This is a genomic window from Megamonas sp. Calf98-2 (genome assembly GCF_900110235.1).
GTDB classification, from domain to species: domain Bacteria; phylum Bacillota; class Negativicutes; order Selenomonadales; family Selenomonadaceae; genus Megamonas; species Megamonas funiformis.
In genome coordinates this window covers 1-57248 of record NZ_FOCY01000016.1, presented here as the reverse complement: position 1 = coordinate 57248, position 57248 = coordinate 1, and the positions used below count along the sequence as shown (strand labels likewise).

The 57248-nt window shown below is 33.0% G+C and carries 62 protein-coding genes; 40 read left to right on the top strand and 22 right to left on the bottom strand.

The annotated features are described in order from the left end of the window. From BMX03_RS06385 to BMX03_RS06340, 10 genes are all read right to left on the bottom strand, one after another. On the bottom strand, positions 1–280 hold a 280-nt coding region (locus tag BMX03_RS06385), incomplete at its 3' end, for a helix-turn-helix domain-containing protein (RefSeq protein WP_143052070.1). 114 nt (positions 281–394) lie between these two features. Further along, complete coding sequence (locus BMX03_RS06380; RefSeq protein ID WP_008537260.1) at positions 395–841, bottom strand: DUF2680 domain-containing protein; 447 nt, start codon at positions 839–841, stop codon at positions 395–397. A gap of 78 nt (positions 842–919) precedes the next feature. Continuing rightward, positions 920–2245 carry a sensor histidine kinase gene (locus BMX03_RS06375; RefSeq protein ID WP_255361426.1) on the bottom strand — a complete coding sequence of 442 codons (1326 nt, stop codon included), beginning with the start codon at positions 2243–2245 and terminating at the stop codon, positions 920–922. A 97-nt stretch (positions 2246–2342) separates the two neighbouring features. After that, positions 2343–3035 (bottom strand): response regulator transcription factor, encoded by a 693-nt coding sequence (locus BMX03_RS06370; protein WP_091694418.1) that lies wholly within the window; start codon positions 3033–3035, stop codon positions 2343–2345. A gap of 132 nt (positions 3036–3167) precedes the next feature. Next, on the bottom strand, positions 3168–5120 hold the full coding sequence (gene ftsH, locus BMX03_RS06365; protein WP_008537257.1) for an ATP-dependent zinc metalloprotease FtsH: 1953 nt from the start codon (positions 5118–5120) through the stop codon (positions 3168–3170). A gap of 93 nt (positions 5121–5213) precedes the next feature. Continuing rightward, entirely contained in the window at positions 5214–5762 is a 549-nt protein-coding gene (gene hpt / locus BMX03_RS06360) for a hypoxanthine phosphoribosyltransferase (protein WP_015563092.1), read from the bottom strand. A 21-nt stretch (positions 5763–5783) separates the two neighbouring features. Continuing rightward, positions 5784–7250 carry a tRNA lysidine(34) synthetase TilS gene (gene tilS, locus BMX03_RS06355; RefSeq protein WP_022228217.1) on the bottom strand — a complete coding sequence of 489 codons (1467 nt, stop codon included), beginning with the start codon at positions 7248–7250 and terminating at the stop codon, positions 5784–5786. A gap of 93 nt (positions 7251–7343) precedes the next feature. Continuing rightward, positions 7344–7805, bottom strand: a complete 462-nt coding sequence (locus BMX03_RS06350; RefSeq protein ID WP_008537253.1) for a S1 domain-containing RNA-binding protein — start codon at positions 7803–7805, stop codon at positions 7344–7346. An 83-nt stretch (positions 7806–7888) separates the two neighbouring features. Then, complete coding sequence (locus tag BMX03_RS06345) at positions 7889–8122, bottom strand: FtsB family cell division protein (protein ID WP_015563096.1); 234 nt, start codon at positions 8120–8122, stop codon at positions 7889–7891. A gap of 79 nt (positions 8123–8201) precedes the next feature. Then, a complete protein-coding gene (locus tag BMX03_RS06340; RefSeq protein WP_091694415.1) occupies positions 8202–9329 on the bottom strand; it encodes an MGDG synthase family glycosyltransferase in 1128 nt (375 codons plus the stop codon). A 205-nt stretch (positions 9330–9534) separates the two neighbouring features. Between BMX03_RS06340 and recJ the strand changes: the two genes are divergently transcribed. From recJ to sdhB, 12 genes are all read left to right on the top strand, one after another. Continuing rightward, positions 9535–11523 carry a single-stranded-DNA-specific exonuclease RecJ gene (gene recJ / locus BMX03_RS06335; RefSeq protein WP_091694412.1) on the top strand — a complete coding sequence of 663 codons (1989 nt, stop codon included), beginning with the start codon at positions 9535–9537 and terminating at the stop codon, positions 11521–11523. 106 nt (positions 11524–11629) lie between these two features. Continuing rightward, a complete protein-coding gene (alaS, locus tag BMX03_RS06330) occupies positions 11630–14248 on the top strand; it encodes an alanine--tRNA ligase (RefSeq protein WP_091694409.1) in 2619 nt (872 codons plus the stop codon). Positions 14249–14406: 158 nt separating this feature from the next. Then, positions 14407–14682, top strand: a complete 276-nt coding sequence (locus BMX03_RS06325) for an IreB family regulatory phosphoprotein (RefSeq protein WP_008537248.1) — start codon at positions 14407–14409, stop codon at positions 14680–14682. A gap of 6 nt (positions 14683–14688) precedes the next feature. Then, positions 14689–15102 (top strand): Holliday junction resolvase RuvX, encoded by a 414-nt coding sequence (gene ruvX / locus BMX03_RS06320; RefSeq protein ID WP_008537247.1) that lies wholly within the window; start codon positions 14689–14691, stop codon positions 15100–15102. A gap of 39 nt (positions 15103–15141) precedes the next feature. Beyond that, positions 15142–15888, top strand: coding sequence for a ribonuclease PH (gene rph / locus BMX03_RS06315; RefSeq protein WP_091694407.1), 747 nt, complete (start codon positions 15142–15144; stop codon positions 15886–15888). Then, a complete protein-coding gene (locus BMX03_RS06310) occupies positions 15888–16484 on the top strand; it encodes an XTP/dITP diphosphatase (protein ID WP_091694404.1) in 597 nt (198 codons plus the stop codon). The genes rph and BMX03_RS06310 overlap by 1 nt, the downstream gene beginning before the upstream one ends. Next, positions 16481–16957, top strand: coding sequence for a metallophosphoesterase (locus BMX03_RS06305; protein ID WP_091694401.1), 477 nt, complete (start codon positions 16481–16483; stop codon positions 16955–16957). Before BMX03_RS06310 ends, BMX03_RS06305 begins: the two co-directional genes overlap by 4 nt. 462 nt (positions 16958–17419) lie before the next feature. Further along, positions 17420–18265: a fumarate hydratase gene (locus BMX03_RS06300; protein WP_008537243.1), complete on the top strand. Its 846-nt coding sequence runs from the start codon at positions 17420–17422 to the stop codon at positions 18263–18265. A gap of 22 nt (positions 18266–18287) precedes the next feature. Continuing rightward, a complete protein-coding gene (locus BMX03_RS06295) occupies positions 18288–18860 on the top strand; it encodes a Fe-S-containing hydro-lyase (protein ID WP_015563110.1) in 573 nt (190 codons plus the stop codon). 192 nt (positions 18861–19052) lie between these two features. After that, on the top strand, positions 19053–19670 hold the full coding sequence (locus BMX03_RS06290) for a succinate dehydrogenase/fumarate reductase transmembrane subunit (protein ID WP_015563111.1): 618 nt from the start codon (positions 19053–19055) through the stop codon (positions 19668–19670). Positions 19671–19701: 31 nt separating this feature from the next. After that, entirely contained in the window at positions 19702–21501 is a 1800-nt protein-coding gene (gene sdhA / locus BMX03_RS06285; protein ID WP_091694397.1) for a succinate dehydrogenase flavoprotein subunit, read from the top strand. Next, entirely contained in the window at positions 21501–22256 is a 756-nt protein-coding gene (sdhB, locus tag BMX03_RS06280) for a succinate dehydrogenase iron-sulfur subunit (RefSeq protein ID WP_008537238.1), read from the top strand. Before sdhA ends, sdhB begins: the two co-directional genes overlap by 1 nt. Before the next feature lie 104 nt (positions 22257–22360). Here sdhB and BMX03_RS06275 read toward each other — a convergent pair whose 3' ends face one another. The 10 genes from BMX03_RS06275 to BMX03_RS06230 all read right to left on the bottom strand — a co-directional run bounded on the left by BMX03_RS06275 (position 22361) and on the right by BMX03_RS06230 (position 30845). Then, positions 22361–22582, bottom strand: a complete 222-nt coding sequence (locus BMX03_RS06275) for a helix-turn-helix domain-containing protein (RefSeq protein WP_008537237.1) — start codon at positions 22580–22582, stop codon at positions 22361–22363. 199 nt (positions 22583–22781) lie between these two features. Then, positions 22782–24059 carry an amidohydrolase gene (locus BMX03_RS06270; RefSeq protein WP_015563115.1) on the bottom strand — a complete coding sequence of 426 codons (1278 nt, stop codon included), beginning with the start codon at positions 24057–24059 and terminating at the stop codon, positions 22782–22784. A 15-nt stretch (positions 24060–24074) separates the two neighbouring features. Next, positions 24075–25316 (bottom strand): adenosylhomocysteinase, encoded by a 1242-nt coding sequence (locus BMX03_RS06265; RefSeq protein WP_015563116.1) that lies wholly within the window; start codon positions 25314–25316, stop codon positions 24075–24077. Next, positions 25300–26070 carry a 5'/3'-nucleotidase SurE gene (gene surE, locus BMX03_RS06260; protein ID WP_091694394.1) on the bottom strand — a complete coding sequence of 257 codons (771 nt, stop codon included), beginning with the start codon at positions 26068–26070 and terminating at the stop codon, positions 25300–25302. The genes BMX03_RS06265 and surE overlap by 17 nt, the downstream gene beginning before the upstream one ends. Positions 26071–26086: 16 nt before the next feature. Then, positions 26087–26836 carry a 7-carboxy-7-deazaguanine synthase QueE gene (locus BMX03_RS06255; protein WP_015563118.1) on the bottom strand — a complete coding sequence of 250 codons (750 nt, stop codon included), beginning with the start codon at positions 26834–26836 and terminating at the stop codon, positions 26087–26089. Continuing rightward, positions 26829–27206, bottom strand: coding sequence for a 6-carboxytetrahydropterin synthase QueD (gene queD / locus BMX03_RS06250; protein WP_008537232.1), 378 nt, complete (start codon positions 27204–27206; stop codon positions 26829–26831). The genes BMX03_RS06255 and queD overlap by 8 nt, the downstream gene beginning before the upstream one ends. Positions 27207–27344: 138 nt before the next feature. Further along, complete coding sequence (locus BMX03_RS06245; protein WP_008537231.1) at positions 27345–28574, bottom strand: glycosyltransferase family 2 protein; 1230 nt, start codon at positions 28572–28574, stop codon at positions 27345–27347. Between the two features lie 25 nt (positions 28575–28599). Continuing rightward, entirely contained in the window at positions 28600–29313 is a 714-nt protein-coding gene (gene pssA / locus BMX03_RS06240; RefSeq protein WP_091694391.1) for a CDP-diacylglycerol--serine O-phosphatidyltransferase, read from the bottom strand. Further along, positions 29313–29951: a phosphatidylserine decarboxylase family protein gene (locus BMX03_RS06235; RefSeq protein WP_022228228.1), complete on the bottom strand. Its 639-nt coding sequence runs from the start codon at positions 29949–29951 to the stop codon at positions 29313–29315. Before BMX03_RS06235 ends, pssA begins: the two co-directional genes overlap by 1 nt. A 123-nt stretch (positions 29952–30074) precedes the next feature. Then, positions 30075–30845 carry a WecB/TagA/CpsF family glycosyltransferase gene (locus BMX03_RS06230; protein WP_051081857.1) on the bottom strand — a complete coding sequence of 257 codons (771 nt, stop codon included), beginning with the start codon at positions 30843–30845 and terminating at the stop codon, positions 30075–30077. 203 nt (positions 30846–31048) lie between these two features. On the opposite strand from BMX03_RS06230, the gene obgE reads away from it, so the two are divergent. The 15 genes from obgE (at position 31049) to pyrR (ending at position 44250) form a co-directional block, all read left to right on the top strand. Beyond that, a complete protein-coding gene (gene obgE, locus BMX03_RS06225) occupies positions 31049–32335 on the top strand; it encodes a GTPase ObgE (RefSeq protein ID WP_008537225.1) in 1287 nt (428 codons plus the stop codon). Positions 32336–32484: 149 nt separating this feature from the next. Beyond that, positions 32485–32790, top strand: coding sequence for a ribosome assembly RNA-binding protein YhbY (yhbY, locus tag BMX03_RS06220; protein WP_008537224.1), 306 nt, complete (start codon positions 32485–32487; stop codon positions 32788–32790). A 46-nt stretch (positions 32791–32836) separates the two neighbouring features. Continuing rightward, positions 32837–33967 carry a glutamate 5-kinase gene (proB, locus tag BMX03_RS06215; RefSeq protein ID WP_015563124.1) on the top strand — a complete coding sequence of 377 codons (1131 nt, stop codon included), beginning with the start codon at positions 32837–32839 and terminating at the stop codon, positions 33965–33967. Positions 33968–33985: 18 nt separating this feature from the next. Continuing rightward, the gene (locus BMX03_RS06210; RefSeq protein WP_018999446.1) at positions 33986–35257 is read left to right on the top strand and encodes a glutamate-5-semialdehyde dehydrogenase; all 1272 of its coding nucleotides are present in this window, start codon (positions 33986–33988) and stop codon (positions 35255–35257) included. Between the two features lie 182 nt (positions 35258–35439). Next, entirely contained in the window at positions 35440–36030 is a 591-nt protein-coding gene (nadD, locus tag BMX03_RS06205; protein WP_008537220.1) for a nicotinate-nucleotide adenylyltransferase, read from the top strand. Positions 36031–36083: 53 nt separating this feature from the next. After that, on the top strand, positions 36084–37040 hold the full coding sequence (locus BMX03_RS06200; RefSeq protein WP_255361425.1) for a helix-turn-helix domain-containing protein: 957 nt from the start codon (positions 36084–36086) through the stop codon (positions 37038–37040). A gap of 34 nt (positions 37041–37074) precedes the next feature. Then, positions 37075–37545 (top strand): transcriptional regulator NrdR, encoded by a 471-nt coding sequence (nrdR, locus tag BMX03_RS06195; RefSeq protein ID WP_008537218.1) that lies wholly within the window; start codon positions 37075–37077, stop codon positions 37543–37545. Between the two features lie 83 nt (positions 37546–37628). Beyond that, positions 37629–39356 carry a TIGR03960 family B12-binding radical SAM protein gene (locus tag BMX03_RS06190; RefSeq protein WP_022228231.1) on the top strand — a complete coding sequence of 576 codons (1728 nt, stop codon included), beginning with the start codon at positions 37629–37631 and terminating at the stop codon, positions 39354–39356. Between the two features lie 50 nt (positions 39357–39406). After that, on the top strand, positions 39407–40225 hold the full coding sequence (gene pgeF / locus BMX03_RS06185) for a peptidoglycan editing factor PgeF (protein ID WP_075555291.1): 819 nt from the start codon (positions 39407–39409) through the stop codon (positions 40223–40225). An 83-nt stretch (positions 40226–40308) separates the two neighbouring features. After that, positions 40309–40998: a YggS family pyridoxal phosphate-dependent enzyme gene (locus BMX03_RS06180; RefSeq protein ID WP_091694385.1), complete on the top strand. Its 690-nt coding sequence runs from the start codon at positions 40309–40311 to the stop codon at positions 40996–40998. A gap of 15 nt (positions 40999–41013) precedes the next feature. Continuing rightward, positions 41014–41457 carry a cell division protein SepF gene (locus BMX03_RS06175; protein ID WP_008537214.1) on the top strand — a complete coding sequence of 148 codons (444 nt, stop codon included), beginning with the start codon at positions 41014–41016 and terminating at the stop codon, positions 41455–41457. Positions 41458–41481: 24 nt separating this feature from the next. Next, positions 41482–42267: a YlmH family RNA-binding protein gene (locus BMX03_RS06170; RefSeq protein WP_091694382.1), complete on the top strand. Its 786-nt coding sequence runs from the start codon at positions 41482–41484 to the stop codon at positions 42265–42267. 17 nt (positions 42268–42284) lie between these two features. Beyond that, positions 42285–42737 carry a signal peptidase II gene (gene lspA, locus BMX03_RS06165; protein WP_022228235.1) on the top strand — a complete coding sequence of 151 codons (453 nt, stop codon included), beginning with the start codon at positions 42285–42287 and terminating at the stop codon, positions 42735–42737. Next, on the top strand, positions 42734–43648 hold the full coding sequence (locus BMX03_RS06160) for an RluA family pseudouridine synthase (RefSeq protein WP_022228236.1): 915 nt from the start codon (positions 42734–42736) through the stop codon (positions 43646–43648). The genes lspA and BMX03_RS06160 overlap by 4 nt, the downstream gene beginning before the upstream one ends. A 53-nt stretch (positions 43649–43701) precedes the next feature. Further along, complete coding sequence (gene pyrR / locus BMX03_RS06155) at positions 43702–44250, top strand: bifunctional pyr operon transcriptional regulator/uracil phosphoribosyltransferase PyrR (RefSeq protein WP_091694380.1); 549 nt, start codon at positions 43702–43704, stop codon at positions 44248–44250. Between the two features lie 50 nt (positions 44251–44300). On the opposite strand, the gene sigH is transcribed toward pyrR, so the two are convergent. Further along, on the bottom strand, positions 44301–45020 hold the full coding sequence (gene sigH, locus BMX03_RS06150) for an RNA polymerase sporulation sigma factor SigH (RefSeq protein ID WP_008537208.1): 720 nt from the start codon (positions 45018–45020) through the stop codon (positions 44301–44303). Positions 45021–45350: 330 nt separating this feature from the next. Here sigH and BMX03_RS06145 point away from each other — a divergent pair, with 330 nt between their 5' ends. The 13 genes from BMX03_RS06145 (at position 45351) to BMX03_RS06085 (ending at position 56236) form a co-directional block, all read left to right on the top strand. Next, positions 45351–45917, top strand: a complete 567-nt coding sequence (locus BMX03_RS06145; RefSeq protein WP_091694377.1) for a Maf family protein — start codon at positions 45351–45353, stop codon at positions 45915–45917. Further along, the gene (radC, locus tag BMX03_RS06140; protein WP_015563140.1) at positions 45914–46603 is read left to right on the top strand and encodes a RadC family protein; all 690 of its coding nucleotides are present in this window, start codon (positions 45914–45916) and stop codon (positions 46601–46603) included. The genes BMX03_RS06145 and radC overlap by 4 nt, the downstream gene beginning before the upstream one ends. Before the next feature lie 41 nt (positions 46604–46644). Next, positions 46645–47688, top strand: a complete 1044-nt coding sequence (locus BMX03_RS06135; protein ID WP_008537205.1) for a rod shape-determining protein — start codon at positions 46645–46647, stop codon at positions 47686–47688. Beyond that, entirely contained in the window at positions 47688–48566 is an 879-nt protein-coding gene (gene mreC, locus BMX03_RS06130) for a rod shape-determining protein MreC (RefSeq protein ID WP_022228238.1), read from the top strand. The genes BMX03_RS06135 and mreC overlap by 1 nt, the downstream gene beginning before the upstream one ends. Next, complete coding sequence (gene mreD, locus BMX03_RS06125; protein ID WP_008537203.1) at positions 48563–49069, top strand: rod shape-determining protein MreD; 507 nt, start codon at positions 48563–48565, stop codon at positions 49067–49069. Before mreC ends, mreD begins: the two co-directional genes overlap by 4 nt. A gap of 185 nt (positions 49070–49254) precedes the next feature. Then, on the top strand, positions 49255–51057 hold the full coding sequence (gene mrdA, locus BMX03_RS06120; RefSeq protein WP_091694374.1) for a penicillin-binding protein 2: 1803 nt from the start codon (positions 49255–49257) through the stop codon (positions 51055–51057). 20 nt (positions 51058–51077) lie between these two features. Further along, positions 51078–51692: a septum site-determining protein MinC gene (minC, locus tag BMX03_RS06115; RefSeq protein WP_091694371.1), complete on the top strand. Its 615-nt coding sequence runs from the start codon at positions 51078–51080 to the stop codon at positions 51690–51692. A 90-nt stretch (positions 51693–51782) separates the two neighbouring features. Continuing rightward, positions 51783–52586 (top strand): septum site-determining protein MinD, encoded by an 804-nt coding sequence (minD, locus tag BMX03_RS06110; protein WP_075555284.1) that lies wholly within the window; start codon positions 51783–51785, stop codon positions 52584–52586. A gap of 19 nt (positions 52587–52605) precedes the next feature. Then, the gene (gene minE / locus BMX03_RS06105; RefSeq protein ID WP_008537198.1) at positions 52606–52878 is read left to right on the top strand and encodes a cell division topological specificity factor MinE; all 273 of its coding nucleotides are present in this window, start codon (positions 52606–52608) and stop codon (positions 52876–52878) included. Between the two features lie 174 nt (positions 52879–53052). Beyond that, complete coding sequence (locus BMX03_RS06100) at positions 53053–54039, top strand: lysylphosphatidylglycerol synthase transmembrane domain-containing protein (RefSeq protein WP_008537197.1); 987 nt, start codon at positions 53053–53055, stop codon at positions 54037–54039. Between the two features lie 38 nt (positions 54040–54077). Further along, positions 54078–55082 (top strand): Holliday junction branch migration DNA helicase RuvB, encoded by a 1005-nt coding sequence (gene ruvB / locus BMX03_RS06095; protein WP_008537196.1) that lies wholly within the window; start codon positions 54078–54080, stop codon positions 55080–55082. A 26-nt stretch (positions 55083–55108) separates the two neighbouring features. Next, positions 55109–55723 carry an epoxyqueuosine reductase QueH gene (locus BMX03_RS06090; RefSeq protein WP_008537195.1) on the top strand — a complete coding sequence of 205 codons (615 nt, stop codon included), beginning with the start codon at positions 55109–55111 and terminating at the stop codon, positions 55721–55723. Positions 55724–55738: 15 nt separating this feature from the next. Continuing rightward, positions 55739–56236 carry a GNAT family N-acetyltransferase gene (locus BMX03_RS06085; protein ID WP_008537194.1) on the top strand — a complete coding sequence of 166 codons (498 nt, stop codon included), beginning with the start codon at positions 55739–55741 and terminating at the stop codon, positions 56234–56236. Between the two features lie 52 nt (positions 56237–56288). Here the strand turns inward: BMX03_RS06085 and BMX03_RS06080 are convergent, their stop codons facing one another. Next, complete coding sequence (locus BMX03_RS06080; protein WP_255361424.1) at positions 56289–57152, bottom strand: MFS transporter; 864 nt, start codon at positions 57150–57152, stop codon at positions 56289–56291. Positions 57153–57248: the final 96 nt, after the last annotated feature.

Here is a 57248-nt window from a genome sequence, read left to right as displayed (position 1 = left end):
AAATTGTACCAGTATTAGGAATGGAAAATTTGGCTGCTGATTGATTTAATGATAAATGATGTAGCCATTTATATTCAATAACTTTTTGCTTAAAGATAGGAGTATATTTACGATTTTTATGAAGAAGTTGTGAAATGCCACCATGTTCATAATGAGATATCCATCTGCAAAGAGGAGCTATATCTGGCATGTTTAGAATTTTAGCTACATGAGAAATAGAATTTCCTTTTAAAACCATTTTAATTGCTTTAACTTTAAATTCATTTGAGTATTTAGTCATAAAAAAACTGCACCTCCAAAAGTTGTTTTGTGTCCAACTTTTGGGGTGCAGTTCATCTTTTTTATATCATTAATATATATTTATTAAATTTAATCTGTCAATTTAAGTAATCTTTTACCATCTGCAATCGCCACAGCGGTTATGATGATGTCTGCCACCATCACGATAGCCATCACCATTACCATCACGGTAACCGCGACCATAGCCACAACCATATCCATAGCCTTCGCCATCACAAAGAGCTTGTCTTTCTTCAATAGAAGCTAAAATTTTATCTGCTTGTTCCTGAGTAAGTCTGCCATCTGCTACACGTGCTGCTAATTGATCTTTTCTAAGTTCTAAAATTTCTGCTTTAAATTCATCTAATTTACCAGCTTCTTTAGCGATAGTGCCAAAAGATTTACCTGTATCATGTCTTTCATCAATAACACTTTCTACGCTACGACCAGTGAGTCCAGCAACTATTTCTGCTGGATTATTATAAGCAGATGTCGCAAAAGCTGTAGTTGCAACGCTCAATGCTAATAATCCTGTAACGATAATTTTCTTTAAGTTTTTCATATTTATTCCTCCCTACTTATCTCTTATCTTTGATTATATTGTAGCAAGACTTTTTGTCAAAATTATGTCTTTTTTGTTTTATTTTAATGGTATTTTAAAAATAAATTTTGCCCCACCATCAAAATTATTTTGAGCAATTAATTCTATATTATGTCTTTCCGCTATCTGTTTTGCTATAGCTAAACCTAAGCCTGTACCTACTTTATTATGCTCACCATGAGTTTTATAAAATCTATCAAAAATATGTGGCAAATCTTTTTCATTTATGCCTATGCCATAATCACGAATAATAATTGTGTCATTTTTAGCCAAAACATCTACTTTATTATTTTCAAAAGAAAATTTGATGGCATTATCTAATATAATCAAAAACATTTGACGGAGTCTTCCATAATCACCAGAAATTTTTAAATTAGGATTTTTTAAATCAATATTTATATTAATATTTTTATTTTTAGCAATCTGTCTTGCACTTCTAACTACATCAGAAATTACATCATTTAAATTTAACTCCTGTTTTTCAATCGCAAAATCTGGATTTTGTAATCTAGATAAATCAAGTAAATCTCCCACTAATCTTTGCAAAAATTTAGCTTCATTTAACATCTGTAAATGATACTCATCAATTTGCTTAGGGTCTGTAATAATCTTATCACAAAGTGCTTCTAAAGAGCCTCTAATAACTGTAACCGGTGTTCTAAGTTCATGTGATATATTAGACACAAAATCTTTTCGCATTTGTTCTAATTTTAAACTTTCTTTACTAGCTTCATCTAAACGTCCAGCTAATAAATCCATTACATTTGCCAATTCTCCAACTTCATCTTTCTGTTTTATATTACATTTAGCCTGATAATTGCCTTCGGCTAATTGCATTGCCACAGATTTCATCTTTGTCAAAGGTTTAGTGAAAAAATATGAAAATAATATTGCTAAAGCTAAAACAATAATAAGTGCTAAAATTATACTTATGCCTAAAATCATAAGCCCTTGATAAATCCCATCAGTAGTACCTTCTACAGGTGAATGCAACAATACAGCTCCCCATACTTTTCCATTTGCATCTTTTATCGGCACACCTACAGTCAACGTCAATTGCGATAAAACATCACTAAAGCCTTCACTAAATACTGTTTTATCTTGAAAGACTTCTCTAATAACTTCACTAGCATTTGGTGGCAACTCAGAAAAAGTATAATTTGTATGCATCATTTTATGATGTTGCATATTCCTTGGTGTGATGACATTCATATTCTCGTCTACAATCCAGACATTATAGCCCATAATTTCACTACTAAAATATAAATGCGCGCCATATCCCATACCATTATATCGTCTACCTGTTGATAATGATTGTGCTAGCGATTGCGCATAATTTTGTAATTGCGTCTTATGCAAATCCACAGTATATTGCTTGAATAATACTAAAAACACACCACTAATTATAATGGAAAAAATTATCAAAGTTAGCGCAAAACTTAAGCTTAATTTTAGAGCTATTTTATTGTTTAACATCATCACTTACCTCAAATTTATAGCCAACTCCCCAGATAGTTTTTATTTCCCACTTACCATGAGGATATTTTTCCAATTTAGCACGCAATCTCTTTATATGGCTATCTACCGTTCTACTATCGCCAATATAATCATATCCCCATAATTTATTCAATAACATATCACGAGAAAAAACTCTATCTTTTTTAGTAGCTAAAGTCCATAAAATTTCAATTTCTTTTTTTGTAAGTGATAATACTTTATTATTTATACTCACTGTATAATCAGCTAAATTTATCTGTAAATTATCATAACTAAAAACTTGTAAATTTTCTGTTTTAGGCTGAATACGTCTTAAAATAGCCTTTATTCTAGCCATTATCTCTCCTGGTGAAAAAGGTTTTACTATATAATCATCAGCACCGATTTCCAGTCCCATAATCTTTTCAAAATCTTCACCACGAGCAGTAATCATTATAATTGGCACATTAGATGTTTTGCGAATTACTCGACATACTTCAAAACCATCTATTTTAGGCATCATGACATCTAATAAAATAATATCTGGTCTTTCCCTTTGAAATACATCTAAAGCCTCTTGTCCATCTACAGCAATAACAGTTTGATATCCTTCCTTTTTAGCATAAGCTTCTAAAATAGAAATAATTTGTTTATTATCATCTACAATCAAAACCTTCATAAAAAAACTCCCTTTATATCTATATTTTTTATTCTAAAAGTTTATAAAAAAAGTGCATAAGATAAAGTAAAAACTTTTTCTTACACACTTTTAGCTTACCCTATTTTTATATTACAAACAAGGTGAATATATTTAGATTTTTTCAGTAGTGGAAATAGCAGGTTCTTTAGCTACAGCATCTGCTTGTTTTTCTTCTACTACTTCAGCATTTTTCACTTCTTCTGTAGTGGAAGTTTCTTTTTCTTCGCTATTTGCTTCTTTGATTTCACAAACGCCTTCTAAGCTACCAGTTTCCATGATAATTTTTAAATCTTTTTCTTCTAAAGTTTCTTTTTCAATCAAAGCTTTAGCGATTAAATGAAGTTTGTCTATATTTTCGATTAATAATTTACGACATTCATCATAAGCTTCTTCAATATAACGACGAACTTCTTTATCAATAGCACAAGCTACATCTTCACTGTAATTGCGTTGATTATTGAAATCACGACCTAAGAATACTTGATGATCTTGTCCATCACCAAAAGCAATTGGACCTAATACATCACTCATACCATATTGAGTAATCATGCTACGAACTAAACCAGAAGCTTGTTGAATATCATTAGAAGCACCTGTACTGATTTCTTTAAGTACAACTTCTTCAGCAACACGACCACCGAGCATAGTTTTCAATCTATCAAGTAACTCTCCACGTGTAGCATAAGAGCGATCTTCTTTTGGTAACATTAAAGTATAACCGCCAGCTCTACCACGAGGAATAATTGTTACTTTATGCACAGGATCAGCATTTGGTAATAATAAACCGATTAACGCATGACCGCCTTCATGATATGCAGTTAGACGTTTTTCACGATCACTGATTACTTTAGATTTTCTTTCAGGACCTGCAATTACACGTTCTATTGATTCTTCTAAAGAATTCATAGAAATAGTCTTTTTATTTCTGCGTGCAGATAAAAGCGCAGCTTCATTTACGAGATTGCTTAAATCAGCACCTGTAAAACCTGGTGTACGGCGAGCTAATACATCAAGATTAACATCACTATCTACAGGTTTACCTTTTGTATGCACTTTTAAAATAGCTTCACGACCACGAACGTCTGGTCTATCAACAACGATTTGTCTATCAAAACGTCCTGGACGTAAAAGAGCTGGGTCTAAGATATCTGGTCTATTTGTAGCTGCAATGATGATAATACCTTCATTAGCTGCAAATCCGTCCATTTCAACCAGTAATTGGTTAAGTGTTTGTTCACGTTCATCATGACCGCCACCTAAACCTGCTCCACGCTGACGGCCAACAGCATCAATTTCATCGATAAATACGATACATGGTGCATTTTTCTTAGCTTGTTCAAATAAATCACGAACACGAGATGCACCAACACCAACGAACATTTCCACAAAGTCAGAACCACTGATAGTGAAAAATGGAACGCCAGCTTCACCAGCTACAGCTTTAGCAAGTAAAGTTTTGCCTGTACCTGGAGGGCCAAATAATAATACACCTTTTGGAATTCTTGCTCCAAGGTCATTAAATTTCTTTGGATGTTTTAAGAACTCTACAACTTCAGCAAGTTCTTGTTTTGCTTCATCAGCACCAGCAACATCACTGAAAGTAACTTTTACTTTACCATCACCCATCATTTTAGCACGGCTTTTACCAAAGCTCATTACACGGCTACCGCCACCTTGTGACTGTTGCATGATGAAAAACCATACACCAATGAGTAAAAGCATAGGAAGTAAAGAAGAAAATAATGTTGTCCACCATGGTGTTTCAGGCGGATTTTCTGCTTTTATATCTACGCCATTATCGCGAAGAGTTTTTACAAGTTCTTCATCACTATTTGGATATCCTGGAGTAATAGTTGTAAATTCTGTACCATCTTTCAATGTACCTTTAATATTGCTATTTTGCATAACAACTTTAGCTACATTTTTGTCATCGACTTGTTTTACAAATTCAGTGTAATTTATTTCTTGTTTATTGCTTGTATCTACTGAAAAATGGTCGATTACAGTTATTGCTACAAGAATGATTAACAAGTAAAAACCCACATTCCTCAAAAATTTATTCAATCTTATGCCTCCTCATAGCATTGTCTTCAAATCATAATGATTAATTATATCATATAAACAAGTTAATTAATAGTTATTCTATGTTAATTATCATTATTTTGTATATACTTCTGGTTTTAAAATACCAATATATGGTAAATTACGATATTTGCTATCATAGTCTAAACCATAGCCAACTAAAAATTCGTTAGGCACTTCAAATCCTACATAATCAATTTTTACATCAACTTCTCTTCGTTCAGGTTTATTTAATAATGCACATAATTTTACGCTAGCTGGATGACGAGATTCCATATTTTTCAATAAATAAGATAAAGTAAGACCAGAATCTACGATATCTTCAATGATGACAACATGTTTGCCTTCAATGCTAAAATCTAAATCTTTTAAGATTTTAACTGCACCGCTACTAGTAGAACCTTTACCATAGCTAGATGCTGCCATAAAATCAAAAGATACAGGAACATTGATTTCACGCACTAAATCAGCATAGAAAATAATAGCACCTTTTAAAATACCAATAGCATAAATTTCTTTACCAGCATAATCACGATTGATTTCAGCTGCAATTCTTTTTACACCTTCACGCAATTGCTCTTCTGTATAAAGTACACTCTGGATATCATCTTTCATTGTTTTCATAATTTAAAACCCACCTAATTATTATTTTTTTAATTTTAAATATAGTATATGTTTACTATTTTTATTTACTAAATAATTATTATCTTGTTGTATACCAGCTATCCAAATAATTCCCTTTTCATCACAAATCAAAGGAATTTTATCTCTATCTTCTGCCGGTATCTTTCTATCAATTAGAATGTCTTTTACTTTTTTACTACCTGCCATGCCTTTAGGAGTTATTCTATCCCCATTTTGTCTTTTGCGAATAAATAAATCTCCCTTAATCCTATCCATATCAACAAAACAATGTTCTCGACCAGACAATTTCATGACCTCATCTTGCCCACAAATTTTATCTATAATTAATGATTGTTCATAAGGCAATTTTATTTCTTTTTTCGTCAAAAGTAAACCTAAATCTATTTTTATGGATATATTTTGCTCTTTTTCCTCAGAATTTTCAATTGGCAAAATTTCTTTTTCACTAAAAGTTAATCTATCATAATTTATCTTTACTTGCAAATTCTTTGGTAATTGCAAAATTAAACCAGTATGTCCATTGTATAAAAACTTATCAATTTTATCAATATGAACAAAACTAATATTTTCTAAATTCCTTTTAAATTCTTTTATAATATACCTATATAAAGCATTTCTTATTGCCTTATGTTCTTGTTTCAATACTTTAATATCTATTTTTATAGATTTTCTACCTTGATTATCTATATCTACTATGACTTTATCTCGATAAAAATTTTCTACATAGTAATTTATAAAATCATTTTCTTGAGCAATAATCTTGGCACTATTGCAAATAGCTGTTACTACTTTTGGATTATATGCTTTTAATCTAGGGATTAAATCCAAACGTATGCGATTGCGTTCATAATCTAAACAATTATTCGTTTCATCTAAACAAGGATTGATATTTTCAGCTAAACAATATGCTTCAATTTCTTCACGATATAAACATAAAAATGGTCGTATAATATCTTCATTTTTAGCTTTCATACCGCTAAGACCTGCCGTTCCTGCACCTCTTAAAAGATGCTGTAATACAGTTTCTGCTTGGTCATTTAAATGATGTGCTGTTACTATTTTTGTGGCATTTTGTGCTTTCGCTATTTTGCGTAAAAATTGATAGCGCAATTTTCTAGCCAAAGTTTCTACAGATAATTTTTCTGTTTTAAGATGCTCTAATACATTTAAATGTTCCATAAAAAAAGGAATGTTTTTTTGCTCGCAATAATTTTTTACATACCATGCATCATTTAATGAACTTTCCTTGCGAATACCATGTTCAGCATGAGCTACAATAATCTCTAATTTATATTTAACACTGAGTTTTTGGAAGATATCCACAAGTGCCATGGAATCTGGCCCACCGGAACAAGCAATCAATAATTTATCATGAGCCTTAAATAAATCATATTCTCTAGCAAAATTTTCTACGCGCTCAATTATTTCCATTATATTTATTACATCTACATTATTATTTACGCTCATAAAAAATTACCTCAAGATTAAATTCATATTCATATAATTTTCCAGCTATTAACAAAAAGCACTCTTTAAAAAATTAAAGAGTGCTTCTTAGTTTTATTCATATTTACGAGAACCGCCACCACGGCCACCACGTTTAGAATCTGTCTTACGACGTAAATCAGTAAGTTTTTCATCACTATCTTTTAAAAACTTGGATAATTTATCTTCAAAAGAAGCGCCGCTATTATTGTGTTTACGGAAGTCATTATTAAATTGCTTACGAGGAGCAGGACGATAATTACTACTCTGTGCAGGACGAGTATTTTGTTCTTCGACTTTTTTCTCCTGTAATTGTTTAATAGATAAACCTATTTTTCCATGGTCATCAACACTTAGTACTTTAACTTTGACTTTGTCTTTTTCTTTCAAAAAATCATTTACATCTTTAACGTAAACATCTGCAACTTCAGAGATATGTACTAAACCAACTTTTCCACCAGGTAATTCAACAAAAGCGCCAAATTTAGTAATACCTGTTACAACACCTTCTAGGATATTGCCAACTTCGATTGACATACTACTTTTATGTCCTCCTTAAGATAATTAGCTTTAAGCTTTTATTATTATAACCTTGCTAAACAAATAGTGTCAATAAAATGTTATTCTTTTTCTTCAGAAATATATGGCACTTCGCCTGATTTTGTCATACCTAGCTCTTCACGAGCTACTTTTTCCACATATTCGAGCTTATTTAAATTATCTTTTTCTCTACTTAATTCTTCATTTATTTGCTTTGCTTTATTTAATCGCTCTTCGGCTATAATAGTCTGTTCTTCTACTTGGCTTAAATATACTTCTTGTTTAATAATTATAAATCCTAAATAACCAATCATTATCACAAAAGCGAATATTATAAACCGCTCCATTATTTTTCTGAACATGTTTTCACCTATTAATTTATATTTCCCAATACTAATCTAAACCTAACATATTTGCAATAACATCTGCTATATTATCGGAAGCGTATGGTTTCTTTAACACCTTAGCATTATTTCTAAGTTTTGGCAAAATAGTTGCATCAGATAATACTTCACGTACTACTGCATCTAAGGTATCTTGATGTCTCACCCAAATGGCAGCACCATTATCAGAAACAAATTTTGCATTATCCACCTCTGGCCCTGGTATTGGGTCGTGCAAAATCATTGGTAATTCTCTAGTCAATGCTTCACTTATTGTAAGTGCACCAGGTTTACTGATTAAAAATGTAGCCACAGACATAAATTCTTGAATATTATGCGAATATCCCCATACGAAAATTTTATGTTTGGAATGCTGTGCATATTCATTCATCTCTGACCAAAGTGCTACATTTGCTCCTGTAATTACGAGAATTTGAATATCTTTTTTCAAGCGTTCTAATTGGCAAAGTGCATTTTTTACGCCACCTAAACCAAGACCGCCACCCATAATCAAAGCTACAGGTTTATCTTTTTCCAATTTGAATTTTGTCAATAAATCATCTCGATTATAATCTACACGGAAATTATATCCCACAGGTATACCTGTAACAAAAATACGTTCTTCTAATAAACCTTGATTTACCATTTCTTTTTTCAATAAATCATTAGCAGTAAAATAAATATCAATATTTTTATATAACCAAAATTGATGTACACAAAAATCTGTCATCACTGTGATTAAAGGAATATTTATTTCTCCTGTTTGCTTTAGATAAGATGCAGCTGCACATGGAAAAGGATGTGTACAAATAACCATATCAGCTTCATATTTTTTTATAAGCTCACGCATATCTTTTTTCATAGCATGAGCAAAAACAGATTGTATAGTACTTCCTTTTGTAGAATCTGATGTAAATTTATAGAAAAATTCATACACGCTTGGTGTATGGTCGAGCATCTTTAAATATATATCTTTAACTAGACTATTGAAATAGGCTGTTTCTGTTGACATAAAATCAATAACATTTATTTTATTGACAGGATATTTTCTCTTTATCGCCTCTGCAACAGCATTGGCAGCCTTATTATGACCAGACCCCATTGATGCTGTAACCACTAGAATATTTTTACCTGACATATATTTTCCCCCAGATTATCAACTTAGTTCAATTATATTTTAATTTCCAATTTGTTAAATATGTATTAAAGTCTTCTTATTACTTGCAATAATTTACATTTTATCATATTCATTTTATACTGTAAAACAAATAGCTATTAATTATATGTAAAAAATAAATTAAATACTATCTATAAAAATCAAGTATAGGAGGTAATATTTATTTATGAATAAACGTTGGGAAATTCTACCCATTGATGAAAAAAAACAAATCTTATTAGAAAAGAATTTGCATATATCTTCTAGTCTAGCTGAAATTTTAACTAGAAAAAATCTTGATGAAAACTCAGCTAAATTATTTCTCAATCCCACAAAAATTCCCTATCATGACCCTTTTTTGCTAAAGGATATGGAAAAAGCTTGCCAAAGACTTTTATTAGCTTTAAAAAATAAAGAAAAAATCTGCATTTATGGCGATTATGATGTAGATGGTGTCAGCTCCACTGCCCTTTTAATGACAGTTTTTACTAAATTAGGCTTTAATATAGACTATTATTTACCTGACCGCCATAGTGAAGGATATGGTCTTCATATCGAGTCCTTACAAAAATTAATACCTAAATACGATTTATTAATCACTGTTGACTGCGGTATTACAGCTCTTGATGAAGTTGATTATGCCAAAGATAAAATCGATATGATTATCACAGACCACCATTTACCTCGTGAAATTCTTCCTGATGCCTTTGCTATTATCAATCCTACACAAACACAATGTAATTATCCCAACAAAAATCTTTGCGGTGTAGGTGTAGCCTTCAAACTTTGTCAAGGACTATATCAAAGCTTAAATAAAGATATTCATGAATTAGAAAATTATTTGGATATTGTAGCTTTAGGCACTATAGCTGATATTGTACCCCTTGTTGATGAAAATCGTCGCATTGTCAAAAAAGGATTAGCTAATATTCAAAACTTAGGTATAAAAACTTTAATTGAAATCTGCAATTACGATGAAAATAATATAACTACAGGTCATATCGGTTTTGGTGTAGCTCCTCGCTTAAATGCTGCTGGAAGATTGACTCATGCTAGTATTGCTGTTGAACTATTATTAGCCACTGATAAACAAACAGCTCGTCAAAAAGCATTATATCTAGATGAAGAAAATAAACAACGTCAAGAAATTGTAGAAGATATTTTTCACGAAGCTGTCAAAAAAATTGAAGAAAATAATCTTCAAGAAAATAAAATCATCATTGTTGTTGGCGAAAATTGGCATGAAGGTGTTATTGGTATAGCAGCTTCTCGCCTACAAGAAAAATATTATCGACCTATAATAATCATAGCGACTAAAGATAATATTGGTAAAGCCTCTTGTCGTAGCATAGATGGACTTCATATGAAAAATGCCCTCACTTATTGTGAACAAGATTTAATGATTTATGGAGGTCATTCCAAAGCAGCAGGTTTTACGATTGATTTAGCTAAATTAGATGATTTTATTTCACATATGCAAACATATGCTAATGAACATTTAACAGATGAAGATTTAATACCAATTTATCAAGTAGAAACAGTTTTAACACCTCAAGATATAACCATGGATTTTATCGAAGAATTATCCTTACTTGAACCTTTTGGCATGGGAAATCCTAAACCACAATTTGTCTGTCAAAATCTCTTAGTCACTAAAAGCATGAAAATGGGCAAAGAAAATAATCATTTACGCTTTAATTTTGCTTATAATAATACACAATATACTGCTATTGGTTGGCATATGGCAGATGTTGCCGATGATATAAATAATAAATATGTAGATATTTTATTCCAGCCTGAATTAAACCACTGGAATGACCATACTTATCTACAGTTTAAATTAAGTGATTTACGTCAAAGCAAACGAAAAATTTCTTATTTAGAAGAATTTCCTGCTTATGACACAATCGGCAAAATATATCTTTGTCTGCGCAATCAAGAAAAAAAATATGGTCAAAGTATATTTTCCCTTAAAGATTGTCAAGCTTTATTAAAACAAATTTACAATCTAAATTTATCTGATTACAGTATAAAACAATGCCTGATTATTTTAAGTGAAATTAACATTTTAACGATAAATCAAGATAAAATTAAATTATTATCTTTACCTAATCAAAAAATAGATATAAAAAATTCCCCAACTTTTGCTAAACGATTTAATCTACAAAAGCTTTAAAAACCTTGATAAATTGACTTGAAATAATTTATTATATATAATTATAGAAGTTTTTTATTAGTAAATAATCAAAAATTTCAACTTAAAATATTGGAGGTAGATTAGTTTGAAGTATATGAGCGGAAAAGAACTCCGTAGAAGATACCTTGACTTTTTTGTCAAAAATGGACATTTAGAACTTCCTAGTGCATCTTTAATTCCAAAAGATGACCCTAGCTTATTGATGATTGGTGCTGGTATGGCTCCTTTCAAAGCTTATTTCACAGGTAAAATGACACCACCTTGCACTCGTATCACTACAAGTCAACGTTGCGTTCGTACTGGTGATATTGAAAACGTAGGTCGTACAGCTCGCCATCATACTTATTTTGAAATGCTTGGCAACTTCTCCTTTGGTGATTATTTCAAATATGATGCTATTAAATGGGCTTGGGAATTTTTAACTGGAGAATTAGAACTTCCAAAAGATAAACTTTGGGCTACAATCTATCCTGATGATGAAGAAGCATATAAAATTTGGACAACAGAAACTGACATCAATCCAGAACATATCGTTAAATTAGAAGATAACTTCTGGGAAATTGGTAGCGGTCCTTGCGGTCCTGACTCTGAAATTTTCATTGACCTCGGTGAAGAACGTGGTTGTGGTAGCCCTACATGTGGCGTTGGTTGCGATTGTGACCGTTATCTTGAAATTTGGAACCTTGTATTTACTCAATTTGACCGTACTGAAGATGGAAAATACAATCCACTTGTACATAAAAACATTGATACAGGTTGTGGTCTTGAACGTCTTGCTTCAGTATTACAAAATAAACCATCTAACTTTGAAACAGATTTAATGTTCCCTATCATTGAATATGCTAGCAAAGTTGCTAATAAAGAATATGGTAAAGATAAAGAAACAGATATTTCTTTAAAAGTTATTGCTGACCATGCTAGAAGTATTTCCTTCATGGTTATGGATGGTATCTTACCTTCTAATGAAGGTCGTGGCTATGTACTTCGTCGTTTATTACGTCGTGCTGTACGTCATGCTCGTATGCTTGGCATCGAAGATAAATTCTTAGCTGGCGCTGTTGATGTAGTTGATGAAATCTACAGTGGTGTTTATGATGAACTCACAAATAGAAAAGATTACATCAAAAAAGTAATCAGCTTAGAAGAAGACCGTTTTGCAACTACATTAACTCAAGGTATGGATTTATTAAATGCTGAAGTTGAAAAATTAAAAGCTGAAAATAAAACTGTTCTTGATGGTGAAGTTGGTTTCAAACTCTATGATACTTATGGTTTCCCTTGGGAATTAACAGATGAAATTCTCCATGAAAATCATATGACTTTAGATAAAGAAGCTTTTGATAAAGCTATGGACGAACAACGCACTCGTGCACGTAATGCTCGTGGCGAAAACAAACGCATGGATATTCCTGATTTACGTGATAGCAATATCGGTGAATTAAAAGTTGATGAAACTGCTCGTCAAGCTAAAATCGTTTGCATTTGGAAAGATGCTAAAACTACAAATAGCCTTGAAGACGGCGATGAAGCTGGTCTTATCTTAGACGTTACACCATTTTATGCTGAAGGTGGCGGACAAGAAGGCGATATTGGTAGCTTAAAAACAGATATGGGTAATGCACAAGTTATTGATACTAAAAAATTACCTGATGGTTCTGTTTATAATATTGTTCATGTAACTGAAGGTAGTCTTCATGTTGGAGATACTGTAGAAATAACTGTAGATATGGAAAATAAACTCGCTTCTGCACGTAACCATACAGCAACACATCTTTTACAGGCTGCTTTAAAACGTGTTGTTGGCGACCATATCAATCAAGCTGGTTCTGCTGTAAATGCTCATCATTTACGTTTTGACTTCTCTAGCTTTGAACCAATCTCTGCTGAACAATTACAACAAGTAGAAGAAATGGTAAATGCTGAAATTTTAACAGGTAAAGATGTAGAAATTTCTCATATGAACCAAGAAGATGCTAAAAAAGCTGGTGCTATGGCATTATTCGGTGAAAAATATGGCGATATCGTTCGTGTAGTTACTGTACCTGGATTTAGTATGGAACTTTGCGGTGGTAGCCATGTTAAAAATATCGGTCAAATCGGCATGTTTAAAATCATTGGTGAATCTGGTGTAGCTGCTGGCGTTAGACGTATTGAAGCTATCACTGGTAAAGCTGCTATTGATTATATGAATGCTAAAGCTAAACTTTTACAAACAGCTATAACAACTTTAAAAACTAACGAAAGCAATCTTTGCGATAAAATTGCAAACCTTCTTCAAGAAAATAAAGAAATGAAAGCTGAAATTGCTAAAGTTCAAGCTGAACGTGCTAAAGCTGATTCCAATAAATTATTAATGGCATTAAAAGAATATAATGGTGTTAATGTAATTGTTGGTAAAATTCAAGCTGCTAACATGGATGAGCTTCGCAACAATGCAGACCTTCTTTGCAACAAATTCGATAAAGCTGGTGTAGTTGTTCTCGGTGCTATACTCAACGATAAAGTTAACTTCGTTGTAAAAGTAAATAAAGACGGTGTAGCTCGTGGCTTACATGCTGGTAAAATCGTAAAAGAAGTAGCTATGGTGACTGGCGGTAACGGTGGCGGTCGTCCTGATATGGCTCAAGCTGGTGGTAAACAACCAGAAAAATTAAATGATGCTTTTGCTAAAGCTCATGAAGTAATTCAATCTCAAATTAAATAATTATATTTAAACTAGCAAGGGGGCTAATTATCTAGCCTCCTTTTGTTTTCTTAAAGTAATATTGACTGTCTTTAAAACTATTTTTTTGTTATAATTAGTACATAGATTATAAATTAATCTACTATATGACAATATATAGATATTTTGAGGTGATTATTATGTCCAACATTAAAGATGAAACTATGATGTTTAATTTTGGTGCAGATGATGATAAAGCAGCAAAAGCACTTTGCTTATCTTGCCGTGCTATGCTCGAAAAAGGTTACAGTCCAATCAATCAATTAGTTGGTTATCTTTTATCTGATGACCCAGCTTATATCACAAGTAACAAAAATGCTAGAAATGAAATTCGTAGACTAGGACGAGATGAATTACTAGAAGAACTTGTACGTTTCTATTTAGAAAACAATGAGAATATAAAAAAAGGTGAATAAATATTTATGAGAATAATGTCCCTTGATATCGGTGATAGAACTGTTGGCATTGCCGTAAGTGATGAACTTTTATTCACAGCACAAGGTGTGGAAACAATTCGCCGTAAATCTTATAAACATGATTTAGCTCGTATTCGTGAATTAAGCAAACAATACGAAACTAAAAAATTTGTCGTTGGCTTACCTAAAAATATGAATGGTACAGTTGGCGAACGATGCGATATTGTAAAACATTTTACAGATAAAATCCTAGAAGATATTCCTGATGCTGAAATTATCTTTTGGGATGAACGTTTATCTACTGTTGCTGCTGACCGTTATTTATTAGAAGCTGATGTCAGCCGTGCAAAACGCAAAAAAGTTATTGATAAAATGGCTGCTGTATTTATTTTACAGGGCTATCTTGATAGTTTAAAATAACTTAAATTTTATGATTTCATTTGGAGACTTTTTATTTATATGACTAGAATTGATAGACGAAATGCAGACCAATTGCGTCGTTTTAAAATAACAAAATACTTTCAAAAATATCCAGCTGGTTCTGTTTTAATTGAAACAGGCAATACTAAAGTAATTTGTGCTGCTACTATTCAAGATGGCGTTCCTTCATTTTTACGTGGTAGCGGTACAGGCTGGTTAAATGCTGAATATTCCTTACTTCCATCAGCAACATTGACCCGTTCTCCTAGAGAAGCTTCTCGTGGTAGACAAAATGGCAGAACACAGGAAATCCAACGTCTTATAGGACGCTGCCTTCGCAGTGTTATGGATTTTAAAGCTTTAGGTGAAAGAACAGTCATTATTGACTGTGATGTAATTCAAGCCGATGGTGGTACGCGAACAGCTTCAATCACTGGAGCTTTTGTTGCATTAGCTGAAGCTTTAGCCACTATCTACGACCCTAAAAAACCATTTCCATTAAAAGATTTCATGGCTGCCATAAGCGTAGGTATCTCTAAAGATAATGAACCTATATTAGATTTATGTTATGAAGAAGATTCTACTGCTATAGCTGATATGAATATCGTAATGACAGGAGAAGGCCATTTTGTAGAAATTCAAGGTACTGGTGAAAAACAACCTTTTACACATGAACAATTCAGTAAAATGCTCGCCTATGCTCAAAAAGGTATTGATGAATTAATCTCTTATCAAAAAGATATTTTAGGTAATGACTTAGTTTGGAAAATAGGAAGGATTCCATGATGAAAAAAATTATTGTAGCTACAAAAAATCAAGGCAAAATAAAAGAAATGATAAATGCATTTAAAAATTTACCTATAGAACTTCATTCTTTAAGTGAATTTGGTCCTTTACCTGATGCTGTTGAAGATGGTACCACTTTTGAAGAAAATGCTATCAAAAAAGCAAAATTTTACGCTCAAAAAACAGGCTATGCTTGTTTAGCAGATGATTCAGGTTTAACCATTGATATTTTAGATGGAGCTCCTGGTATTTATTCAGCTAGATTTGCTGGTTATCATGCAGATGATTTAGCTAATAATAAAAAAATGATTGAAGAGCTACAGAAAAAAAATGTAGAACAATCATCTGCTCAATATGTTTGTTCTTTAGTCTTTGTAGATACTGATGGCAAAACATTAACTTGTACTCAAAAATGTGAAGGTATCATTTGCATTTTCGCTCAAGGAAATAATGGCTTTGGTTATGACCCATATTTTTTTGTTCCTGATTTACAAAAAACTATGGCTGAATTAACTATTGAAGAAAAAAATAATATTAGTCATCGTGGCAAAGCACTACGTGAAATGGAAATCCAACTAGGTGAATATTTAAAATGAAAATAGGAATTATGAGTGATAGTCATCATGATCTATCTGCTATTGATGATGCAATTTGTCTAGCTGACGATGTAGATTGTTGGCTTCATGCTGGCGATAGTATTGATGATGCTAGCTATTTAGCTGATGTATCTAAAAAACCTGTATATGCTGTTCCTGGTAATATAGATTGGTTTTCCACTAAGCCAAAAGAAATATTAGTAGAAATTGCTGGTAAAAAAATATTTTTGACCCATGGTCATAAATATAATGTAAAATGGACAACTAAATATCTATATGAACAAGCTTCTAAATTAGGTGCAGATATAATAGTTTATGGTCATAGTCATGTAGGTAACGAAGAGCATATAAATGATAAAGTAATCATTAATCCAGGAAGTGTTTCTGAACCTCGAGATGGTCTAGACCCTTCTTTCATGATAATTGATACAAATAATGAAAAAATAAATCTTCAACGCATATTTTTAAAATAAAAGTTTTTTATATTTAAGATAAATATTTATAATGATTTTATATATTTATTTAATAAAATTATGTACTAAAATAAATAACTTTTTATATTTTTTAGTCTATAAATATATTTTATTTATAAAAGTGAACATCCTTCAACTTTAATAATATTAAGGCTTCCAGCCATTTTAGGTGTTGAAAGACATTCAAAAATATGCTAAAATTTTCATTACATGAAGATATTTTATCCAATTTGTTCGTGATAAATCCCCCACTACTTTTAACCAGTGGTGAGAGTTAATTTATTAGAGATGGGACAGATCTCAAAATAGATAAATTCTTATTTATTTAAAAATTTTCTACTTAAAAAATATATACTTATTAAGTAAAAATATGTCCTTAACCATTAGTCATTAATGGGGATTGCCTAAATTTAGGAAGTTTAATAAAACAATGACTAAATATTTTAATCCATTGGAGGGGTTATGGTGCGTACAATCCAAGCAGAACAAATCACTCAAGAAGTAGCGCAGATGTGTAAAGAAGCTGCCTACTATTTACCAGGAGATGTGTTTGCCGCATTAGAAAGAGGTAGACTTAGTGAAAAATCTCCAGTAGGAAGAGAAGTACTCGACCAAATTATCACAAATGCAAAAATTGCAAAAGAAGAAGACAGACCTATTTGCCAAGATACTGGTATGACTATTGTTTTTGTTGAATTAGGTCAAGATGTTCACATTGAAGGCGGCAACTTAAATGACGCTATCAATGCTGGTGTAGCTAAAGGTTATACTGAAGGTTATTTACGTAAATCCGTTGTAGCTGAACCACTTTTCGATCGTAAAAATACTCAAGATAATACACCAGCTGTTATCTACACAGAAATCGTTCCTGGCGATAAATTAACTATCCAAGTTGAACCAAAAGGTTTCGGTAGCGAAAATAAATCTGGCTTAAAAATGCTTGTACCAGCTGATGGTGTAAAAGGCGTTAAAAAAGCAGTTATGGATATTATCCTTCATGCTAGCTGCAATCCTTGCCCACCAATGGTTGTTGGTATTGGTATTGGCGGTACTATGGACCGTGCTGCTGTTATGTCTAAAAAAGCATTACTTCGTCCAACTAATGTTCGTAATGCTCATCCTGAATATGCAAAACTTGAAGAAGAGCTTTTAGAATTAATCAACCAGACAGGTATTGGTCCACAGCTCGGTGGTACAACAAGTGCTCTTGCTGTTAATATCGAATGGGGTCCTACTCATATCGCTGGCCTTCCTGTGGCTGTAACAATTTGTTGCCATGCATGCCGTCATTCTAAACGCGTATTATAATTTATTCAGGAGGTATATTTAAATGGCTGATAAAATTCGCATTACAACACCTTTGACTGAAGAACAGTCTCGTAAATTAAAAGTAGGCGATAGCGTTCTTATTTCTGGCGTTATCTATAGCGCACGTGATGCTGCTCATAAAGTTATGACAGAAGCACTTGCTCGTGGTGAAAAACTTCCAATTGATTGGAACAATCAAATTGTTTATTATCTTGGACCAACTCCAGCTAAACCTGGTAATCCAATTGGTTCTTGCGGTCCTACAACTTCTGGTCGTATGGACGCTTATACTCCTACAATGCTCGAACAGGGTATTAAAGGTATGATTGGTAAAGGTTCTCGTGATAAAGCTGTTATCGAATCCATGAAGAAAAATGGTGTTACTTATTTTGCCGCTGTTGGTGGTGCTGCTGCACTTATTTCCAAATGCGTAAAAAAATATGAAGTAATCGCTTATCCAGAACTTGGTCCTGAAGCACTTGCAGCTCTTACTGTTGAAGATTTCCCTGCAATCGTAGTTATTGACTCTGAAGGTAATAATTTCTATGAAATGGGTCAGGCTCCATATCGCACTTTAGATATGGATAAACTTTAATAATTAACAAAATCCTGAGCTCCTTTATTATCTTCTAGGAGGAGCTCAGTTTATTTTGCGAACCGTGAGACACACGGGGATAGCCATCTATCATTTATATTACATATAATTAATATATGGAAGCTTTTTTAAGCATGTCATAAGGTGTGTAAATTTTCCCTATGAAAATTAAAAAGTACAGGAGGTTCAAGGATGATTCACACAACATTTTATATTCGCAGATTACATTCCCTCTGCGGTATTGTTCCTGTAGGTTTATTCTTACTCGAACATATCTTTACAAACTCTATGGTATTAGGTGGACCAGCTCCATTCAATGCAGCAGTTGAGCATCTTGCATCTATTCCACATGAAATTATGCTTCCTTTGGAAATTTGCTTCATTTTAGTTCCATTCCTTTTCCATGGTCTTTATGGTTTGTACATTTTAATGCAAGCTAAAAATAACGTAAAAAGCTATGGTTATGCTCGCAACTGGAATTTCTATTTCCAAAGAATAACTGCTGTTATTATCTTCCTTTTCTTAATCTGGCATGTTGTTTATCTCCGCATTATGGTAAAAGGTGGCGGTACTCCTATTTCCTTCGAATTATTACAAGCTTATTTCCAAAATCCGATTGTATGGGGTGCTTATACAATCGCTATGATTGCATCTATTTTCCACTTCTTTAACGGTCTTACTACATTCACTATGACATGGGGTATTGCAAAAGGTCCTCGTATCCAGACTTTCTTCTCTCGTGTATTCATGGCAATCTTTGTAGTATTATCCCTTTTAACAATTGCTTTCATGAGCATGTACTGGTTTTAATCTATAAATTCTGATATAAGGAGAGACTCACGTGAAATCTACAAAAAAAATCATCGTTGTCGGTGGCGGTTTATCCGGTCTTATGGCTACGATTAAAATTTGTGAATCTGGCGGTATTGTAGACTTATTCTCTTATTGCCCAGTAAAACGTTCCCACTCCCTCTGTGCACAGGGTGGTATTAATGCTTGTATGGATTCCAAAGGTGAACATGATACTGTTTGGGATCATATCGATGATACAATTTATGGTGGCGACTTCCTTGCTGACCAATTAGCAGTTAAAGGTATGTGCGAAAACGCTCCAAAACTTATTAAAATGTTCGACCGCATGGGTGTTCCTTTCACTCGTACACCAGAAGGTAACCTTGACCTTCGTAACTTCGGTGGTGCAAAACATAAACGTACTTGCTTCGCTGGTGCTACTACTGGTCAACAGCTTTTATATGCTCTTGATGAACAAGTTCGTAAACTTGAAGTAAAAGGCAAAGTTAAAAAATACGAATTCTGGGAATTCGTTCACATCATTAAAAACAAAGAAGGCATCTGCCGTGGTATCACTGCTCAGAACATGAATTCCATGGAAATTGAAGCTTTCCCATCTGATGCAGTTATCTTAGCAACAGGTGGTCCTGGTGTTATTTTCGGTAAATGTACAGCTTCTACAATCTGTAACGGTTCTGCTGTTTCCGATGTATACCAAGAAGGTGCTTACCTAGGTAACGTTGAATTCATTCAGATTCACCCAACAGCTATTCCAGGCGAAGATAAAAACCGTCTTATGTCTGAAGCAGCTCGTGGTGAAGGTGGTCGTGTTTGGACTTACAAAGATGGCAAACCTTGGTACTTCCTCGAAGAAAAATATCCAGCTTATGGTAACCTCGTTCCTCGTGATATCGCAGCTCGTGAAATTTATCAAGTTTGCGTACACATGGGTCTTGGTATCAATGGCGAAAATCGTGTATACCTCGATCTTTCCCACATTGATGCAGATTACTTAAACCGTAAACTCGCTGGTATCATGGAAATCTACGAAGAATTCGTTGGTGACGACCCTCGTAAAGTTCCTATGCAGATCTTCCCTTCCGTTCACTATTCCATGGGTGGTATTTGGGTAGACCGTAAACACAGAACAAATATTCCTGGTTTATTCGCTTCCGGCGAATGTGACTATCAGTACCATGGTGCTAACCGTCTTGGTGCTAACTCCCTTCTTTCCGCTGCTCACTCTGGTACTGTTTCTGGTCCAGAAGCTATTCGTTGGGCTAACGGTGATTCCGCTTGGACAATTGAAGGTAAAACTATTGCTGAAGATAATGGTGCTGCTCTTACTGATGCAGAACTTGCTGCAGCAAAACAACAGACTGTTGATGAATTTGAAAAAATCATGAATATGAAAGGCGACGTTAACGCTCATAAACTCCATATGGAATTAGGCGAGCTCATGCTTCGTTACTGCACAATTGAACGTATTAACAAAGACCTTGAATATTGCTATGAAGAAGTTAAGAAAATCCTCAAAAAATGGGATCATATCGGTCTTACTGATACTAGTCGCTGGGCCAACCAAGAAGCTATGTTCGTACGTCAGCTTCGCAACATGATCATCTACGCTCTTGCTATCTGTAAAGCAGCTCGTATGCGTGATGAAAGCCGTGGTGCTCACTTCAAACCAGAATTCCCTAACCGTGATGACGAGCATTTCTTAAAAACTACACTTGTTAGAATGAACCCTGAAACTTGTGAACCAGAAATCAGCTATATCGATTTTGATCACTCCTTAGTTAAACCTCGTCCACGTCGTTATGATGTTACTAAAGGAGGCAAAAAATAATGGCAGATACTAAAAAAACTGTTCATTTGATTATTGAACGTCAAGATAGCCCTACTGGCAAACCTTACACAGAAGAATTTGAAATTCCTTATCGTCCTGCACTTAACGTAGTTGCAGCTTTAATGGAAATTCAGAAAAACCCTGTAACTAAAGATGGCAAAAAAACTACTCCTGTAGTTTGGGAATGCAACTGCTTAGAAAAAGTATGTGGTGCTTGTATGATGGTTATTAACGGTCGTGCACGTCAAGCTTGTGCTTCTCTTATCGACAAACTTCCTCAACCAATCCGCATTGCTCCAGCTCGTACTTTCCCTGTAATCCGTGACCTCTTAATCGACCGTAGCGTTATGTTTGAAAGCCTCAAACGTATCCAAGGTTGGATTAATGTTGATGGTAGCTGGGAAAATCGTGAAGCTCCAATTCAAAACCCATATACTGCTGCTACAGCATATGAAATTTCCCACTGCATGACTTGTGGTTGCTGCTTAGAAGCTTGCCCTAACGTTGGTCCACAGTCTGACTTCATCGGACCTGCTCCAACAGTTCAAGCTTATCTCTTCAATTTACATCCATATGGTAAATTTGACAAAGAAAAACGTCTTAATGCTCTTATGGAAAAAGGCGGTATCACTAGCTGCGGTAACAGCCAAAACTGCGTAGAAGCTTGTCCAAAACACATCAAATTAACTACTTATCTTGCTCAGTTAAACCGTGATGTAAATAAACAGGCTCTCAAAAATATCTTTGATAAATAATAAAAGATATATCAATCAAATAACAAAAGGAGTTAGTTTAAAACTAACTCCTTTTTATTATCAAAAAACAGCACCTTAAAAGGTGCTGTTTTCTCTTTCATATCTTATTGTCTAAAGTAATGATAATTGTCTTTTATCTCAACTAATTCATCTAATTTTACATTTAAAGCTTTTGCAATAGACGCTATTACTAAAAAAGTTGGTTGGCGTTTATCATTTTCTATAAAGCTAACCATAGCTGTACTAATACCTGCTCTCATAGCTAATTGTTTCTGAGTCATCTTTTTTTCATGTCTTTTTTCGCAAATATTATATTTAATTGTCATAATACAAAGCTTCCTTTCAATATTGGATAATGGGGTGAATAATCCCAATTGCAAATAAAAAGTAGCTTTGTTTGTAATCAAAAACATACATCTCATTATCTAAATACTAAATAATATTTTATTATTTATTTTTATTTATGGTTTTAGTATAGCACAAATCAATAAACTATGGTTATTTAACTTATAATTTATAAAAATTTTAACGCAATGTTAAATTCATAGCACAACGATTAGCTTCATATTTAATTTTTTCTTCATCAATAATAGTAAAAGCTCTATTTTCTAATAAAACTTTACCATCTACTAATACTGTATCAACCATTGAGCCATTCATGCTATACGCTAATAAAGATACTAAATCATGACGTGGATAACATTGTGGAGCAGACATATCAAATAAAACGATATCGGCTTTATATCCTTCTTTGATTAAGCCTACATTATTTAATCCTACAGCTTTAGCACCGTATTCTGTTCCCATTTTTACACCTTCAAGAGCTGGCACAGCTAATGGGTCTAAAGTATTTACTTTATGCAGTAAAGTTGCTAAATTAATTTCTTCTAACATATCAAGATTATTATTACTAGAAGCTCCATCTGTACCTAAACCTACACAAACTCCTGCTTTTAATAATTGTGGAACTGGAGCAACACCGCTGGCAAGTTTCATATTGCTTCCTGGATTATGCGCTACACGTACATTGTATTTCTTCATAATTTGAATATCTTCATCTGTTAAATGAACACAATGAGCAGCTAATACGCCACGGTCTAAAATACCTACTTTTTCCATTAAAGCTATAGGTGTTTTGCCATATTCTTTTAAACAATTTTCTACTTCACCTTTAGTTTCTGCTAAATGAATATGAATTTCTCCATTATATTTTTCACTAACTTTCACTACTTTTTGTAGAAAATCTGGAGGGCAAGTATATGGTGCATGAGGGCCAAACATAACTGTTATTTTGCCATCATTAGCATTGTTAAAATCTCTAAATAAGATTTTATTTTCTTCTAATGCTTGATTGCCATTTGGAGCTACACCAATAATACCGCGGGAAAGCACTGCTCTAATATCTGTATCAATACAAGCCTGTGCTACTTGGTCCATATCGCCATACATATCAGCAAAAGTAGTTGTACCACTTTTTATCATTTCAGCGATACCAAGCATAGCACCCCAATAAATATCTTCTTTTTTCATTTTAGCTTCAATTGGCCATATTTTATTTTCTAACCAATCCATAAGCTTCATATCATCAGCATAACTACGCAATAAAGTCATGGATACATGTGTATGTGCATTAACAAAACCAGCTGTTGCTAATTTATCTGTACCATCAATCACTTTTTCTGCTTTAAATGTTTCTGGTATATTTTCTACAGCTAAAATTTCGCTATCTTTAATTGCAATATCTGCAATTTTTACTTTGCCATCAGCTAATAAAACGTTAGCATTTTTTATTAAAATATTCATATTTAAACCTCTTAATTATGCTTTTGCTAAATATGCTTTTTGTTCTTCTGTCAATTCATCAAGTTCTACGCCAAGAGCTTTTAATTTAATTTGAGCAATTTTTGTATTGATTTCTTCTGGCATTAAATATACTTTATTTTCCATTTCTTGATGATGATTCAAAATATGAAGTGCAGAGAAGAATTGTACACCAAAGGATAAATCCATGATTTCTGCTGGATGTCCATCACCTGCTGCAAGGTTAACTAAACGGCCTTCAGCTAAAAGATATAATTTGCGTCCATCTTTTTGTACATATTCTTCAATATTTTTACGAACAGGACGATGAGATACAGAATTTTTGAGTAAATCCACTTTGTTGATTTCCACATCGAAATGTCCAGAATTTGCCATCATTGCGCCATCTTTCATGAGTGCAAAATGTTTTTCATTGATGACATTATCACATCCTGTAAGAGTCAAGAAGATATCACCAATTTTAGCAGCTTCTTCCATAGGCATTACTCTAAAGCCATCAAATACTGCTTCAATAGCTTTAATTGGGTCAACTTCAGTGATAACTACATTCGCACCAAGACCTTTAGCACGCATAGCTCCACCTTTACCACACCAGCCATAACCAGCAATTACTACTGTTTTGCCTGCAATTACTAAATTTGTGGTACGCATGATGCCATCCCAAGTGGATTGACCTGTACCATAGCGATTATCAAATAAATATTTACAATATGCATCATTTGCTGCAATCATAGGGAATTTTAATTTTCCTTGTTCAGCTAAAGCTTTTAAGCGAATAACACCTGTTGTAGTTTCTTCGCTACCGCCAATAATTCTATCAATTAATTCAGGACGTTCATTATGAATACGTGCTACTAAATCGCCACCATCATCAATAATCATATCTGGATTGCAATCTAATGCTTTATCAATGAACATATCATATTCTTCATTTGTGCAATTATACCAAGAATATACTGTTACGCCGTCTTCAACAAGTGCAGCTACAACATCATCTTGTGTAGAAAGTGGGTTACTGCCTGTAGCGATAACTTCTGCTCCTGCATTTTTAAATACTAAAGCTAAATATGCAGTTTTAGCTTCTAAGTGCATAGTGATAACTACTTTTTTACCAGCAAAAGGTTTTGTTTTGCTATACTCTTCATCTATAGAACGAAGTACAGGCATAAAGTTTTTTACCCATGCAATTTTATCATGACCTGATGGTGCAAGTTTAATATCTCTAATCATTGATTCCATTAAGAATTCCTCCTAAATTATTTAAAGTTTCTAATTTACTAAAATCAGTACGCTCTATCTGTAAAGGCGTAACTGATATATAACCATTTTTTACAACTTCAATATCTGTAAATTCATCATTGCCTATATCTTTAGCTCGCCCTTGCATTTTATACGCTATAGAGCCATCATCTAAAATCACAGCATCAAATTCATTTTCATAAATACGACGCCCATGTTTAGTAAATACAAATTTTATTTTATTATCTTTCAAGCTTTTAGGGAAGTTTATATTATACATAAATAATTTATCAGTATTATAAAAAAAACTAATCCTATCTGCCATTACTTTTGCAATCGTTGAAAATGATACATTTGATTTACTAGATACAGAAAGGGCTATAGAAGATATTTTATGATTATATCCTTCTAAAGCCGCTCCTACTGTTCCCGAATAAAGCACATCTGTTCCTAAATTAGCTCCATTATTTATACCTGAAATTATCAAGTCTGGTTTTTCTTTTAATAAAAATTCCAAAGCTAATTTAGTACAATCTGCTGGTGTTCCTTCCACAGCATAAGCCGTTACATTTTTCATCTTCATATCCACAGTTTCTACATGCAAAGGAACACCCATAGTCAAAGCCTGCGACATTCCGCTTTGCTCTGTCATCGGTGCTACAATAAAAACCTCATGTTTTAAAGATAACTCTTTAGCTATAGCTTTTAAGCCTTCGGCTTTTATGCCATCATCGTTAACTAATAAAATCTTCATAAAAACCTCATCAATATTATAATTGGTTCATCATTTTATGAGTTTGTGGTATTACTCTAACATTTTTCAATACTTGCATTGCTCTAGTTTGCCATTTGAGCATTTTTTCTGGAGGAGCTTCATGCAATCCTCCTAATGGTGTAATTGGCTGTAAAACTAATAAAATATTTTCATCAATATTTTTTATGATGGATAATGCTTTTTCAAAATCTTCAACTGTAGACTCATTGGAAACTACAATTTTTACATAAACATCTTTTTTACTAGCCAATTTCAAAAATTCTTCATGCTCTTGCCAATAAGCTTTACCAATATCGCTCGGCAATTTCATATCCATGCTGATTATATCTATTTCATCAATAACTTGAGCTAATTGTTTCACCAAAGTACCATTTGTTTCCAAAAATAATGGTATAGATAATGGCTTTAGATTTTTAGCTAATTCTAAGATAATCTGTGGATATAATAACGGCTCTCCACCAGTAATACTGATAGAATGATGTGGCTGTTGTAAACGATAATTGATATAAGGCATGATGTCATTTAAATCCAAAGGATTTTTTAATTCTAAATCGCCTTCATATCCTTCACATTTTTCTAAAACACATGGAACTAAATTACTATGTGCCAATTTATCCGTATCACAATAAGGGCAATCCATATTGCAACCAATAAGACGAATAAATAATTGTCTGCAACCTACATATTTTCCTTCGCCTTGAATAGAAGAAAAAATTTCTGATACTCCTGCTTGCAAATTAAGCATCCTTTCTATATATAACTGCTGCTTTTGGTGATTCCCATACTTTTATATAATTTAATTTACAATTAGTTTTAAATAAATCATTTGCTTCAATTGTTTCATAAATATATTTAGCTAAATGTTCTGCTGTAGGATTTAATTCTTTAAATTGAGGTAATTCATTTAAGTATTGATGATCCATAGCATCTAATACTTCCATTAACATAGATTTTAATACTTTAAAATCTGCAACCATACCAATATTATCTAATTTATCTCCACTGACAGACATCTCTACAGTCCAGCTATGACCATGTAATCTGTTGCATTTTCCAGGATAATCTACTAAGCGATGAGCTGCTTCAAAAGCTCCATTTACTACTAATTCAAACAAAAAAATTTCCTCCTTAATAATTAATAAAATTAATATAAAAATTATACCATATATTTATCTACTATAAAAATTTTATAATAATTTATTTATATAGCTAAAAAAGAACTATTAGTTTAATCTAATAGTTCTTTTCTTAAATTAACGAGTCAATTCATCATAACTAACTGCACGAGTATGTTTTGTATGTGACCATTCATGTTTATTTCTATCTAAAAATCCTAAAAATACAATTGGGATCCAACTATAAATAAACACTGGATATAAAATTAAGTAAAACCATGCTTTCCATTTAACATGTATCTTTGCCAAAATAATAATAGGTAAAATATATTGCCCCATAGTAATTACAGTTAGCAAACTAGATGGTAAAAATTGATATATATTTGTAAATAACGGATATCCTAATCCCATCTGTACATATGATAAGATGACAAAGAATGTGGAAATCAATAAGAAATGAGGCTGTAATAAATGTAAACAACCATCTAAAATACGAATATCACGACGACGAATACCTTCTTTTAACATCTTCGGAATAAAGCGATGTGCCACGTCAAATTGACCTTGTGCCCAACGTTTACGCTGGTTCCAAGATTGTTTAAAAGTAAGTGGTTTTTCATCATAAACAATCGCATCATGAGCCCATGTTGTTTTTATACCTTCTGCTAAAGATTTCATGGTAAATTCCATATCTTCAACAAGGCAAGTAGCACCCCAACCATGTTTTTTCAAAACGTCTGTTGTAATACACATACCTGTACCACCAAGTACAGAAGATAAACCAATATTTGTTTTCGCTAAATGCCAAATATGGTCAATAACCCAAAAGGCAATCGCAAAAGTTCCGGAAACCCATGTATCATAAGGATTTTTCGCATCAAGATAACCTTGTACTAATTTATCCCCTTTACATAAGCGATTATTCATCTCTAATAAGAAGCGTTTATCTACTAAATTATCTGCATCGAAGATTGCCACTGCATCATATTTACGTTTCATTTCAAATAATCTAGCAAACATCCATTCCATTGCAAAGCCTTTACCACGTTCTTTATCATTAAAACGTTCATGAACAATAGCTCCGCAATCGCGTGCAATCTGAGCTGTATTATCTGTACAGTTATCAGCAATTACAAAAATATCATATAGTTCTTTTGGATAATCTAACATTTTTAAGTTATCCACTAATTGACCAATTACTGCAGATTCATTATGTGCTGCCACAATTACTGCAAAAGTTTTTTGTGGTGTTAAAATTTTCTTTTCCTTTTTGCGCCACAGACCATTTACACCTATTAAAAAATAATAAACTGTAAATAAGAAAATTATTATCTGAATTGGCACCATAATCCAATCGAGAATATACATTTAAATCCCCTTTTAGTTATTTATTTTAGTTACGACCTAAAGAAAATATAGTATTTAAAATACCTAACAATGCATAAGATATAAAGATATCAAACAAAATTGCATATCCTATAGCATCGCGACCAAAATACAATACACAAATAGCAAAAATAGCTATTATACCTAATGCTACTTTGCTAATTTTTTCGCCTTTGCCCTTAAAATCTGGATATTTAAAAGTACTAACCAATAAATATCCTACAAACATAATTAAAATAGGTAAAAAATATCCCAATGTATCAATTTGCATAGCTGGTGTAATACCTAAATGCGTGGATAATAAAATCCATGTGGCGATTAAGCAACCGCCAGTTGGAATAGGTACTCCCATAAAATAGCCATGTATTACGGAAGCATTTACATTAAAACGAGCTAATCGCCACATGCCACACACAGCGTAAAAAATCACAGCTATCCAACCAAAATAACTAAATTCATACATAACAAAACTATATGCTAAAAATCCTGGTGCTGCACCAAAGGAAACACAATCGCATAAAGAGTCCATCTCTTTACCCATTTCACTGCTAACACCAAAAAAACGAGCTGTTCTACCATCTAAACCATCAGCTACTAATGCCAATAAGATGAATACAGCGCCCCAGAATATATTTCCATTAAATGTGGAAATAATTGAACACATACCAAAAACTAAATTACTAGAAGTAAACAGATTTGGTATGATTACTCTATAATTCATTACTCTTTAATCCTCCCAATAATTGTTTCTCCACCGACAACTTTGTCGCCTTTTTTTACTAATAATTCTACATTTTTTGGTACAACAACTTCTGTGCAAGAACCAAAGCGAATCATACCGTATAATTCGCCTTTAAAAAGTCCATCATTTAAAGTCACCCAAGAAACAATTCTGCGAGCTAAAATACCTGCAATTTGCGTTACAGTTATACGCAAATCCTCATTTTCAATACCTATCATATGACGTTCATTTTCAAAACCTACATCTTTTTTATATGCAGGGTCAAATCTTCCACAACTATATTGCTGACATTTTATTTCGCCTGCAATTGGGCTGCGATTTACATGTACATTAAATACTGATAAGAATATTACTACTTTTCGACCTGGAGCTTTTATAAACTCATCATTATCTACATCTGATACTTCCATCACTGTCCCATCTGCCGGAGATACTAAAATATCTTTTCCCTGTGGAATATTGCGACGTGGATTGCGAAAAAAATACGTAAAAAATAACGTTAATACCGCAGGAAAAACAGCAACTACAGGATGCACAAAATAACCCAAAAGAAAGGTAATTACTACACCAATACCAATAAACGGAAACCCTTCTTTAACAATGGGCAATCTTAACACTCCAACCCCTCCTATGAAAAATTGAAAAATTACTAAAAACCCTTAAAAACATTATATGCTATCCTAAAATGTTTGTCTATCTATACTATTTATATTTTATATATTTATTTAGTTAATTATTTATTATTTTTTAGAAGCTTTCACCGCCATTACAAATCGTGGCAAAGCCATCAATCTGCCTATGCGTTTTGGCTGTAGCATACCCCTAAATAACCATTCTAATTTGGCTTTTTGCATCCAAAGTGGTGCTCTTTTCATAACACCTGCCATAACATCAAATGTACCACCTACGCCTATGCATAGTGGACAATTCAATTCCTGCATATGCGCCTTTAGCCATTTTTCTTGTTTTGGCACGCCCAAAGCTGCCAATAATAAATCTGGCTTAGCTTCTTTTATCTGAGCAATTATTTCAGCCTCATCTTCAGCTGTAAAAAATCCATCTCGTGTTCCTACTATTTGAATACCTGGATAATCTTTTTCTGCTTTTGCTTTTGCTTTTTCTGCTACACCTGGAGCAGAACCAAAGAAAAATATCCGTCTTTTTTTCGCAGGAGCATTAGCAAATAAAGCTTGTACTAAATCAAAACCTGCTACCCTCTCTGGCATTTGCACTCCTAAATAATTAGAAGCCCAAACTGTACCTGCACCATCGGGAACTACTAAATCAGCAGTGTTTAAAATTTCTTTCAATTCAGTATCATGTGTTGCTCGCATAATCATCTCTGCATTAGCAGTTGCTATCAAATGCGGTTTTTCACTGTCCATAAAAGCTTCAGCTGTTTTCACAGCTTCACCCATGGTCAAAGCTGCGACTCTCACTCCTAATATATCTGCTTTACGAAACTCCAAGAGAAACTCTCCTTTTTTATAACTTTTTATGATAAAGTCCATAATTCACAAATATATATTTTAGCATAAAGAATTATATACATCAATGAAATATCTATCAATTATACTTGCAAAACCTATCCTATTTATATTATACTACAAATTTGCTATACTCTTTACAAATTATTATTTTTTTGGTATGTTTAGTGCCATAGAATATTTTTTGGTAATTTAATATTAATTTTATTTTAATAAGGTAGGAAAAAATGCAATTTATTGACAGAACAAAAATTATTGTAAAAGCAGGCGATGGTGGACACGGAAAATCTGCTTTTCGCCGTGAAAAATTCATACCTAAAGGTGGACCAAGTGGCGGTGATGGCGGTCGTGGTGCTGACGTCATTTTAAAAGTTGACCGCAATATGAATACACTTTTAGATTTCCGTTATCATCGCAAATTCGTTGGTAAAAACGGTGGCAATGGTGATATAAAAAATCAATATGGTAAAAATGCACCTCAATGCATTATCAAAGTGCCAGCTGGTACTTTAGTCAAAGATGCTGAAACAGGTGAAGTTTTAGCTGACCTCGTAAATGAAGGTGATGAAGCAATCGTTGCTAAAGGCGGTCGCGGTGGTCGTGGAAATGCTAAATTCGCCACTAGTGCTAATCGTGCTCCTACATTTGCTGAACTCGGTGAACCTGGTGAAGGTAGAACACTTCTTTTAGAATTGAAATTATTAGCTGATGTCGGCTTAGTAGGCTATCCAAGTGTTGGTAAATCTAGTATCATCGCAAGTGTATCAGCAGCTCGCCCTGAAATTGCCGATTATCACTTCACTACTATAACTCCAGTTTTAGGTGTAGTAAGTCTTGGAGATGCTCAAAACTTTGTAATGGCTGATATTCCAGGTCTTATCGAAGGAGCTTCTGAAGGCGTTGGTCTTGGTCATGATTTCTTACGTCATATTGAACGCACAAAAGTTATCATTCACGTTTTAGATGCTTCTGGCATTGAAGGACGCGACCCTGTAGAAGACTTCTACAAAATAAATAAAGAATTATCTTTATACAGCCCAAAACTTGCTAAACGCAGTCAAGTAATCGCAGCTAATAAACTTGATTTACCACAAGCTAGTGAAAACTTAGCTCGAATTCAAGAAATGGCTGAAAAAGAAGGCTTAAAAGTTTTCCCTGTATCTGCAGCAACTAAAGAAGGTCTTCAAGATTTAATGCGTTATGTATATCAAATGCTTCAAGATTATGTTGAAGAAGTAGATGAAGAAGATAATGCAGAAAAAATTTACAATGCTCAAGAAGATGACGCTGATGATATCACTATCAAACGTGATATGACAGGTCAAGGCTTTATCGTTTCTGGTAAATCTTTAGAAAAACTCGTTGCCATGACTAACTTTGGCAATGATGAAGCAATTCGTCGTTTCCAATATATTTGGAGATTAAAAGGTATCGATGAAAAACTTCGCGCTAAAGGTATTAAAGAAGGCGATACTGTATATATTGGTGAAATGGAATTTGAATATAGACAATAATATATCGCTATTGTTTTAATTTAAATTTCTAAATTAGCAAATCACATAAAGAATTTTTATTTTAGTGGGTATTTTAATTAGGTAAAAACTTAATTATACCCACTAAAAAATTATTTAATTTTAAAACTTATTTATAGGAGGATTTTTCATTGATAAAAAACACACTCACAGGTAAACAAAAAAGATTTTTACGCTCTTTAGGTATGACATTAGAGCCAATCGTTCCAATCGGCAAAGAAGGCATCACTCCTGCTGTTGTAAACAGTGCTGATGAAGCTATTGAAAAACGTGAACTCATCAAGGTTCGTGTTCTTCAAAACTGCCCAGAAGATATTGAAGTTGCTATCACTACTTTAGCAGAACGCACTAATTGTGATTTAGTTCAAGTCATTGGTCGTAACGGTCTTTTATGGCGTCGCAATTTCAAAAAACCAAAAATCGAACTTCCTAAATAATATAATTTAACAAATAAAAATATAAATAATGAAATGAGTAAAGATTATGTTACCTCGTCAAGAATTAACTAAAGCCAAACGTATTGTAATCAAAGTCGGCACTAGTACTTTAAATTATGATACAGGAAAATTAAATATCTCAAGAATAGAACATCTAGTACGTGAACTTTCCGATTTAGCTAATCAAGGAAAAGAAATAATTCTCGTTTCTTCAGGAGCTGTAGGTGCAGGTCTTGAACGTATGAAGAAAAATACTCGACCAGCAAGTATTCCCGAAAAACAAGCGATGGCTGCTGTAGGTCAAGGAATATTGATGCATATATATGAAAAATTATTTGCAGAATATGACCAAATAGTAGCTCAAGTTTTATTGACTAAAGAAAATTCTCGTCAATATTCTCAATATATAAATTCACGCAACGCTTTGATGGCTTTATTATCCATGGGGGTAATTCCTATCATCAATGAAAATGATGCTGTTGCTGTTGATGAATTAAAAATTGGCGATAATGACACTTTATCTGCAACTGTTGCAACTTTAGTAGATGCTGACGCTTTAATAATTTTATCCGATATTGATGGATTATATACTGCTAATCCAAGCAAAGATAAAAACGCAAAACTTCTCCATGAAGTACCACATATCACTCCTGAAATTGAAAATATGGCTGGTGGTGCTGGTACATCTATGGGAACAGGCGGAATGAGTACTAAAATCAAAGCGGCTAAAATAACTATTAATTCCGGCTGTACAATGGTCATCGCCTCAGGTTCAGAACATGATGTTTTACGTCGTTTATTAAAAGGTGAAGAGCTAGGCACTATCTTCCCTGCTAAAGAAACTCATCTTAAACAACGCAAATCTTGGCTTGCTTTTGGCAAACAAATAGCTGGCGATATCATTGTTGACGAAGGCTGTGAAAAAGCTGTGCTTTCTGGTTCTAGTTTACTAGCTGTAGGCATTTTAGCTATAGCAGGTGAATTTAAACAGGGAAATACTGTACGTATTTTATCTCAATCTAGTCGTGAAATTGCTCGTGGCAGTGTAAATTATAGTTCTCAAACGCTACAAAAATTAAAAGGTTTACACTCCGACGAATTTAAAAATATTTTATTGGACAATTCACCAATATTTGATGAAGCTGTTCATCGTGATAATATGGTTATTATGGTCTAATTAAAAAAAGGTGATTATATGAGTTCAAATGCACAAATAGATATAAAAGAAATCATTACTAATCAAGCAATGATGGCAAAAAAAGCCTCTCAAAAATTGGCTACATTATCTTCGTTAGAAAAAAATAAAGCATTGCTCACTATGGCACATGCTTTAGAAGTAAAAACTCCGATTATTTTAGAAGAAAATAATATCGATATGGAAAATGGTCGCCAAAAAGGCTTATCTGCTTCTTTGCTAGATAGATTGCTTTTGACTACAGAACGAATTGCTCAAATGGCTAATGGTCTTCGTCAAATTGCTAATTTAAACGACCCTGTTGGTAATGGCATCATGTCTTGCCGTCGTCCTAATGGCTTAGATATTCGCTGTATTCGTGTACCACTTGGTCTTGTTGGCATAGTTTATGAAGCTCGTCCAAATGTTACAGCTGATGCTATAGGACTTTGCCTAAAATCTGGTAATGCTGTGATTTTACGTGGCGGTTCAGAAGCTATTCATTCAAATAAAATCTTAGCTTCCATCTTAGCTGAAGCTGCTTATAGTGCAGGTATTCCTCATGGAGCTATTCAATTTGTCAGCATAACAGAACATGAGGCTGTAGATGTGATGATGCGTTTAAATAAATATGTTGATGTAATCATTCCACGTGGTGGCGCTGGCTTAATAAAACGTGTAGTTGAAAATAGTTCTGTTCCTGTAATTGAAACTGGTGTAGGTATTTGTCATGTATTTGTTGATGAATTTGCTGATTTAGAATTAGCTACAAAAATCATTCTCAATGCTAAGACTTCTCGTCCTGCAGTCTGCAACGCTATAGAAACAGTTTTAATTGACCAAAAAATTGCCAACGAATATCTTCCTATGATTTGTCAAAAATTATCAGAGGCTAAAGTTGAAATTCGTGGCTGTGAAAAATGTTTGGCTATTTGCCCTGAATTAAAAACAGCTACCAAAGAAGATTGGTCTACTGAATATGGAGATTTAATCATTTCTATAAAAATAGTTGAAAATATTGATGAGGCTATTTCTCATATCAATACTTATGGTAGTGGTCATTCTGAAGCCATCATCACAACTAATTATAATAACGCTTTGAAATTCCAAAAATTAGTAGATGCTTCTGCTGTATATGTAAATGCTTCTACACGTTTCACTGATGGAAATGAATTTGGTTTTGGTGCAGAAATCGGCATTAGTACACAAAAACTCCATGCACGTGGACCAATGGGACTAGAAGCTTTAACTACCATGAAATATTTAATTTATGGTGAAGGTCAAATTCGTTAATGTTTAAATATTTATCTAATTGTCTAAAATTATTAAAACAATATTATTCCACTCCAAAAGGTCATCATGATATTTTAGATTATAGTCGTGCTTTTTTCTTATTTATATTTTTATCTATAATTTTTTCCCTTATTTTAATATATATTTTCTATTAAAACTATTAAAGTTTGGAGATATTTATCATGAAAAAAATAGGTATTATGGGTGGTACATTCGACCCAATTCACGTCGGACATTTAATGATAGCGGAAGCTGTTTGGGATGAATTTAAACTAGATAAAGTTATCTTCATTCCTTCAGCTAATCCCCCTCATAAACACAGTGTAATGACCTCGGCTAAACATCGTTTTAATATGACATTACTTGCAACTTGCTCCAATCCTCATTTTGAAGTATCTTCTATTGAGATGGAACGTTCTGGTCCATCATATACCATAGATACGATAAAAGCGCTTAAAACTATCTATGGTGAAGATACTGATTTTTATTTTATTATCGGTGCTGATTGTATCAACGATTTACCTACATGGCATAAAATTGATGAACTGCTTGCAAGTTGCAAATTCATTGCTACAAAACGACCAAGCTATACTTTAGATTTAACTACCATTCAACAACATTTTAAAAACTTCAATATAACACTTCTAGAAACACCTGAACTTGAAATATCTTCTACAGATATTAGACAACGTATAAAAAAAGGATATTCTATACAATATATAACTACAGAACAAGTTCAGCAATATATTCGTAAAGAAGAACTTTATTTATAAACAAGCTTATTGTATAATGTTTATAATTAAATTACACTTAGAGAAGGAGAACCATGATGTTAGGTGATTTATTACGTGAAACACGTGAACAAAAGAAATTATCATTAGAAGATGTAGAACAAGGTACTAATATACGTAAATTATATATAAAGTCCATTGAAGATGGTGATTATGATAAGCTTCCAGGTGAAGTATTTTTAAAAGGTTTTATCAAAACATATGGTAAATTTTTAGGTTTAAACAGCCTAGAACTTATTGAGCAATACAAAAAAGAAAAAAATGCGTCTACCTCTGAAAAAGAAGTAGAACCAACTAATCAAGTTCAAGAACAACCTGTTTCTCCTGCTCAACCTCCAAAAGTTGAAGAAAAAATAACTGAAAAAACTGCTGAACCAACTAAAGAAAAAAACATTCCTAAAATAGACTCTTTTGCTAGCAATCAAGCATATTTGCAACCAACTAAATCCAATAGCAAAAAAAATATTTTTCTCGTTATTATCATCTTAATTGTTATAATCGGCGGTGCAGTATTCTTTTTATCTAGCCAAGATACTTCTGATACTAAAGCTCCTGTACATACTACACAGCAGGAATCTACACAACAACCAGAGCAACAAGCTCAACAACCTGCTCCAGCTCCAGTTGTAAATGGCGCTGAAGTAACAGCTGTATTCAATGAAGATTGTTGGACTGAAGTAAAAGTTGATGGTAACGTTGTTCTTTCTGAAACTGTAAAAAAAGGTAGCAATTTAAATTGGAAAGGTAATAATCAAATAGATATTACTGTAGGTAATGCTGGTGCTATTGATATTACATTCAACAATCAACCAGTTGGCAAATTAGGTGATATAGGTGCTGTTGTAACTAAGTCCTTCGTTGCTCCAAATGCACAAAATGCTCAAAATCAGCAACCAGCTACAGCTCAACCACAAAATCCAGCTCCTGCTAATAATGCACAAAACGCACCTGCTGCCAATGCTCAAAATGCTACTCAGCAACAAGCAAAATAATTAAAAATTTACAGACTTACTTAGAGGTGATATTATGAAATGCCCATTCTGTGCAGCTCCCGACAGCCGTGTAGTAGATTCCCGTACTACTGATGATGGTAATTCTATAAGACGACGCCGCGAATGTACAGTTTGCGGAAAAAGATTTACCACTTATGAAACTGTAGAAAAAGTACCTTTAATGGTCATAAAAAATGATGGTAGTCGTGCTGTATTCGCTAAAGAAAAAATTCTCCAAGGTATTATTCGCTCTTGTTATAAACGAGATATACCTACTGAAAAAATCATCAAATTAGCTGATGATATTGAACGCGAAATCTGCAATACGATGAAACATGAAATTCCCAGCAAGATTATTGGTGAAATCGTCATGAAACATCTCAAGACTTTCGATAAAGTTGCCTATATTCGTTTTGCTTCTGTTTATCGTAAATTCTCAGATATCGATAATTTCAAGCAAGAATTAGAAAATCTTAATTCTATGAATAAAGATAAACTAAAATAAATTTATTCAAGCTCACTTTTGTGAGCTTTTTTCTTATTTATTATCATAAATTTAACTATAAAATAAAGGAGAATACGCCCACTTTGAATTGGAAATTAAAACAACAATTACAAGAAATGCTCAAACAAGAACAAGGATATAAAATCTTTCCTGGTGGCTTTCGCAAACGATTTGCCCTAGCTTATCCAAATTCTTATTTTGTTGGTATGTCTAATCTAGGTTTTCATATAATTTATGACCAAATAAACAACCGCAATGACAGTGCTTGTGAACGTTTCTTTTTGCCTGATAAAAATTTAATAGATGATTATACACGCACTCATACTCCGCTTATGAGTATGGAAACACAAACACCACTTCATGATTTTGCTTTAATTGGCTTTACTATTTCTTTTGAAATGGACTATTTCAATATTTTACAAATGCTCTCTTTAGGTAAAGTAAAATTATTAGCTAACGAACGCACAGAAAAAGACCCAATTGTCATCGCTGGCGGTCCTTGTGCTACATTTAATCCTGAACCACTCTCATTATTTATTGATGCTTTCATCATTGGCGAAGGTGAAGAAACTATTAATAATTTCTTAGATGTATATAATGATCCATCTAATGAAAATTTATCCCGCAAAGAATTATTATTTAAACTCGCTCAAGTGCCAGGTGTCTATGTACCTTGTTTTTATGACCATATATATGATGAAAATAATAAACTTTCCGCCATCAAAACAAATAATAATGTTCCTCAAAAAGTCTCTCGTCAATGGATAAGAGATTTAGATGCTTATGATGGTAAAACTGTCATCACTACAGAAAATACAGAATTCAATTTATTTCTAATCGAAACATCTCGTGGCTGTGGTCGTCATTGTCGTTTTTGCATGGCAGGATATTGCTTTAGAAAACCTCGCCATCGCAGTTTAGATAAATTATTATCATATTTACCGCAGGCAAAAAATCTGAATAAAAAAGTAGGTCTAATGGGCCCTGCAATATCTGATTATCCGCAAATCAATGAACTTTGCTCACATATTCGCAGTCAAGATATGCCTATGTCTGTTGCTTCTTTTCGTGCTGACTCCGTAACACAAGAATTAGTAGATGCTCTTGCTCAAAGTGGACAAAGAACATTGACTCTAGCACCTGAAGCAGGCAGTGAAAAAATCCGTCATATCATCAATAAAGGCATCGAAGAAGAACATCTCTTTAAATCCATCTCTATGGGTATAAATGCTGGCGTTAAAAATTATCGCTTATATATCATGGTAGGTCTTCCTAATGAAGATGAAAATGATATTAAAGCCATTGTTGATATGACTATTCGCTTAAAACAATATATGGAAAAACTTGGTTCTAAAGGAACTTTAACCTTGAGTATCAATCCATTTATCGCCAAACCATGCACACCATTTCAATGGAGTGCTATGGCAGATTTAAAACAAACGGAAAAATATTTTAAATATATAAAATCTGAACTAAAAAAATATAAAAATATCGAAGTTCAATTTGAATCCACCAAAGAATCATTTATCCAAGGCATATTAGCTAGAGGAGATAGAAAAATTTCTCAAGTAATTTATGAAGCTCATTTAAATGGCGGTAGCAAAGCGTTTAAACGTGCCTTAAAAACTTTCAAAATCAATGCTGATGATTATTTATATCGCAATTTTGATAAAGAAGAATTACTTCCTTGGGATAGCTTAGATATGGGCTTTACTAAAGATTATTTATGGAAAGAATTGCAAACAGCACTTCAAGAAAAACACACTATACAGTGCTTTGATGGTTGCAAGCGTTGTGGTGTCTGCAAATAATCCATATTTATTATCTTTTATCCTTTATGTATATTTAGGAGTTGATATTTTTGTTCAAATTAATTCACGCTCAAAATAATTTATGGTATGGACAATTTTCTATTTTTCCTCAAGATAAAGTAATTCATGCCATATCTACTAGATTTAACGGTCATAGTAAAGCACCATTTGATGGCTTAAATTTAGCTTTACATGTAAATGATAATCCAGATGATGTCATCGCTAATCGCCAATTATTTTGTAAAGGTTTAAATTTAGATAGTCATAAAATGACTACTTGTAAGCAAGTTCATGGCAATAAAGTAGCTTGTATCACTGAAGAAAATATCGGTAGTGGTGCTATTTCTTTTGCAAATTCCATCGACGATACAGATGCGCTAATTACCAATCTAAAAAATGTACCACTCACTTTATTTTTTGCAGATTGCACACCTATTATGATTTATGACCCTAAAAATAATGCTATTGGTGTAGCTCATGGTGGTTGGCGTGGCACTGTAAGCGAAATTGCCAAGCATACAGTAGCAGAAATGACTAAACATTATCACACTAATCCTAGTGATTGCCTAGCTTCCATAGGTCCATCTATTGGAGCATGTTGTTATGAAATAGGTGATGAGGTAGTTGCAAAATTTAATGAAGTCTTCCAAAATGATAGCGATAAAATCTTGCATTTTAATCAAGATAGTAAAAAATATCATTTAGATCTTTGGCAAGCAAATGCTATTATCTTACAAAGAGCAGGAGTTCTAGCTGATAATATTGATATGGCTAATACTTGCACTGCTTGTAACAAAGATGTATTTTTCTCTTATCGTGCAGATAATGGCAAAACAGGTAGAATAGCTTCGATTATTTCACTTAGATAAATAATTTTGCCTAAAGTATGGATAATTTTCATAAATTATTATATTATTAAATAGATTATAAGATTTTCAGGGGATGAATTTCTATGATTAAAGAAAATTTAAAAACTGTTCAAGAACATATTAAAGAAAGTATAGCAAAAAGACATAATGCTGCTAGTGAAGATGTTTTATTAGTAGCAGTAACTAAAAATCATGATGTAACTTCTATGCAAGAAGCTATTGATGCTGGTGCTAATGTAATCGGTGAAAATCGAGTACAAGAAGCCTTGCAAAAACATGAAACTTTAAATCGTGATGTAACATGGCATTTAATTGGTCATTTACAGACCAATAAAGCTAAATATGCTGTAAAACTATTTGATATGATTGAATCAGTAGATAGTATCAAATTAGCTGAAGCTCTAAATAAAGAAGCACAAAAAATCGACAAAGTTCAACAAGTATTAGTACAAGTTAATTTAGTCAAAGAAGCTTCAAAAACTGGGGTTTATTTAGAGGAATTAGGCGTGCTTTTAGCGAAAATTGATATATTAAGCAATTTAAAACTTATGGGGCTAATGTTTATTGCACCAAAAGTAGATAATTTAGAAGATGTTCGTCCTATGTTTGCTCAAATGTTTAAACTCTTTAAAAAAGTTCAAGCTAAAACATTTGCTACATCAGAAATAAAATATCTATCTATGGGCATGACACATGATTACCAAATAGCTATTGAAGAAGGTGCTAATATCGTTCGTGTTGGCACAGGTATCTTCGGCCCACGTCAATATTAAGGAGAAATATATATTATGAAAATTGTCGACAAAATCCGCAATAAGATGGGACAAAATCCTGAATCTGAAGAATATATTGAAGAAGTAGATAACACTGATGATAGTGATTTACAAGCAACAACTTATCAAAATCCTGATAATGTTGTAGATTTTAAAAATAAAGCTAAAAACAACCAATTAAAAGTAATGGTAATTGAGCCAGTTTCTTTTGATGATGCTCAGCAAGTAGCTGACCATATTCGTAACCACAAACCAGTTGTAGTAAACTTTGAAAACACTAGTAGCGATATTGCTAAACGCATTATTGATTTTATCAGTGGTACTACTTACGCTTTATCCGGCGATATTAAAAAAGTTGGTAAAAATGTATTTATGTGTGCCCCAAATAATGTTAGTGTTAATTTCACTGAAGAATTGAAAAAACCATCTTCTTCAACAACTATGCCTTGGGAAGAATAAATAAAAAGGATTGATTTTTTTATAATGGCAGACCGTGAAAAGATTATTCGCTTTTATAAAGGAACTGAAGGCGAAGAAATTGTTATAAAATTAATAGACGCAGTAGAAGCTGTAAACAAAACAAAAAAATTCCGTGCTACAGATTTTCTTGACCCTTATGGCTGTGAAATAGCTGAAACTGTAGTCGCTCACTATGATGGTATATCTGTTAATTTCTTTGGCGGATATATCGGTGCAGAAAGACAATGTGCCAACTTTGTACATGAAGATTTTATGGGAAAACCTTCTTATAATATCTCTGTTGTTAAAGCTACATGGAACGATAAATTCTATCGTCTTTCGCATCGTGATGTCTTAGGTGCTCTCATGGGACTTGGCATCAAACGTGAGCAAATAGGTGATTTATTGATAACTTTAGGTATGGTAAAAATTATTTGCACTACTAAAATGGCTGATTTCATCTTACAAAATTTAACACAAATCAGTTCAGCTAAAGTTAGTTGTGAATTAGATAACCTTGGAACTATCGCTCCTCGTGAAGAACGTTGCAAAGAAATAACTTCCACTGTAGCCTCTTTACGTATTGATTCTATCGCAGCTTCTGGATTTGGAGCTTCTCGCAGTAAAATGTCTTCTATGATCGATGCTGAAAAACTCAAATTAAATTGGCAAACTGTGAAAAGTGCCTCCCAAATGGTAAAACAAGGTGATATCATTTCCATTCGTGGACGTGGTCGCCTAGAAGTAGCTGAAGTTCGTGGAACTACAAAAAAAGGACGTACTGTTGTTTTATTAAAACGTTATCTTTAAAAATGGGAGACTTATTTGTGTTTTTTTTATCCTCTTTTGTTATTTTAATCATCGTCTTAGACCAATTAATCAAATATTTAATTGTAAACAATATGTTTCTAGGTGAGTCTATTCCTGTTATTCCTCATTTATTGCATCTCACTTATATTTTAAATCCAGGTGCAGCCTTTGGTATTTTAGAACATCAGCGTTTCTTTTTTATCTTTATCGCTGTAATTTTGATATTCGCTATCGTTTATTTTTATTCTAAAATCATAAAACTAAATAAATTATTTCAGTTAGGTATAGCTATGCTTTTCAGTGGCGCTATTGGCAATATGATTGACCGTATATTCATCGGTAAAGTAGTCGATTATATCGATTTTCGCATTTGGCCTATTTTCAATCTTGCCGATATTGCTATTGTTTGTGGCTGTATCATCATCATTTACGAACTATTATTTATTACAGATAAAGGAACAAACTCATGATAAAAACATATACAATCTCTGATGAAATAGGCACTAGATTAGATGTTTTTCTTGCCGGTCAAGAAGATAATCCATCTCGTGCTAGCATTCAAAAAATGATTACTGATGGTGCTATAACTGTCAACAATGAAGTAAAACGTGCTAATTATAAATTAAAAGCTAATGACCAAATCACTATGGTGTTTGAACCACCTACAGAAATAGAAGTAAAACCAGAAAACATTCCACTTGATATTCTCTATGAAGATAACGATATTATCGTCATCAATAAAGCTCGTGGTATGGTAGTTCATCCTGCCGCTGGAGTTTACAGTGGAACTTTAGTAAATGCTTTACTTTATCATTGTCATGATGAATTATCCGGTATCAATGGCAAAATTCGCCCTGGTATTGTTCATCGCCTAGATAAAGATACTTCTGGCGTTATGGTTGTTGCTAAAAATGATTTTGCTCATAATGACTTAGCCTTACAAATAGGCAGTAAAACAGCTATTAAAGAATATGTAGCTTTAGTTCATGGTAATATCACAGAAGAAAAAGGTATTATCAATGGTAATATCGGTCGCCACCCTATTGACCGTAAAAAAATGGCAGTTGTAACAAATGGTGGAAAACCAGCAACTACTGTTTTTCATGTACTAGAACGCTATAAAAATTGTACTTTCGTACAATGTCGATTATTGACAGGTAGAACACATCAAATTCGTGTTCACATGGCATATATCGGACACCCACTTATCGGTGACCCTAAATATTGCAATAGTAAAAATAAATTCAATATCGAAGGACAAGCACTTCATTCTTTAAATTTAAAAATCATTCACCCACGCACAAAAGAAGAAATGACATTTACTGCACCAATTCCTGAAGATATGGAAAACTTATTAAAATATTTTCGTCAAACCATTTAAACTTTTATCTAAATCATCAATATCATGAAGTTTATTTAAGGATGTGATTAATAATGGCTAAACTAATTGAAAAAACTGTTGTCATGGACGGTAAAGCCATCGAACGTGCTTTGACTCGTATAGCACATGAAATAATCGAAAAAAATAAAGGCACTAAAGATGTCATCATTGTTGGCATTAGAAAACGTGGTGTGCCTTTAGCTGAAAGATTATCTTCTATTATCGAAAATATCGAAGGTGTTCATATTCCTATCGGCGTTTTAGATATCACTTTATATCGTGATGACTTAGCTCATATGTCTTATCAGCCACTAATTCAAGAAACTCATATTGATGAAGATATCACTAATAAAACTCTTGTTTTAGTAGATGATGTTTTATACACAGGTAGAACTATCCGTGCTGCCTTAGATGCTCTAATTGATTTAGGCAGACCTAAAAAAATTCAATTAGCTGTTTTAATCGACAGAGGACATCGTGAATTACCTATTCGTGCTGACTATGTAGGTAAAAATGTTCCTACTGCTACAAAAGAAACTATTGCAGTAAAATTAACTGATACTGACGATTGTGATAAAGTTTTCATTGGCGAATACATTTAAAAAAAGCTGTAATTTTTAAGCATAAAAACTTAAAAATTACAGCTTTTTAATTAATACATATCTCTTAAATATTTACCTACAGAACCAAAATCACTCATACTACCTTTTATGTCTATGTTACCATGACCGTCTACATATTTTTCTAGTTTTCTCTTTACTCTTTGTAGCGCATTATCAATTGATTTTACATGTCTATGTAATTCTACAGCAATTTCTTGATAAGATTTACCATCAAGATATGCAATTAAGACTTTCCATTCTAAATCACTTAATAATTTTTCCATCTTATCTTCAATATCTAAGAATTCTTCACGATGAATCATCATCTCTTCAGGGTCAATAACAACAGAGCCAGAAATTATATCTAGCAAGGTACGGTCTGATTCTTCATCATAAATTGGTTTATTTAGCGATACATATGAATTTAATGGTATATGTTTTTGTCTTGTAGCTGTCTTTACTGCCGTTATAATCTGTCGTGTAATACACATTTCGGCAAATGCTCTAAATGAAGATAATTTATCACTGCGAAAATCTCGGACGCCTTTATATAGTCCTATCATGCCTTCTTGAATGATATCTTCTCTATCAGCACCAATTAAAAAATACGCTCTTGCCTTTACTCTAACTAAATTGCGATATTTTTTTATTATATAATCTAGTGCGACATCATCATGCTTTTCTTTTATTTGCATTACAATTTCTTCATCAGTCATTTTATCTAGACATTTAATTTTTTCTTCTAATTCTTTACTATTATTTATCTCCATCGCACTATCTCCTCTGTGAAAATAACAACGATTTCCAAAATTTGCAAGTTATATCCAGAATTATACCATTGAGGTTGTGTTTCAGTCAAGCCAATATTATAGATAATCAGAATATTTATACAGTTTGATTTTGATATTATGCAAAATTAAAATTTAGTAAAATTAGATGAAAAGCTTTATGTTCTCTGCTATAATGAACTTAACCATTCATAATATGCTATTTTTTATTTTTATATAAATCCTAATACAATAGTTATCTTATATCGTATGATTAGTATTCATATGTAAAAGCATATTAATAAACAAAATTATTTATAGAAGGGATTTTTTATGTTAGTCTTAGCTTCATCTTCACCGCGTCGTAAAGAGTTATTATCACAAATCGGTTGCAAATTCGTTTGTCGTCCTAGCAGTTGTGAAGAACTCACTTTTTGCGATGAACCCAATCCACAAAAATTAGTCATGCAAAATGCTATTTTAAAAGCAAAAGCCAGCGTTGATAACCATCATAAAGATGAAATAATTTTAGGTTCCGACACTGTAGTTGCCTTAGACAACAAAATTTATGGTAAACCTAAAAATGATAATGATGCTTTTTGTATGCTCAAAAATCTTTCAGGAAAAACACATCAAGTTTACACTGGTATTGCATTGATAAAAAATGGAAAAATATTTTCTGATGTTTGCACTACTGATGTTACCATGAAAAATTTATCTGATGAGGAAATTTTAAATTATATTAAAACAAAAGAACCACAAGATAAAGCAGGAGCTTATGCTATTCAAGGATTAGCTTCTATTTTTATTGAAAAAATCAATGGCTGTTATTTTAATGTAGTAGGTTTACCTTTAAATTGTTTATATAATTTATGTAAAAAAGCTGATGTTGATTTATGAGCACAAGTATCAAAGATTTACCTGATGAAGAACGACCCCGCGAAAAACTTTTAACTCTTGGAGCCAAAGCTTTAAGCAATGTTGAATTATTAGCTATATTATTACATTCTGGTACACGAAAAAAATCTGTATTTGAATTATCTCAAGAAATTTTAGCTAAATATAAAGAAGATGGCTTGGCTTCTCTTGTGAATTCTTCACCAAAAGAATTGATTTCTATAAAAGGTTTAGGGCTTGCTAAAGTTACTACGCTGTTAGCTGCTATTGAATTAGGTTTGCGTCTAGCTAAAAAACCTTCTGCACAAAAATTGGCGATAAAAAGACCTTTAGATGTAGTAAATTATGTAATGCCTAGACTTCGTTATGAGAAAAAAGAACACTTTGCCATTTTACTTTTAGATACTAAAAATCAAATCATTGCTTTTCCAGATATTTCTATAGGAAGCTTAAATGCTTCTATAGTTCACCCTCGTGAAGTTTTTCGCTGTGCTATCAATCATTTTGCTTCATCTATGATACTTGTACACAATCACCCTAGTGGCGATCCCAGCCCAAGTATGGAAGATATTCATATAACAAAAAAGCTAATAGCAGGCAGTAAAATACTTGATATAGAAATTTTAGATCATATTATTGTTGGAGATAATAAATTTACTAGCTTAAAACAACAAGGTATGATAGAATAAGTAGTCAGATTGTTATAAAATTGAAGGGAGAATGTTTTAACATGAAGTGGAATTTATTTGGTGGTTTTTCCCAAGATATCGGTATCGATTTAGGAACAGCCAATACCCTTGTGCATTTAAAAGGAAAAGGTATTGTGCTTAGAGAACCATCTGTTGTTGCTATTAGAAAGGATACAGGAGCAGTTCTTGCTGTTGGTTCTGATGCCAAAGGCATGATTGGTCGTACTCCAGGCAATATCGTAGCTATTCGCCCAATGAAAGATGGCGTAATTGCTGATTTTGAAGTTACTCAAGCAATGTTAAAATACTTTATCAATAAAGCTAGAAATGGTTCTTCCTTTAGCAAACCACGTGTTGTTGTAGGTGTACCATCTGGTGTAACTGAAGTAGAAAAACGTGCTGTTATAGATGCTGCTATTCAAGCAGGTGCTAGAGAAGCATATTTAATTGAAGAACCTATGGCTGCTGCTATTGGTGCTGGTCTACCTGTTGAAGAAGCTACTGGTAGTATGGTAGTTGATATCGGTGGTGGTACTACAGAAATCGCTGTTATATCCCTTGGTGGTATTGTTACAAGCTGTTCTCTTCGTGTTGCTGGTGACGCTTTAGACACTGCTATCATTCAATATATAAAACGTAAATACAGCCTCATGATTGGTGAACGCACTGCTGAAGAAATCAAAATGTCTATCGGTAATGCTATGGTTAGTGATGACATGGAAAAAGATTTTGAAATCCGTGGTCGTGACCTCGTTAGTGGCTTGCCAAAAACATTAAAAATTCATGCTGAAGAAATCACTGAAGCTTTGAAAGAACCAGTTAAGAAAATTGTTGATGTTGTAAAAGTAACACTTGAAAGAACACCACCTGAACTTGCTGCTGATATCTTAGACCGTGGTATCATGCTAACTGGTGGCGGTGCTTTATTACACAATTTAGATAAATTACTTTCTCAAGAAACAGGTATGCCTGTAATCATTGCTGAAGACCCATTATCTTGTGTTGGTGAAGGTACTGGTAAATCTTTAGAAAATATCAATCTCTTAAACAATGTAATTATTAGTGATAAGAAGTTGAATAAATAATGAAATCACCCTCTAAACGTTCATTAATCGTCTTATTTATCATTATAAGCATAATTTGTATTCTCTTTTTTGCTGCTATTGGTAGATTTAATGCACCACTTGCTAATTCTATTGTTGTAAACGTTTTAGCACCATTTCAATCTGTTACTAGCGCAGTTTCAAGTAAATGTAATGATTTCCGTAACTATGTTTATGATGTATTTTATGTTTACGACCAAAATAGAGAATTAAAAGCTCAAAACGATGATTTAAAACTCAAGGTTGCTCGTACAGCTGAGCTTGAAGCAGAAAATGCTAATCTGCGTCAATTATTAAATTATAAAAAAGCTAATTTGCAATTTGATTTATTACCTGCCAACGTTATTGGTCGTGATAGTGCTACTTGGAGCAGTCATATCATTATCAATCGTGGTACAGATGATGGTGTACAAAAAAATATGACTGTCATTACTCCTGATGGTCTTGTAGGTAATATTCATGAAGCTTATGCTTCTTATTCTGAAGTTGAACTTATCACTGACCCTCGCTCTGCTGTTGGCTCTATTGTTCAACGTGCTAATTCTCGAGTAGCTGGTATAGTCAAGGGTTCTGCTGATTCCAATTCAGCAATCAATATGACTAATATCCCTCAAAATGCTAATATCGTAGAAGGCGATACTATCATCACTTCTGGTTTTGGTGGTATCTATCCAAAAGGAATTCCTATCGGCTCTGTAGCAGCTATAAAAAATGATTCTGGTGGATTATTACAATATGCAACTTTATACCCTTGTGTAGATTTTCAAAAACTTGAAAATGTTGCTGTTATCATTAACCATCGTGAAGTAGCTCAACCTGCTGCAACTCCAGCTCAACCTACTACAGGTGATACAAAATGAAAACAGTAATACCATGTTTTTTATTAATATTCATTGCCTATATTCTACAATCATCTGTTTTTAACATTATTGCTTATGATGGAATTTCTGTAGATTTAATCTTATTATTAGTTATTTTCTTTAGCATTATTTATGATAAATATGCTATTTTATATGGATTTTGTGCAGGATTATTTCAAGACTTAGCTTCTGGTACATTCCTTGGTATTCATACTTTAAGTCTTGTTATCATCTGTATCTTAATCCATAAGATATCTCAACTAATCTACAAAGAAAATATATTTTTACCTATTGTAGCTAGTGTATTTTCTACTTTTTTAAATTATTTTATCATTGCTTTATTCATCTTTTTATTAGGTTATAGTTATAATATCTGGCTTGTCATAAACAATATGATTATCGCTCTTATCTATAATCTAGTATTTGCTTATCCTGTATATTTTATCGTTGTTAAAATCGATGCTAAACTTCAATATTGGATAAAAAGATCTGAACAATTCTAACCTTAGGCTAGAAATTAATTTTAGAGTGATGAATAGCTCACAATCATAAATAATTTATAAAAAATCTAAAAGAGTATGATATAATTATATTAACTTTTAGGTAAGCATATTTTTATATCTATACGATATTAAATGACTTTAAGACACCTAAGGGTGTCTTAATTTATTATAGGAGTAAATTAAAGTTGAAATTTCTTGATAAACGTTTAAAAATTTTAGCTGCTATTGTAACACTTATAGTTGTTGCACTCATTAGTCGATTAGTTTATTTACAAATCTATCAAGGCGAATATTTTTCTAAATTAGCAGATGGTAACCGCATTCGTCTTGTTTCCACGTCTGCACCTCGAGGCATTATCTACGACCGCAATGGTGTACAATTAGTAAATAATCGACCTGCTTTTACTGTAGAATTATTACCATCTTTAGAGCCTGTATCTCCTGAAGTAGTGGCTCGCTTGGCTACTTTATTAAATATCAGTGTTGATGAAATAAATGAAAAAATTTCTCATCATTCTGGTTTTGACCCTGTTACCTTAAAAATAGATGTACCACCTGAAATAGTAACTATCATTGAAGAACAACAAGATTTATATCCAGGTGTATTTATCGATACAAAACCAGTCCGTAACTATATCTATAAATATGAAGGAGCTCATGCTCTCGGTTACGTAAGTGAAATCAGCGATAGTGAACTTGAAGACAAGAAAAAAACTGGTGATGATTCCTATAAATTAGGTGATATCATTGGTAAATTTGGTCTTGAAAAATACTATGATAAATACCTTCGTGGTATTCCTGGTGGTGAACAGGTTGAAGTTGACGTTACCGGTCGTCCTGTTCAACGTCTAGGCATGAAAAATCCTGTAAGTGGTGCAAGTCTTACTTTGACTATTGATCACAATCTTCAAGAAGCTACAGAAAAAGCCATGGACGAAGTAATGTCTGGCATCAATGCGCAGGCTGCTGCCGCTGTAGTATTAAATCCTCAAACTGGCGAAGTATTAGCTATGGTTAGTCGTCCAACTTATGACCCAAATTTATTTGCTCTTGGTATTTCCACTAAAGACTGGAATGCTATAAATAATAATCCACATTATCCTCTTGATAATAAAGCTGTAACTGGTGAATATCCTCCTGGTTCCACTTTCAAAATCATCACAGGTACTGCTGCTTTAATGGAAAAAGTAGTAACTCCTGATGAATTGATTTTTGACTCTGGTCAGCACTGGATAATTCCAAAAACAAATGCTGATGGTGAAGCTTTAGGTTATATCAATTTTGAACAAGCCTTAGCTCATTCTGATAACGTTTATTTCTACGAAATGGGTAACCGTTTAGGCATTGATAGATTAGCAAAATGGGCTCGTATCTTTGGTATTGGTGAAAAAACAGGTATAGACTTACCATATGAAGCTGTAGGTAATGTCGCTTGCCCTGAATACAAACGTAAAGTATTTGATGAAGATTGGTATCTTGCTGAAACATTTGACGCTTCTATAGGTCAAGGGTTTACACTTGCTACACCATTACAAATGGCTTTAGTTATGAGTGAAGCTGCTAATGGTGGTAAAAAATATCGCCCATATTTAGTAAAAGATATCATAGCTCCAGATGGTACTGTAATCAAACATTTTGATCCAGTAGTTGAACGTGATTTAAATATTGATCCATCTGTTATCAGTCTTGTTCAAGAAGGTCTACATGAAGTTAGTACTGTCGGTACAGCAGCTGCCATGTTTAAAGACTTCCCTGTACCAATTGCTGGTAAAACAGGTACTGCCGAAAACTCTCATGGTCGTGAACATGGTTGGTTTGTAGCCTACGGTCCATTTGATAATCCTAATATTGCTGTAGCTGTTATCGTAGAAAATGCAGGTTATGGTGCTACTTCTGCCGTACCTATTGGATATAAAATTCTAAGTGCTGCTTTTGGTTTAGATAAGCCAAAAACTCCAGAAAATCAACCAGCTCCTGCACAACAATAATAATAAAATGAAGTGATTATATGAATGAATTAATAACGTTTAAAGGTTCTAATGATGGCTTAATTTTAGTCATAACAAAAAAAGCTAATTTCAATCAAATTAAAGAAGCATTAAGTAAAAAATTAGCTTCTTGTTCCAATTTTTTTGAAGCTAATACTACTATATTGCTCAAAGATGATAAATTCTCTCAAGAAGAGCAAAATATATTATCTGATATCTTAAAACAATATCAATTAAATTTAAAAATTGTAGCTGTTGATAAGACAGCTACAAACCAACATTGTTCAGCACAAAATCCGCCATTAATCATCAAACGCACTGTACGTGGAGGCGAAGAAATTTTTTCTAAAGGCTCTATCGTCATTGAAGGAAATGTCAATCCTGGTGCTAAAATCATAGCTGGTGGAAATATTGATATTCACGGTCATTGTCGTGGCATTGTCTATGCTGGAGCCTATGGCGATATTAATTCTTATATAATTGCTGATAAATTATCGCCACTACAAATACGCATAGCACATTTAATTGCTAGAGCACCAGATAATAGTGAAAACATTACTGATAATAAATCATCAACTCCTGAAAAAGCTATTATCTGTGATAATACTATTATCCTAGAACCATTCAATCGATAAATCTAAGTTGCACAAAATAAAAGTATATAATTGTAAAGAGAGGTGCTTTTCTGTTTGTCTTATAGTGCAAAAAGGCAACAGTAATCTTATATGACTCAAACTAATACAAATTGTAAAATCATTGTTATTACTTCCGGTAAAGGTGGTGTAGGTAAAACTACTACTACAGCCAATATAGGTGCTGGTCTTGCCATGAAAGGATATAAAGTTGCACTTATTGATACAGATACAGGGCTTCGCAATCTTGACTTATTATTAGGTTTAGAAAATCGCATTATGTACGATTTAGTAGATGTAACATCTGGTAAAATTCCTTACAAAAAAGCTCTTGTTCGCCATAAAAAATATGAAACATTATTTTTATTGCCTACGTCTCAGACAAAAGATAAACTCGCCGTATCTCCTGAACAAATTGTCGCTTTATGTGCAGAAATGAGTGCAGACTTTGATTTCATCTTGATTGACTGCCCTGCTGGTATTGAACAAGGTTTCAAAACAGCTGTAGCTGCTGCTGATATCGCACTAGTAGTTACTATGCCTGAAATCTCTGCTGTTCGTGATGCTGATAAAATTATTGGTGAATTAAACCGTGCTGATAAAGAAAATATATTATTAATCGTCAACAGAATTCGTCCTGATATGGTAGCCAAAGGCGAAATGCTTGACCTTGATGATATCAACGATATCTTAGCTATAAAATGTATCGGTCAAATTCCAGATGATGAAATGGTCGTATCTTCTACTAACCGTGGTGAACCTGTAATCGCTAATACAAAATCTCAAGCTGGTATAGCTTATCAAAATATCACTAGACGTCTTTGTGGTGAAGATGTTCCATTTATGACTTTCCGCACTAAAGAGTCTTTCTTTGATAGATTAAAAAAATTATTTTAATTAAGGAGAGCATAATATTATGTTTGAGGTTGTAATGAAATTATTAAATAGAAATCAAAAAACATCTAAAGAAATTGCTAAAGATAGATTAAAAGTCGTATTAATTCATGACCGTGCTAATATTTCTCCTGAAGTTATGCAAGCTTTAAAAAACGATATAATTGAGGTAATTTCTCATTACATGGATATAAATAAAAATGAAATGGAAATTTCGCTAGAAAATGATGATAATTCTGTTGCATTATTAGCTAATATCCCTGTAAATCGCATCAAAAATCAAGCTAAAAGATAAATTATAGGCAAGCATTTATTTTTAATAAGTGCTTGTCCTTTTATTTTTTACTCAATATTTATCATCTATTTATTAGATTAGTATTTATTGCTTTGCTTTACACTTCATCTAAAAAAATGGTACAATATAACATAATGATTATCAAATTATCCCATATTAATGAGGTTTATATTAATGAACAAATTCCATAAAAGACTTTGTGTCTTAATTTTTTTCGTATCTGTGATTTCTGCTGGAGTCATCTATTTCACAGTGGATATTAATACTTTATCTAGTTTGACACAGTTCAATCCTCTAGCAATAATCGCAGCTTTGATTTCCATTAGCTTTGGTTTATTTTTAGATGGTTTAAGACTTGTCCAGTTAGTCAATATCTCCAACGAAAAAATCTCATTTTCACAAGCATTACATGTAGTATTTGGCAATTATTTCTTAGCACTGCTAACACCTGGTTTCAGCGGTGGTGCAATTGCTCAAGTACTCTTTTTACGTCATGCTGAAATACCTGTCGGAAAAGCCACTATAATTGTCATTGTCCGCACAATTTTATCCATCATGTTTTTAATCATGTGTATGCCGTTTATCTTCATGCATGATGCAGGTATAATCCCATGGATTTCTGATGAAACTTTAATGATTATCTCTAGTTTGGCTTTTTTAGTTATTTTGATGTTGATTTGGTGTTTCAAGCATAATTACTTAGATTATCTAGTAATTAAATTTGTTCGTCGACTTTCTTACAAAAAAGCAAAAGCATTTCTTTCTTTTTATCGAGATAATAAATTAGCTATAAAACTTTTATTAGCTTCACCTTTAAAAATGCTTAAAGTCTATATTACGTCGGGCTTAAGTTTACTTTTTATCTATGCTATCGTACCAATTTTAATGTTTAGTTTAACTGATGATTTTGATGGTGTCTTAGCCATGGGACGTATGATAATTTTAAATATCTTACTTTACTTTTCTCCAACGCCAGGAGGTTCTGGTATCGCCGAAGGTGGTTTTATATTATTGTTTAACTCTATGTTACCAGAAGGTACTGTCGGTATTGTAGCTGTTACATGGCGCTTAATCGCTGAATATATACCTTTCCTCATTGGTTTTTACTATACAATTAAAGTCTTTGGTCGAGATTTTTTAAATAAACCACTTATAAAATAATCTTTTAAAATTTTATTTATGGAGGCAAATTTTATTTAATGGAAGACTTTAATGAACGCATAGTTTCTGGTGGCGAGATGGATATTGATAATTGGCAGTATTCCCTACGCCCTAAGAAATTACAAGAATATATAGGACAAGATAAAGTCAAAGATAATTTATCTATTTTCATTCAAGCAGCTTTAAATCGCAATGAAGCTCTTGACCATGTACTTTTATACGGACCTCCTGGACTCGGTAAAACTACACTTGCTAATATTATCGCTAATGAAATGGGAGTAAACTTCCGTGTAACTTCTGGGCCAGCTATTGAACGCTCTGGCGATTTAGCAGCACTACTTACCAATCTCACCGAAAAAGATGTATTATTCATTGATGAAATTCATCGTCTTTCTCATAGCGTAGAAGAAGTTTTATATTCCGCTATGGAAGATTTTGCCTTGGATATCATCATCGGTAAAGGGCCAAGCGCTCGCTCTATTCGTCTTGACATTGCACCATTTACACTCATTGGAGCGACTACTAAAGCTGGTGCCTTAGCTTCTCCACTACGTGATCGCTTTGGTGTTATTTCTCGCTTAGAATATTACACACCCGAATCATTAGTTTTTATTATCAAGCGCTCCGCTGAAATCTTAAATATACCTATCGAAGATAGAGGAGCTTTGGAAATCGCACGTCGCTCTCGTGGAACACCTCGAGTAGCTAATCGCCTTTTAAAACGAGTTCGTGATTTCGCTCAAATAAAAGGCGACGGTATCATCACTGATGAAATCGCAGATACGGCTCTAGCTATGCTTGAAATTGACAAAATGGGACTTGACCATATCGACCGCAATATTTTACTCACTATGATTAATAAATTCGGTGGTGGCCCTGTCGGTCTTGAAACATTAGCTGCAGCAGTAAGCGAAGAAACAGATACTATCGGTGATGTTTATGAGCCTTATTTACTTCAATTAGGCTTTATCAATCGCACCCCTAGAGGGCGAGTTGTTACCAAGCTTGGTTATGAACACCTTGGTTTAACAAAAACGGAATAATTTATATTTATTTAGGGAGTTTATAAATGAATATATTACTTCATATGTGTTGTGGTCCATGCGCTTGTTATCCAGTGCCAAAACTTCGCTCAGAAGGTCATGATATTACAGGATATTTTTTCAATCCTAATATTCATCCTTATAAAGAATTTAAGCACCGTTTAACAACTGCACAAGAATATGCACAAAAAGTTGATTTAAAACTTATCGTAGATACAAATTATCAATTACGAGATTTTTTACAACGTGCTTTAACGATCGAAAAAAATACAGATGGTCTTAATTTAGATAATCGACGCTGTCGTATGTGTTATGCTTGGCGACTTCATCAAACAGCAATCTATGCTAAAGAAAATAATTTTGATGCATTCTCATCAACTTTATTTGTCAGTCCTTATCAAAACCATGAAATGATGAAAGATGTCGCTCAAAAAATTTCTCAAGCGGTAGGTATTCCTTTCTTCTATGAAGATTTTCGACCAGGATTTGCTGAAGGAACACAAACAAGCATTGATTTAGAATTATATCGTCAACCTTATTGTGGTTGTATCTTCAGTGAAGAAGAACGTTATTCCAATTCTTTCAAGAAAAAACGCAAAAAAAAATTAAAAGCTCTCTTTAATGAGCAAAATAATAAATGATGTGATGGGGTTTTTATGATATCTATTACTACTGCAACAGCTGATGATTTAATAACTCTTGCAGATATTGAGCAAATATGTTTTTCATCCCAAGAAAGTGCTAGTTTAAATACTTTAAAATCCAGATTTGATGTATTTCCTAATCATTTCTTAGTAGCCAAAATTCATAAACATGATGACAATGAAATTATAGGTTTCGTCAATGGTATGGTAACTGATGAAGAAACTATTACTGATGAAATGTATACAAATGCTAAACTTCATCAACCACAAGGAAAGTATCAAACAATCTTTGGTATTGATGTATTGCCATCTTATCAACATTTAGGCATTGCAACTAAATTAATGAAAAATCTTATTGAAAAGGCTCAAAAAGAAAAACGCACTGGAATTATTTTATGTTGTAAACATCAACTTATTCCATTTTATGAACAATTTGGATTTCAAAATTTAGGTATTTCTAAATCTACACATGGTGGCGTTGTCTGGTATGACATGCTCCTAAATATATAAAAAATCCTCTATAGTTAGTGATGAATAATTCATTTAACTATAGAGGATTTTTTTATACTGCTTTATTTACTTTTAACATTTTTTCCTTTGGTGATTTTTTTATTCCTGCAAAGAAGAAACCTATACTCAATACAGTGAATAAAATGCCACCTAAAACTACATTATTTATACCAAATTCATCAATGAAAATACCACATACAAAAGCTGCTATACAAGTACCTACATTTGTAGCTACTAAAAATAAAGCATTAGCAAAATCAGGTACATTAGATGCTACTCTTGTTATCCAATACTGATTAATATTTGCAGCACAGCCCACAAGTATTCCCCAGATTAAAACTATACCCATGATTACAAAACCCATATTACCTAAAAATAGCATTACTAAAAATAATACTGTCAATAAAAATGGATATATCCCTACAAATGAAAGTGGTCTTTGGCTTAATAATCTACCAGCAATAACATTGCCTAAAATATTTGCTAAACCGAAAATCAAAAGTGTAATGCTCACAAATTCTGTGGATAATAGCGATACTCTTTCTAAATAGTCGGCTAAATAACTATATACACCAAAATTTGCACCATTTAATAAAATTACAGCTATCAAAGCCCACCATAAATTAATATCTTTTAAAATTTTGAGCTGAGAACCATAAGACATTTTTTCTTTGACTGGCATAGATGGCACATATATTATTGTCAATGCTAAAGCGATTAAATTCACCAAAGCAAAAGCCAGCATAGCTATTTCTAAAGAAAATAAATTGGCAATATAACTCATAACTGGTACACCAAGCACCATACCAGCTGAAACACCAACCATTACTTTTGCTACTGCCTTAGGTGCTTCTTTTTCTGATACAGATGAAGAAGCTATAGCAAAGGATAATGAAACATATACAGGGTTTGACATACTCCCCATGCCTAAAGGCAGGGGATTCTTGGATACAAACGATACTTGCCTACTAAAATAGCAGGTCTTACTATATCTCTCCAAAGAAGGTTGATG

Excerpts from the sequence above, each read along its gene's own strand:
- BMX03_RS06270 (WP_015563115.1), bottom strand. The coding sequence starts at position 24,059 with ATGAATATTTTAATAAAAAATGCTAACGTTTTATTAGCTGATGGCAAA.
- BMX03_RS06380 (WP_008537260.1), bottom strand. The coding sequence starts at position 841 with ATGAAAAACTTAAAGAAAATTATCGTTACAGGATTATTAGCATTGAGC.
- minD (WP_075555284.1), top strand. The coding sequence starts at position 51,783 with ATGACTCAAACTAATACAAATTGTAAAATCATTGTTATTACTTCCGGT.
- ruvX (WP_008537247.1), top strand. The coding sequence starts at position 14,689 with ATGAGAATAATGTCCCTTGATATCGGTGATAGAACTGTTGGCATTGCC.
- BMX03_RS06255 (WP_015563118.1), bottom strand. The coding sequence starts at position 26,836 with ATGCTTAATTTGCAAGCAGGAGTATCAGAAATTTTTTCTTCTATTCAA.
- mreC (WP_022228238.1), top strand. The coding sequence starts at position 47,688 with ATGAAATCACCCTCTAAACGTTCATTAATCGTCTTATTTATCATTATA.
- BMX03_RS06340 (WP_091694415.1), bottom strand. The coding sequence starts at position 9,329 with ATGTCAGGTAAAAATATTCTAGTGGTTACAGCATCAATGGGGTCTGGT.
- BMX03_RS06100 (WP_008537197.1), top strand. The coding sequence starts at position 53,053 with ATGAACAAATTCCATAAAAGACTTTGTGTCTTAATTTTTTTCGTATCT.
- sdhB (WP_008537238.1), top strand. The coding sequence starts at position 21,501 with ATGGCAGATACTAAAAAAACTGTTCATTTGATTATTGAACGTCAAGAT.
- proB (WP_015563124.1), top strand. The coding sequence starts at position 32,837 with ATGTTACCTCGTCAAGAATTAACTAAAGCCAAACGTATTGTAATCAAA.
- recJ (WP_091694412.1), top strand. The coding sequence starts at position 9,535 with ATGAATAAACGTTGGGAAATTCTACCCATTGATGAAAAAAAACAAATC.
- BMX03_RS06145 (WP_091694377.1), top strand. The coding sequence starts at position 45,351 with ATGTTAGTCTTAGCTTCATCTTCACCGCGTCGTAAAGAGTTATTATCA.
- BMX03_RS06080 (WP_255361424.1), bottom strand. The coding sequence starts at position 57,152 with ATGTCAAACCCTGTATATGTTTCATTATCCTTTGCTATAGCTTCTTCA.
- BMX03_RS06310 (WP_091694404.1), top strand. The coding sequence starts at position 15,888 with ATGAAAAAAATTATTGTAGCTACAAAAAATCAAGGCAAAATAAAAGAA.
- BMX03_RS06245 (WP_008537231.1), bottom strand. The coding sequence starts at position 28,574 with ATGTATATTCTCGATTGGATTATGGTGCCAATTCAGATAATAATTTTC.
- rph (WP_091694407.1), top strand. The coding sequence starts at position 15,142 with ATGACTAGAATTGATAGACGAAATGCAGACCAATTGCGTCGTTTTAAA.
- minC (WP_091694371.1), top strand. The coding sequence starts at position 51,078 with ATGAATGAATTAATAACGTTTAAAGGTTCTAATGATGGCTTAATTTTA.
- BMX03_RS06180 (WP_091694385.1), top strand. The coding sequence starts at position 40,309 with ATGATTAAAGAAAATTTAAAAACTGTTCAAGAACATATTAAAGAAAGT.
- sigH (WP_008537208.1), bottom strand. The coding sequence starts at position 45,020 with ATGGAGATAAATAATAGTAAAGAATTAGAAGAAAAAATTAAATGTCTA.
- surE (WP_091694394.1), bottom strand. The coding sequence starts at position 26,070 with ATGAAGATTTTATTAGTTAACGATGATGGCATAAAAGCCGAAGGCTTA.
- BMX03_RS06370 (WP_091694418.1), bottom strand. The coding sequence starts at position 3,035 with ATGAAGGTTTTGATTGTAGATGATAATAAACAAATTATTTCTATTTTA.
- BMX03_RS06085 (WP_008537194.1), top strand. The coding sequence starts at position 55,739 with ATGATATCTATTACTACTGCAACAGCTGATGATTTAATAACTCTTGCA.
- mreD (WP_008537203.1), top strand. The coding sequence starts at position 48,563 with ATGAAAACAGTAATACCATGTTTTTTATTAATATTCATTGCCTATATT.
- nrdR (WP_008537218.1), top strand. The coding sequence starts at position 37,075 with ATGAAATGCCCATTCTGTGCAGCTCCCGACAGCCGTGTAGTAGATTCC.
- BMX03_RS06160 (WP_022228236.1), top strand. The coding sequence starts at position 42,734 with ATGATAAAAACATATACAATCTCTGATGAAATAGGCACTAGATTAGAT.
- BMX03_RS06265 (WP_015563116.1), bottom strand. The coding sequence starts at position 25,316 with ATGGAATCAATGATTAGAGATATTAAACTTGCACCATCAGGTCATGAT.
- pyrR (WP_091694380.1), top strand. The coding sequence starts at position 43,702 with ATGGCTAAACTAATTGAAAAAACTGTTGTCATGGACGGTAAAGCCATC.
- nadD (WP_008537220.1), top strand. The coding sequence starts at position 35,440 with ATGAAAAAAATAGGTATTATGGGTGGTACATTCGACCCAATTCACGTC.
- BMX03_RS06325 (WP_008537248.1), top strand. The coding sequence starts at position 14,407 with ATGTCCAACATTAAAGATGAAACTATGATGTTTAATTTTGGTGCAGAT.
- BMX03_RS06300 (WP_008537243.1), top strand. The coding sequence starts at position 17,420 with ATGGTGCGTACAATCCAAGCAGAACAAATCACTCAAGAAGTAGCGCAG.
- BMX03_RS06350 (WP_008537253.1), bottom strand. The coding sequence starts at position 7,805 with ATGTCAATCGAAGTTGGCAATATCCTAGAAGGTGTTGTAACAGGTATT.
- BMX03_RS06170 (WP_091694382.1), top strand. The coding sequence starts at position 41,482 with ATGGCAGACCGTGAAAAGATTATTCGCTTTTATAAAGGAACTGAAGGC.
- BMX03_RS06210 (WP_018999446.1), top strand. The coding sequence starts at position 33,986 with ATGAGTTCAAATGCACAAATAGATATAAAAGAAATCATTACTAATCAA.
- radC (WP_015563140.1), top strand. The coding sequence starts at position 45,914 with ATGAGCACAAGTATCAAAGATTTACCTGATGAAGAACGACCCCGCGAA.
- BMX03_RS06275 (WP_008537237.1), bottom strand. The coding sequence starts at position 22,582 with ATGACAATTAAATATAATATTTGCGAAAAAAGACATGAAAAAAAGATG.
- BMX03_RS06290 (WP_015563111.1), top strand. The coding sequence starts at position 19,053 with ATGATTCACACAACATTTTATATTCGCAGATTACATTCCCTCTGCGGT.
- BMX03_RS06090 (WP_008537195.1), top strand. The coding sequence starts at position 55,109 with ATGAATATATTACTTCATATGTGTTGTGGTCCATGCGCTTGTTATCCA.
- hpt (WP_015563092.1), bottom strand. The coding sequence starts at position 5,762 with ATGAAAACAATGAAAGATGATATCCAGAGTGTACTTTATACAGAAGAG.
- BMX03_RS06295 (WP_015563110.1), top strand. The coding sequence starts at position 18,288 with ATGGCTGATAAAATTCGCATTACAACACCTTTGACTGAAGAACAGTCT.
- BMX03_RS06305 (WP_091694401.1), top strand. The coding sequence starts at position 16,481 with ATGAAAATAGGAATTATGAGTGATAGTCATCATGATCTATCTGCTATT.
- pssA (WP_091694391.1), bottom strand. The coding sequence starts at position 29,313 with ATGAATTATAGAGTAATCATACCAAATCTGTTTACTTCTAGTAATTTA.
- ruvB (WP_008537196.1), top strand. The coding sequence starts at position 54,078 with ATGGAAGACTTTAATGAACGCATAGTTTCTGGTGGCGAGATGGATATT.
- BMX03_RS06175 (WP_008537214.1), top strand. The coding sequence starts at position 41,014 with ATGAAAATTGTCGACAAAATCCGCAATAAGATGGGACAAAATCCTGAA.
- BMX03_RS06135 (WP_008537205.1), top strand. The coding sequence starts at position 46,645 with ATGAAGTGGAATTTATTTGGTGGTTTTTCCCAAGATATCGGTATCGAT.
- tilS (WP_022228217.1), bottom strand. The coding sequence starts at position 7,250 with ATGAGCGTAAATAATAATGTAGATGTAATAAATATAATGGAAATAATT.
- obgE (WP_008537225.1), top strand. The coding sequence starts at position 31,049 with ATGCAATTTATTGACAGAACAAAAATTATTGTAAAAGCAGGCGATGGT.
- BMX03_RS06345 (WP_015563096.1), bottom strand. The coding sequence starts at position 8,122 with ATGATTGGTTATTTAGGATTTATAATTATTAAACAAGAAGTATATTTA.
- minE (WP_008537198.1), top strand. The coding sequence starts at position 52,606 with ATGTTTGAGGTTGTAATGAAATTATTAAATAGAAATCAAAAAACATCT.
- BMX03_RS06200 (WP_255361425.1), top strand. The coding sequence starts at position 36,084 with ATGATGTTAGGTGATTTATTACGTGAAACACGTGAACAAAAGAAATTA.
- BMX03_RS06230 (WP_051081857.1), bottom strand. The coding sequence starts at position 30,845 with ATGGACTTTATCATAAAAAGTTATAAAAAAGGAGAGTTTCTCTTGGAG.